55 protein-coding genes (1 of these 55 running past the window's edge) are annotated in these 57074 nt (G+C 70.6%); 39 read left to right on the top strand and 16 right to left on the bottom strand.

Going from position 1 to position 57074, the window contains the following annotated elements; all coding sequences use genetic code 11:
- Positions 1-403 carry the 3' end of a TolB family protein gene (locus AC1DVZ_RS06555; RefSeq protein ID WP_477617374.1) on the top strand. The gene continues 674 nt to the left of window position 1, outside the view, so only the last 403 of its 1077 coding nucleotides appear in the window; the start codon falls outside the window, past its left edge; its stop codon occupies positions 401-403.
- Here the strand turns inward: AC1DVZ_RS06555 and AC1DVZ_RS06550 are convergent.
- Both AC1DVZ_RS06550 and AC1DVZ_RS06545 read right to left on the bottom strand, forming a co-directional pair.
- Complete coding sequence (locus AC1DVZ_RS06550) at positions 400-912, bottom strand: DUF1990 family protein (RefSeq protein ID WP_477617373.1); 513 nt, start codon at positions 910-912, stop codon at positions 400-402. The two genes, AC1DVZ_RS06555 and AC1DVZ_RS06550, sit on opposite strands and share 4 nt — an antisense overlap.
- Complete coding sequence (locus AC1DVZ_RS06545; RefSeq protein ID WP_477617372.1) at positions 909-2051, bottom strand: LOG family protein; 1143 nt, start codon at positions 2049-2051, stop codon at positions 909-911. Before AC1DVZ_RS06545 ends, AC1DVZ_RS06550 begins: the two co-directional genes overlap by 4 nt.
- A gap of 43 nt (positions 2052-2094) precedes the next feature.
- On the opposite strand from AC1DVZ_RS06545, the gene AC1DVZ_RS06540 reads away from it, so the two are divergent.
- A complete protein-coding gene (locus AC1DVZ_RS06540) occupies positions 2095-3093 on the top strand; it encodes an aminoglycoside phosphotransferase family protein (protein WP_477617371.1) in 999 nt (332 codons plus the stop codon).
- A 10-nt stretch (positions 3094-3103) separates the two neighbouring features.
- Here the strand turns inward: AC1DVZ_RS06540 and AC1DVZ_RS06535 are convergent, their stop codons facing one another.
- From AC1DVZ_RS06535 to AC1DVZ_RS06520, 4 genes are read right to left on the bottom strand one after another with little or no spacing between them, the layout of a single operon-like run.
- Positions 3104-3493 carry a pyridoxamine 5'-phosphate oxidase family protein gene (locus AC1DVZ_RS06535; protein ID WP_477617370.1) on the bottom strand — a complete coding sequence of 130 codons (390 nt, stop codon included), beginning with the start codon at positions 3491-3493 and terminating at the stop codon, positions 3104-3106.
- A gap of 14 nt (positions 3494-3507) precedes the next feature.
- A complete protein-coding gene (locus AC1DVZ_RS06530; protein WP_477617369.1) occupies positions 3508-4887 on the bottom strand; it encodes an NAD(P)/FAD-dependent oxidoreductase in 1380 nt (459 codons plus the stop codon).
- A gap of 16 nt (positions 4888-4903) precedes the next feature.
- Positions 4904-6340 carry an aspartate aminotransferase family protein gene (locus AC1DVZ_RS06525; protein WP_477617368.1) on the bottom strand — a complete coding sequence of 479 codons (1437 nt, stop codon included), beginning with the start codon at positions 6338-6340 and terminating at the stop codon, positions 4904-4906.
- Positions 6337-6822: an Lrp/AsnC family transcriptional regulator gene (locus AC1DVZ_RS06520; protein WP_477615436.1), complete on the bottom strand. Its 486-nt coding sequence runs from the start codon at positions 6820-6822 to the stop codon at positions 6337-6339. The genes AC1DVZ_RS06525 and AC1DVZ_RS06520 overlap by 4 nt, the downstream gene beginning before the upstream one ends.
- 171 nt (positions 6823-6993) lie before the next feature.
- Here AC1DVZ_RS06520 and AC1DVZ_RS06515 point away from each other — a divergent pair, with 171 nt between their 5' ends.
- The 14 genes from AC1DVZ_RS06515 (at position 6994) to ispG (ending at position 22418) form a co-directional block, all read left to right on the top strand.
- Positions 6994-8451, top strand: a complete 1458-nt coding sequence (locus AC1DVZ_RS06515; RefSeq protein ID WP_477617367.1) for a gamma-aminobutyraldehyde dehydrogenase — start codon at positions 6994-6996, stop codon at positions 8449-8451.
- A 73-nt stretch (positions 8452-8524) separates the two neighbouring features.
- Complete coding sequence (locus AC1DVZ_RS06510) at positions 8525-9751, top strand: polyamine ABC transporter substrate-binding protein (protein ID WP_477617366.1); 1227 nt, start codon at positions 8525-8527, stop codon at positions 9749-9751.
- A complete protein-coding gene (locus AC1DVZ_RS06505; protein WP_477617365.1) occupies positions 9751-10860 on the top strand; it encodes an ABC transporter ATP-binding protein in 1110 nt (369 codons plus the stop codon). Before AC1DVZ_RS06510 ends, AC1DVZ_RS06505 begins: the two co-directional genes overlap by 1 nt.
- A complete protein-coding gene (locus AC1DVZ_RS06500; RefSeq protein ID WP_477617364.1) occupies positions 10860-11774 on the top strand; it encodes an ABC transporter permease in 915 nt (304 codons plus the stop codon). The genes AC1DVZ_RS06505 and AC1DVZ_RS06500 overlap by 1 nt, the downstream gene beginning before the upstream one ends.
- A gap of 1 nt (position 11775) precedes the next feature.
- Complete coding sequence (locus tag AC1DVZ_RS06495; protein ID WP_477617363.1) at positions 11776-12576, top strand: ABC transporter permease; 801 nt, start codon at positions 11776-11778, stop codon at positions 12574-12576.
- A gap of 6 nt (positions 12577-12582) precedes the next feature.
- Complete coding sequence (locus tag AC1DVZ_RS06490) at positions 12583-13860, top strand: saccharopine dehydrogenase family protein (protein ID WP_477617362.1); 1278 nt, start codon at positions 12583-12585, stop codon at positions 13858-13860.
- 34 nt (positions 13861-13894) lie between these two features.
- Positions 13895-15004 carry an agmatinase gene (gene speB / locus AC1DVZ_RS06485; RefSeq protein WP_477617361.1) on the top strand — a complete coding sequence of 370 codons (1110 nt, stop codon included), beginning with the start codon at positions 13895-13897 and terminating at the stop codon, positions 15002-15004.
- A complete protein-coding gene (locus AC1DVZ_RS06480; RefSeq protein ID WP_477617360.1) occupies positions 15004-16464 on the top strand; it encodes an NAD-dependent succinate-semialdehyde dehydrogenase in 1461 nt (486 codons plus the stop codon). The genes speB and AC1DVZ_RS06480 overlap by 1 nt, the downstream gene beginning before the upstream one ends.
- 83 nt (positions 16465-16547) lie before the next feature.
- Complete coding sequence (locus AC1DVZ_RS06475) at positions 16548-17612, top strand: DnaB-like helicase C-terminal domain-containing protein (protein ID WP_477617359.1); 1065 nt, start codon at positions 16548-16550, stop codon at positions 17610-17612.
- Between the two features lie 161 nt (positions 17613-17773).
- Positions 17774-18118, top strand: coding sequence for a barstar family protein (locus tag AC1DVZ_RS06470; RefSeq protein ID WP_477617358.1), 345 nt, complete (start codon positions 17774-17776; stop codon positions 18116-18118).
- On the top strand, positions 18115-18492 hold the full coding sequence (locus AC1DVZ_RS06465; protein ID WP_477617357.1) for a Pr6Pr family membrane protein: 378 nt from the start codon (positions 18115-18117) through the stop codon (positions 18490-18492). The genes AC1DVZ_RS06470 and AC1DVZ_RS06465 overlap by 4 nt, the downstream gene beginning before the upstream one ends.
- Positions 18493-18519: 27 nt before the next feature.
- Entirely contained in the window at positions 18520-19788 is a 1269-nt protein-coding gene (gene dxr / locus AC1DVZ_RS06460) for a 1-deoxy-D-xylulose-5-phosphate reductoisomerase (protein ID WP_477617356.1), read from the top strand.
- Positions 19788-21149, top strand: a complete 1362-nt coding sequence (locus AC1DVZ_RS06455; protein ID WP_477617355.1) for a M50 family metallopeptidase — start codon at positions 19788-19790, stop codon at positions 21147-21149. Before dxr ends, AC1DVZ_RS06455 begins: the two co-directional genes overlap by 1 nt.
- A gap of 108 nt (positions 21150-21257) precedes the next feature.
- Complete coding sequence (ispG, locus tag AC1DVZ_RS06450; RefSeq protein ID WP_477617354.1) at positions 21258-22418, top strand: flavodoxin-dependent (E)-4-hydroxy-3-methylbut-2-enyl-diphosphate synthase; 1161 nt, start codon at positions 21258-21260, stop codon at positions 22416-22418.
- A 56-nt stretch (positions 22419-22474) separates the two neighbouring features.
- Here ispG and AC1DVZ_RS06445 read toward each other — a convergent pair whose 3' ends face one another.
- The gene (locus AC1DVZ_RS06445; protein WP_477617353.1) at positions 22475-23950 is read right to left on the bottom strand and encodes an esterase-like activity of phytase family protein; all 1476 of its coding nucleotides are present in this window, start codon (positions 23948-23950) and stop codon (positions 22475-22477) included.
- Positions 23951-24095: 145 nt separating this feature from the next.
- On the opposite strand from AC1DVZ_RS06445, the gene AC1DVZ_RS06440 reads away from it, so the two are divergent.
- The 11 genes from AC1DVZ_RS06440 (at position 24096) to AC1DVZ_RS06390 (ending at position 34798) form a co-directional block, all read left to right on the top strand.
- Positions 24096-24941: a GNAT family N-acetyltransferase gene (locus tag AC1DVZ_RS06440; RefSeq protein ID WP_477617352.1), complete on the top strand. Its 846-nt coding sequence runs from the start codon at positions 24096-24098 to the stop codon at positions 24939-24941.
- 8 nt (positions 24942-24949) lie between these two features.
- Positions 24950-25180 (top strand): hypothetical protein, encoded by a 231-nt coding sequence (locus AC1DVZ_RS06435; protein ID WP_477617351.1) that lies wholly within the window; start codon positions 24950-24952, stop codon positions 25178-25180.
- Positions 25181-25311: 131 nt separating this feature from the next.
- Entirely contained in the window at positions 25312-27120 is a 1809-nt protein-coding gene (locus AC1DVZ_RS06430) for an HNH endonuclease signature motif containing protein (RefSeq protein WP_477617350.1), read from the top strand.
- Positions 27121-27162: 42 nt separating this feature from the next.
- Entirely contained in the window at positions 27163-27561 is a 399-nt protein-coding gene (locus AC1DVZ_RS06425; protein WP_477617349.1) for a DoxX family protein, read from the top strand.
- A 394-nt stretch (positions 27562-27955) separates the two neighbouring features.
- Positions 27956-29770, top strand: coding sequence for a proline--tRNA ligase (locus AC1DVZ_RS06420; protein ID WP_477617348.1), 1815 nt, complete (start codon positions 27956-27958; stop codon positions 29768-29770).
- On the top strand, positions 29770-30531 hold the full coding sequence (locus tag AC1DVZ_RS06415) for an HAD family hydrolase (RefSeq protein ID WP_477617347.1): 762 nt from the start codon (positions 29770-29772) through the stop codon (positions 30529-30531). The genes AC1DVZ_RS06420 and AC1DVZ_RS06415 overlap by 1 nt, the downstream gene beginning before the upstream one ends.
- Complete coding sequence (locus tag AC1DVZ_RS06410; RefSeq protein WP_477617346.1) at positions 30532-31314, top strand: TSUP family transporter; 783 nt, start codon at positions 30532-30534, stop codon at positions 31312-31314.
- Between the two features lie 6 nt (positions 31315-31320).
- Positions 31321-32034 carry a nucleoside/nucleotide kinase family protein gene (locus AC1DVZ_RS06405; protein WP_477617345.1) on the top strand — a complete coding sequence of 238 codons (714 nt, stop codon included), beginning with the start codon at positions 31321-31323 and terminating at the stop codon, positions 32032-32034.
- A 66-nt stretch (positions 32035-32100) separates the two neighbouring features.
- Positions 32101-33561: a ferredoxin reductase family protein gene (locus tag AC1DVZ_RS06400; protein WP_477617344.1), complete on the top strand. Its 1461-nt coding sequence runs from the start codon at positions 32101-32103 to the stop codon at positions 33559-33561.
- Between the two features lie 8 nt (positions 33562-33569).
- Positions 33570-34058, top strand: coding sequence for an FMN-binding protein (locus AC1DVZ_RS06395; RefSeq protein ID WP_477617343.1), 489 nt, complete (start codon positions 33570-33572; stop codon positions 34056-34058).
- A gap of 5 nt (positions 34059-34063) precedes the next feature.
- Positions 34064-34798 carry an FAD:protein FMN transferase gene (locus AC1DVZ_RS06390; RefSeq protein WP_477617342.1) on the top strand — a complete coding sequence of 245 codons (735 nt, stop codon included), beginning with the start codon at positions 34064-34066 and terminating at the stop codon, positions 34796-34798.
- Between the two features lie 36 nt (positions 34799-34834).
- Here AC1DVZ_RS06390 and AC1DVZ_RS06385 read toward each other — a convergent pair whose 3' ends face one another.
- The 3 genes from AC1DVZ_RS06385 to AC1DVZ_RS06375 are packed head-to-tail and all read right to left on the bottom strand — an operon-like array spanning position 34835 to position 38485.
- Positions 34835-36811, bottom strand: coding sequence for a thioredoxin domain-containing protein (locus tag AC1DVZ_RS06385; protein WP_477617341.1), 1977 nt, complete (start codon positions 36809-36811; stop codon positions 34835-34837).
- A 55-nt stretch (positions 36812-36866) separates the two neighbouring features.
- Complete coding sequence (locus AC1DVZ_RS06380) at positions 36867-37634, bottom strand: L,D-transpeptidase (RefSeq protein ID WP_477617340.1); 768 nt, start codon at positions 37632-37634, stop codon at positions 36867-36869.
- A 5-nt stretch (positions 37635-37639) separates the two neighbouring features.
- Positions 37640-38485 (bottom strand): ice-binding family protein, encoded by an 846-nt coding sequence (locus AC1DVZ_RS06375; RefSeq protein ID WP_477617339.1) that lies wholly within the window; start codon positions 38483-38485, stop codon positions 37640-37642.
- 313 nt (positions 38486-38798) lie between these two features.
- Here AC1DVZ_RS06375 and AC1DVZ_RS06370 point away from each other — a divergent pair, with 313 nt between their 5' ends.
- On the top strand, positions 38799-39566 hold the full coding sequence (locus tag AC1DVZ_RS06370; RefSeq protein WP_477617338.1) for a hypothetical protein: 768 nt from the start codon (positions 38799-38801) through the stop codon (positions 39564-39566).
- On the opposite strand, the gene AC1DVZ_RS06365 is transcribed toward AC1DVZ_RS06370, so the two are convergent.
- A complete protein-coding gene (locus tag AC1DVZ_RS06365) occupies positions 39563-42166 on the bottom strand; it encodes a hybrid sensor histidine kinase/response regulator (protein ID WP_477617337.1) in 2604 nt (867 codons plus the stop codon). The genes AC1DVZ_RS06370 and AC1DVZ_RS06365 overlap by 4 nt on opposite strands.
- Positions 42163-42579 carry a response regulator gene (locus tag AC1DVZ_RS06360; protein ID WP_477617336.1) on the bottom strand — a complete coding sequence of 139 codons (417 nt, stop codon included), beginning with the start codon at positions 42577-42579 and terminating at the stop codon, positions 42163-42165. Before AC1DVZ_RS06360 ends, AC1DVZ_RS06365 begins: the two co-directional genes overlap by 4 nt.
- Before the next feature lie 244 nt (positions 42580-42823).
- Here AC1DVZ_RS06360 and AC1DVZ_RS06355 point away from each other — a divergent pair, with 244 nt between their 5' ends.
- Together AC1DVZ_RS06355 and AC1DVZ_RS06350 are read left to right on the top strand one after the other, a co-directional pair.
- Positions 42824-43177, top strand: coding sequence for a response regulator (locus tag AC1DVZ_RS06355; RefSeq protein WP_477617335.1), 354 nt, complete (start codon positions 42824-42826; stop codon positions 43175-43177).
- Positions 43177-43533, top strand: coding sequence for an Hpt domain-containing protein (locus tag AC1DVZ_RS06350; protein WP_477617334.1), 357 nt, complete (start codon positions 43177-43179; stop codon positions 43531-43533). The genes AC1DVZ_RS06355 and AC1DVZ_RS06350 overlap by 1 nt, the downstream gene beginning before the upstream one ends.
- 3 nt (positions 43534-43536) lie before the next feature.
- On the opposite strand, the gene AC1DVZ_RS06345 is transcribed toward AC1DVZ_RS06350, so the two are convergent.
- Complete coding sequence (locus AC1DVZ_RS06345) at positions 43537-43722, bottom strand: hypothetical protein (RefSeq protein WP_477617333.1); 186 nt, start codon at positions 43720-43722, stop codon at positions 43537-43539.
- 136 nt (positions 43723-43858) lie between these two features.
- Between AC1DVZ_RS06345 and AC1DVZ_RS06340 the strand changes: the two genes are divergently transcribed.
- The 3 genes from AC1DVZ_RS06340 to AC1DVZ_RS06330 are packed head-to-tail and all read left to right on the top strand — an operon-like array spanning position 43859 to position 48433.
- On the top strand, positions 43859-44821 hold the full coding sequence (locus AC1DVZ_RS06340) for an alpha/beta fold hydrolase (RefSeq protein WP_477617332.1): 963 nt from the start codon (positions 43859-43861) through the stop codon (positions 44819-44821).
- On the top strand, positions 44818-46983 hold the full coding sequence (locus tag AC1DVZ_RS06335; protein ID WP_477617331.1) for a molybdopterin-dependent oxidoreductase: 2166 nt from the start codon (positions 44818-44820) through the stop codon (positions 46981-46983). Before AC1DVZ_RS06340 ends, AC1DVZ_RS06335 begins: the two co-directional genes overlap by 4 nt.
- 19 nt (positions 46984-47002) lie before the next feature.
- Positions 47003-48433, top strand: coding sequence for a WS/DGAT/MGAT family O-acyltransferase (locus tag AC1DVZ_RS06330; RefSeq protein WP_477617394.1), 1431 nt, complete (start codon positions 47003-47005; stop codon positions 48431-48433).
- A gap of 109 nt (positions 48434-48542) precedes the next feature.
- Here the strand turns inward: AC1DVZ_RS06330 and AC1DVZ_RS06325 are convergent, their stop codons facing one another.
- Positions 48543-50006 carry a cation:dicarboxylate symporter family transporter gene (locus tag AC1DVZ_RS06325; protein ID WP_477617330.1) on the bottom strand — a complete coding sequence of 488 codons (1464 nt, stop codon included), beginning with the start codon at positions 50004-50006 and terminating at the stop codon, positions 48543-48545.
- Between the two features lie 115 nt (positions 50007-50121).
- Here AC1DVZ_RS06325 and AC1DVZ_RS06320 point away from each other — a divergent pair, with 115 nt between their 5' ends.
- A complete protein-coding gene (locus AC1DVZ_RS06320; RefSeq protein ID WP_477617329.1) occupies positions 50122-51732 on the top strand; it encodes a sensor histidine kinase in 1611 nt (536 codons plus the stop codon).
- The gene (locus AC1DVZ_RS06315) at positions 51725-52447 is read left to right on the top strand and encodes a response regulator (RefSeq protein WP_477617328.1); all 723 of its coding nucleotides are present in this window, start codon (positions 51725-51727) and stop codon (positions 52445-52447) included. The genes AC1DVZ_RS06320 and AC1DVZ_RS06315 overlap by 8 nt, the downstream gene beginning before the upstream one ends.
- 7 nt (positions 52448-52454) lie before the next feature.
- Here the strand turns inward: AC1DVZ_RS06315 and AC1DVZ_RS06310 are convergent, their stop codons facing one another.
- Both AC1DVZ_RS06310 and AC1DVZ_RS06305 read right to left on the bottom strand, forming a co-directional pair.
- Complete coding sequence (locus tag AC1DVZ_RS06310) at positions 52455-53399, bottom strand: aminoglycoside phosphotransferase family protein (protein WP_477617327.1); 945 nt, start codon at positions 53397-53399, stop codon at positions 52455-52457.
- Complete coding sequence (locus tag AC1DVZ_RS06305) at positions 53396-54433, bottom strand: DUF4439 domain-containing protein (RefSeq protein ID WP_477617326.1); 1038 nt, start codon at positions 54431-54433, stop codon at positions 53396-53398. Before AC1DVZ_RS06305 ends, AC1DVZ_RS06310 begins: the two co-directional genes overlap by 4 nt.
- Positions 54434-54533: 100 nt before the next feature.
- Between AC1DVZ_RS06305 and rimP the strand changes: the two genes are divergently transcribed.
- The 4 genes from rimP to AC1DVZ_RS06285 all read left to right on the top strand — a co-directional run.
- Positions 54534-55070 carry a ribosome maturation factor RimP gene (gene rimP / locus AC1DVZ_RS06300; protein WP_477617325.1) on the top strand — a complete coding sequence of 179 codons (537 nt, stop codon included), beginning with the start codon at positions 54534-54536 and terminating at the stop codon, positions 55068-55070.
- A 1-nt stretch (position 55071) separates the two neighbouring features.
- On the top strand, positions 55072-56160 hold the full coding sequence (nusA, locus tag AC1DVZ_RS06295; RefSeq protein ID WP_477617324.1) for a transcription termination factor NusA: 1089 nt from the start codon (positions 55072-55074) through the stop codon (positions 56158-56160).
- An 11-nt stretch (positions 56161-56171) separates the two neighbouring features.
- Positions 56172-56600 carry a YlxR family protein gene (locus AC1DVZ_RS06290; RefSeq protein WP_477617323.1) on the top strand — a complete coding sequence of 143 codons (429 nt, stop codon included), beginning with the start codon at positions 56172-56174 and terminating at the stop codon, positions 56598-56600.
- 66 nt (positions 56601-56666) lie between these two features.
- Positions 56667-57074 (top strand): translation initiation factor IF-2 N-terminal domain-containing protein (locus tag AC1DVZ_RS06285; protein WP_477617322.1); only part of this gene is annotated, 408 nt, incomplete at its 3' end.

The following is a 57074-nucleotide window of genomic DNA, read 5'->3' as shown; positions in this document are numbered from 1 at the left end:
CGTGACGCTCACGCGGGTCGACCTCACGAAGGTGCCGCCTCGCGTGACCGCACTGACCGCTCCGAAGCTCTTCGCCGAGACCCCCGACTGGAGCTCGCAGGACCTCATCGTCTACGCGGCGCTCCCGGAAGTCGGCGCCCAGGGCCACGACCTCTTCCTCATCCGACCCGACGGCACCGGTCGGCGCCGCCTCACCACGCTGGTCGAGGCGGGCAGCGGAGCGATGCACCCGGACTTCACCAACGACGGATCGGCAGTGGTGTTCCTCGGCGCAGACCCCGACACCGGCAAGGCGCGCTTCATGACGGTGGACACCGCCACAGGAGCGGTGTCGTCGGCCCTCGCGTCGGGTTCGGTCGCCGGTCACCATCCACGGTCGCGTCCGGTCCCCGCTGCGCCCTAGTCGCGAACGGCCCGCTGCAGAGCCCGGAGGTAGCCGAGCGCCGCGACGCGTTGCAGCCGCCTGCTCAGCGGACCGCCCAGCCGCGTCAGCCAGCCGGCGGGTCGCGAGTAGGCGCGGACCACGGCATACACCTCGGCGCCGCGGCGCTCCACGAGGAAGCCCTCCTCGCCGCTCTCGATGTGGCCCTCGAGGGTGCCGTAGCCGAACCCCGTCCGTTCCGCGCCCTCCACGGCCCAGACGATCCGGCACGGCACACCCACGACGAGGAGACGACTGAGGATCTCGACTCCCACCGCGGCCCGCGGAGCCGTCGCTCGTGGCCGCAGCCCCAGTCCTCGTTGCGCCCCATAGGTCATCACGGACTCACAGGCCCGTCGGTATGCCGCGTCGCCGGCTCCCAGCCGCCGCTCCACCTCGAGGTGGTGGTAGCCGGCGGGCAACGGACCGTCCAGCGTCAGGCCACTCGGCTCGTAGGTGAGCTGCCGCGCGGCCAGGTCAGCGAGTCTCACGGAGCCGTCCCGGTGCGTGCCGCGGTCACCGCGAGAACGATCTGGGCGGCCTCCTCGGCTGTCTCGACGAGGTGGATCACCGCACCCATGCCTCGCTCCTGGCCGAGGGCGCGCACCGCGGCCCACACCGGCACCGTCTCGGACCAGTACTCCTGCCCGACGAGGACGAGGGGCGCGAGCGGTGTCTGCCCCGGCGCGTAGAAGAGCGGGGTGACGGCCTGGAAGATCTCCTGCACGGTCCCGGCGGCTCCCTCCAGCACCACCAACCCCGCGGTGGCGCGGGCGAGCAGACCGTCCTCCCTGATCGCGTTGGAGAAGTACTTGCCGATGCCGTCGCAGAAGACGTTCGGCGGTTCGTGGCCGTAGAACCACGTGGGGATGCCGAGGCTGCCTGCGTCATCGGCACGCGGCAGCTCCGCCCGCACCGCAAGGGCAGAGCTGACCCAGGCAGCGACCGACGGCCGGAACGACGGCACCGAGGCGAGCGCGTCGAGGGCCGCCCCGAGTGAGGACTCGTCGCGGGCGAGGGCTCCGAGGTTGGCGGCCTCCATCGCACCGGGGCCGCCGCCGGTGGCCACGACCAGTCCTCCTGCCGCGAGGGACCGCCCGAGGACTGCCGCCTCGGTGTATGCCGTGGTGCCGCGCGCCAGGGCATGGCCGCCCATGACGCCGACGACGGGGCGTGCTGCGACGAACTCGTCCAGGGCATCCGTGATGGAGTCGTCGTGGATCGCCCTCAGCAGGGTGACGAAGGCGTCGCGGTGCACGGCACCGTCCTTCATCCACTGGTAGGCAAGGAAATCCGGTGTCGACTCGTACCCGCCTTCGGCGAGCCCCGCGTAGAGCTCGTCGGCGGTGTAGAGCGAGGCGCGATAGGGGTCGATCGGTGCGTGCGGGTCGGTGGGAAAGACCAGCGCGTGGTGCGCGCCGAGGTGGGCGCCCAGGGCGGGCGAGAGGCGCCCCCCGAGGACCACGAGCCCCTCGACGTCGGTGCGCGCGAGCAGGCGGTCCTCGTATGCCGTGAGGTCGAGGTCCTGGAAGCGGAGCCCCGTCAGCGGGCGGCCCGAGGAGAGCACTGCGTCGAGGTCGGCGAGGTTTTCGACCTCGGGGTCGGGGGTGCTCCTGCGGGCGCCGTCCATGGCCTGACTCTAGACGCGGGGCCGGGCTGTCTAGAGTCAGGCCATGGACGTCGGGTTCTCGCAGTGGGTGGCCACCGACGCCTGGCGCGCAGAGGCGACGAAGTGGATCGCCGACGAGCTCGCGGCGGTCGGTCTGGGGGTGACGGGCACGATCGAGCAGCCGCGGATCCGACCGTGGTCGACCCAGCTCGTCGTGCCGAGCGACCAGGGCAGGGTGTGGTTCAAGGCCAACTGCCCCTCGGCCGCGTTCGAGCCCGCCGTCCACCGCGCCCTCGCGGAGCTCGAGCCGGCCGAGGTCGAGGCGCCGCTGGCGATCGACGCCGGGCGCGGCTGGATGATGACGGCCGACCGCGGGCTGACCCTGGGTGACAGCCACGACGCCACGCTGACGGACTGGAAGGCCGTCGTGGCACTGGCCGCACGGGTGCAGCGACGCGTGGCCGGCCATGGGCGGACGCTGGTCGGGCAGGGTCTGCCGGACTGCTCACCTGCCACCGTTCCCGCCCGCTTCGACTGGCTCGTGGGGGAGCTCGCGGCGCTGCCCACCGACCATCCGTCGCATCTCCCCGCTGACGAAGCGCAGTCGCTGCGTGCTCGGTCAGCAGTGGTGGATGCCGCCGTGGAGGCCCTGCTCGCAGCGCCGATGCCCTCGAGCCTGCAGCACGGTGACCTGCACCCCCGCAACGTGTTCGCCGTTGACGACGGCCTGCGGTTCTTCGACTTCGGCGATGCGCAGTGGGCGCACGTGCTGGAGGTCCTGGCGGTGCCCTACGGCTTCGCGACCCGGGTGACGCACCATCCGTGGGCCGAGATCCTCGACGCCTACGCAGCAGTCTGGTCCGACGTCATCGATGCCGACGCGCTCGAGTCCCTGATGACCCCGGCGATGGTCACCCATGCGGTCAACCGGTCCTTCACGTGGTTGGGCGCCGTCGTCGGGGCGCAGCCCCACGAGCTGGCCGAGTGGGGCGACGCGCCCCTGTACTACCTCAGGCTGGCGCTGGAACCGTTCCCGCCGGCCGACCCCGAGTCCGGCCCCTAGCGACCGGCAGCTAGACGTTGCCCAGCACACGGTCGACGGCGACCTCGACCACCACGCGTTCGGGGTTCTCGCGCGGCACCCGGTAGCGGGCGGCGTACCGGGCGACCGCGTCGGCCACGGCTGCCGTGTCGGTGAGCACCCGGGCCGTGCCCTCGAAGGAGAGCCAGTGGCGGCCGTCCACCTGGCAGACGACCGCTCGCCCTCCGAGAGCCGCGTTGCGCGCCTTGCGACTGGTCCCGCTGGTGATCACCCGGACGACGAGTGCCTCGCTGTCCCAGGTGAATCCGACCGGCACGACGTGCGGAGATCCGTCGGGGCGCAACGTCGTGAGCGTGGCCAGGTGTCGGGCCGTGACGAACTCGAGGGCGGCGGGAGACAGGTCTGCTGGGGCGGTCGACACGAGTGGAGTCTTCCCTAGTGACCCGTGAGGGCGTCGAGCAGACGTCCGAGCCGGGCCGGGTGGCCGGTGCGGGCCTCCTCGCGGTCGGCCGCGTCAGCCAGCCTGAGGCCGGCGTTGATGCCCGCCCACCGCAGGGGTTCGGGCTCCCAGCGACGGCTGCGGTGCCCGACCCACGGCAGCTCCGTCAGTGGCGTGTGCCGACCGGTCACCAGGTCGGCCAGGGTGCGACCCGCGAGGTTCGCGGCCGCGACACCGTCGCCGACGTAGCCACCCGCCCAGCCCAGGCCGGTGGACCGGTCGTGGCCGACCGACGGGTGCCAGTCGCGGGCGATCCCCAGCGGGCCGCCCCAGGCGTGGGTGAAGCGGGCACCCTCGACCTGGGGGAGCAGGTCGGTGAGGGTCGTCCGCAGATCGGCGAAGACCGCCTGCTCGTGGTCGAACTCGGGCTTGATCCGCGACCCGTAGTGGTAGGGGGCTCCTCGTCCGCCGAATGCCAGCCGGTCGTCGGCCGTGCGCTGGCCGTAGATGATCACGTGGCGGTGGTCGCTGAACACCTCGCGCTCGGCGAGCCCGATCGACTCCCACAGGGCTGGCGCGAGCGGCTCCGTCGCGACCACGAGGGAGTAGACCGGGGCGACCGTGCGGCGCTCGCCCGGGAGCAGGGGCGTCCACGCCTCGGTGGCCCGGATGACGTGGCGGGCCACGACGTGACCACCGTCGGACAGCGTGGCTCGTCCCGGCTCGATGGCGCTGACACGCACCCCCTCGACCACCTCGGCGCCCTGCGACCGGACGGTCGCAGCGAGGCCGACGACGAGCCTCCGCGGGTGGACCCGCGCGCAGTGCGGGGTGAACGTCGCGCCCCGGACCCGGCTGGCAGCCAGCCGCTCGGTCGCCTCCGGGGCGTCGAGCCACCGGGTGCCCGTGCCCCACTGCTCCGCGTGGGCCACCTCGGCCCGCGCCCTGACGACCTGGGCGTCAGACCGAGCCAGGGCGAGGGAGCCGCCCTTGCGGAATCCGCACTCGATCCCCGCCGATTCCGTTGCCCTGCCGACCTCGTCGACGGTGTGTCGCAGCTCCTCCAGCATGGCCAGGGCGGCGCCGCGACCCCGGCGCCGGGCCAGGGCCTCGGGACCGACCGGCCACAGCGCGGACACCCAGCCGCCGTTGCGTCCGCTCGCACCGAAGCCGACCTGCTCGGCCTCGAGGACCAGGACGTCGAGCGAGGGGTCCGCCAGGAGCAGGTAGTGGGCGGTCCACAGCCCCGTGAACCCTCCGCCGACGATGACCACGTCGGCGCGGGCCGGCAGGGAAGGTGAGGAGGGCCCGTGTGCCGGCGACGCGGCATACGGGCCCTGCTCGTGCCCGTCACTGGACCACAGGGGTTCGGTCACGGGGCGTCGGCGCGCGTCAGAGGTGCTTCTCGGCGCCCGTGAGCACCGAGCGGAGCCGCGACTCGATGTCGTCGAACTCGGTCTGCCCGATGATCAGCGGGGGCGCGAGCTGGATGACCGGGTCGCCGCGGTCGTCGGCACGGCAGTAGAGGCCGGCATCGAACAGCGCCTTGGACAGGTAGCCGCGCAGCAGCCGCTCGGACTCCGCGTCGTCGAACGTCTCGCGGGTCTCCTTGTCCTTGACCAGCTCGATGCCGTAGAAGTAGCCGGCGCCGCGGACGTCGCCGACGATCGGCAGGTCGAGCAGCTTCTCGAGCGTGGCCCTGAACTTGGGGGCGTTGTCCTTCACGTGCTGGTTCAGTCCCTCGCGCTCGAAGATGTCGAGGTTGGCCATCGCCACCGCCGCGCTGACCGGGTGGCCGCCGAAGGTGTAGCCGTGCGGGAAGTAGGTCGTCCCCTTCTTGAACGGCTCGAAGAGCCGGTCGCTGGCGATCATCGCGCCGATGGGGGAGTAGCCCGAGGTCATGCCCTTGGCGCAGGTGATGATGTCGGGGACGTAGTTGAAGTCGTCGCAGGCGAACATCGAGCCGATGCGGCCGAACGAGCAGATCACCTCGTCGGAGACGAGCAGGACGTCGTACTCGTCGCAGATCTCGCGGACCCGCTCGAAGTAGCCGGGCGGCGGCGGGAAGCAGCCACCAGAGTTCTGCACCGGCTCGAGGAACACGGCGGCCACGGTGTCGGGGCCCTCGAACTCGATGGCCTCGGCGATCCGGTCGGCGGCCCACCGGCCGAACGCCTTCTCGTCGTCGCGCAGGTGCTCCGGGGCACGGTAGGAGTTGGTGTTCGGGACCTTGAAGGCGCCGGGCACGAGGGGCTCGAACATCTCCTTGGCCGCGGGGATGCCGGTGATGGACAGGGCGCCCTGGGGGGTGCCGTGGTAGGCGACCGCGCGGCTGATGACCTTGTGCTTGCCGGGCTTGCCCATCAGCTTGAAGTACTGCTTGGCCAGCTTCCAGGCCGTCTCGACGGCCTCGCCGCCGCCCGTCGTGAAGAACACGCGGTTGAGGTCACCCGGAGCCCCGGCGGCCAGGCGCTCGGCCAGCTCGATGGCACGGGGGTGGGCGTAGGACCACAGGGGGAAGAAGGCCAGCTCCTTGGCCTGCTTGGCAGCTGCCTCGGCGAGCTCCTCGCGGCCGTGGCCGACCTGGACGACGAAGAGCCCGGAGAGCCCGTCGATGTACTCGTTGCCGCGGTCGTCCCAGATCTTGTGACCCTGGCCGCGGGTGATGATGGGGACGCTGTGGCCCAGCCCGCCGTCGCTGCGGTCCTCGAAGACCGAGTGGCGGGTGAAGTGCATCCACAGGTGGTCGCGGGCGGCCTCGCTGTGCAGCGTGCCCAGCGGTGTGTGGGTGTCGCTGGACGGTTCGTAGATGGACAGGTCAGTGGTCATCGAGTACCCCAGTTGTAGTGCTGTTTGTTGAGTTTCAGGTAGACGAACGTCTCGGTGGTCTGCACCCCCGGGAGGGTGCGGATGCGCCGGGTCAGCAGGTCGAGCAGCTCGGCGTCGTCCTCGCAGACGACCTCGGCCAGCAGGTCGAAGGAGCCTGCCGTCGTGACGACGTAGGAAACCTCCGACATGGCGGTCAGGGCGTCGCCGACCGGGAGCAGGTCGCCGTCGACGCGGATGCCGATCATGGCCTGGCGGCGGAAGCCCACCTGCAGGGGATCGGTGACCGCGACGATCTGCATGACCTCCTGGTCCAGGAGCCGCTGCACGCGCTGGCGCACCGCCGCCTCGGACAGGCCCACGCGCTTGGCGATCGTCGCGTAGGACTGCCGACCGTCCACCTGCAGCTGCTCGATGATCGCCTTCGACACGTCGTCGAGGCGCACATCGGTGCTGGTGCTGGCGGGCCGGGTCACGGTGGCCATGGTGTCCTTCGAAACCGCTTCGCGCAAGTCCCAACACGACGGAATCGGTGGCCTCCGCACCAAAATGACAACGCTTTCCGCATTCCAGGGGTCGGAACCTATTGAAATCCGCTGTGGGGCGGCTACAGTGCCACACACCGGAATCAGTACCCGATCCGCATTGGAGCATCAGTGACTGCCACGTCCGCGGGCCCCCGCGTCCTGCGCAACTTCATCAACGGCGAGTTCGTGGAGGCGCGCAGCGATGCGACCTCCGACATCGTCAGCCCGGTCACCGCCCAGGTGGTCGCCACAGCCCCCGTCTCGACCGCGGACGACGTCGACGCCGCCTACGCCTCCGCGGCCAAGGCCTTCGAGGAGTGGGGTCAGACCACCCCCAGCGAGCGGCAGCAGGCGCTGCTCAAGTTCGCCGACGCGATCGAGAAGCGCGCCGACGAGTTCGTGAAGCTCGAGTCGGAGAACACCGGCAAGCCGCACGCCCTGACGGCGAGCGAGGAGCTCCCGCCGATGGTCGACCAGCTGCGCTTCTTCGCCGGCGCCGCGCGGGTGCTCGAGGGCCGCGCCGCGGGGGAGTACCTGAAGGGGCACACGAGCTGGGTCCGCCGCGAGCCGATCGGGGTCGTCGGCCAGGTGACCCCCTGGAACTACCCGATGATGATGGCCGTCTGGAAGATCGGTCCGGCCCTGGCTGCCGGCAACACCATCGTCCTCAAGCCCTCCGACACCACTCCCGAGACGACGCTGCTGATGGCAGAGATCGCCTCAGAGTTCCTGCCGCCGGGCACCTTCAACGTCGTCACGGGTGACCGCGACACCGGCCGCGCGGTCGTCGAGCACAAGACCCCCGCCCTCGTCGCCATCACCGGCTCCGTGAGGGCCGGGATGCAGGTCGCCGAGAGTGCCAGCCGCAACCTCAAGCGGGTCCACCTCGAGCTCGGAGGCAAGGCCCCCGTCATCGTGTTCGACGACGCCGACATCGAGGCAGCGGTCGAGGGCATCGCCATCGCCGGCTACTTCAACGCCGGGCAGGACTGCACGGCCGCCACCCGCGTGCTGGCCGCGCCGCGCATCCACGACGACTTCGTCGCGGCCCTGGGGGAGTATGCCAAGAACTCTGCGACGGTGGGTCTGCCCGACAACGACGACGCGCTGCTCGGCCCGGTCAACAACCGTGGCCAGCTCGAGCGCATCGAGGGGTTCCTGTCGCGGCTGCCCGACCACGCGTCGGTCGCCGCCGGGGGACACCGGATGGCCGGCCTGGGCGACGGCTTCTTCCTCGAGCCGACCGTGCTGTCCGGGCTGCAGCAGGACGACGAGGCCATCCAGGACGAGATCTTCGGCCCGGTCATCACCGTCCAGCGCTTCACCGACGAGGCGGAGGCGCTGCGGTGGGCCAACGGGGTCGACTACGGACTGGCCTCCAGCGTCTGGACCAAGGACTTCGGTCGGGCGATGCGGGTGTCCAAGTCCCTCGACTTCGGCTGCGTATGGATCAACACGCACATCCCGATCGTCGCCGAGATGCCCCATGGCGGGTTCAAGAAGTCCGGCTACGGCAAGGACCTGTCCATGTACGGCTTCGAGGACTACACCCGCATCAAGCACGTCATGGCCAACATCGACAGCTGACCGACGCCACCCGCGCGCACCCCGACGCGCGTCCCACGCCCCGACGGCACACCCCACCCCGCAGGAGAGACCGATGAACGAACAGACCCCCGTCACCCCCATGCAGGCAGCCTTCCTGCGCGGTGTGCTGAGTCGGCGCACCCTGATGGTCGGTTCCGCCGGTCTCGGGGTGTCGGCCCTCGCAGCGTGCGGATCCAAGGGCAAGACGGCCACGAACTCGGGCAGCAGCACCACCGCACCGACGGCCAAGGCGGCCCAGGACATGTCCGACACCGAGAAGGTCATCAACTGGTCGAACTGGCAGCAGTACATCGACGTCTCGGAGGACGAGAAGAGCCGCCCGACACTGGACGCCTTCACCAAGGCCACCGGGATCAAGGTCAACTACACCGAGGACTACAACGACAACGACGAGTTCTACGCCAAGGTGCGGCCGCTGCTGGCCGGCGRCCAGGACACTGGTCGCGACGTCTGGTGCTCCACCGACTGGATGGTGGCCCGGCTGATCCGTCAGGGGTACGTGCAGCCGCTCGACAAGGCCAACATCCCGAACGCCAAGAACCTCGAGGCCGCCTTCCAGGACGTGTCCTTCGACCCCGGCCGCAAGTACTCCCTGCCGTGGCAGGCCGGCTTCGCCTGCATCGGGTACAACACGAAGGCGACGGGGGGCAAGAAGATCGAGACGATCACCCAGCTGCTCACGGACCCGTCGCTCAAGGGCAAGGTCACCCTGCTGTCGGAGATGCGCGACACCGTCGGACTGGTCCTGCTCGACCAGGGCAAGGACCCCTCCAACTTCACCGATGCCGACTTCAAGGCCGCGATCGACATGATCCAGAAGGCCAAGGACGCGGGTCAGATCCAGAAGTTCACGGGCAACGAGTACACCGACGGGCTCAGCGCCGGCGACATCGCCGCCTGCGTTGCCTGGTCGGGTGACGTGGCATCGCTCGGGCTCGACGCCCCCGAGCTCGGCCTGACGCTCCCCGCGGCGGGATACACCCTGTGGTCGGACAACTTCGTGATCCCCGCGATGGCCAAGCACAAGAAGAACGCCGAGAAGCTGATCGACTACTACTACGACCCCAAGGTGATGGGCGAGGTCGAGGCCTGGGTCAACTACATCTCGCCGGTGACCGGAACCAAGGACGCCGTCGTGGCCATCGACAAGAGCCTGGGCGCCAACCAGCTCATCTTCCCCTCGGCCGAGACGTTGTCCAAGGCGAAGAAGTTCCGCGACCTCACTGCCAAGGAAGAGTCCGAGTACACCCGCATGTTCACCAACCTGGCGACGGGCTGATGGCGACGGAGACGTCCGGGGACCTGCGGCTGACCGGTCTGACCAAGCACTTCGACTCCTTCACCGCGGTCCACCCCATGGACCTGGTGATCCCCCAGGGCTCCTTCTTCGCGCTGCTGGGCCCATCGGGCTGCGGCAAGACCACGACCTTGCGCATGGTGGCCGGGCTCGAGCAGCCGAGCGGTGGACGGATCCACATCGGCGACACGGACATCACGGACAGCAAGGCGCACCAGCGCAACGTCAACACGGTGTTCCAGTCCTACGCGCTCTTTCCGCACATGAGTGTCATCGACAACGTCGAGTTCGGCCTCAAGCGGCGAGGCGACAAGGCCGCCAAGGCCAAGGCCAAGGAGGTCCTGGAGCTCGTGCAGCTCGGGGAGGTCGCGAGGAAGAAGCCGGCGCAGCTGTCGGGCGGCATGCAACAGCGCGTGGCGCTCGCCCGTGCGGTCGTGAACCGCCCGGACGTGCTGCTGCTCGACGAACCCCTCGGCGCCCTCGACCTCAAGCTCCGCCGCCAGATGCAGATCGAGCTCAAGCGCATCCAGCAGGAGGTCGGCCTCACGTTCATCCACGTCACCCACGACCAGGAGGAGGCCATGACCATGGCCGACACCATCGCGGTGATGAACGCCGGCCGCATCGAGCAGCTCGGCGACCCGGCGACGCTCTACGAACGCCCCGCGTCGACCTTCGTGGCCAACTTCCTGGGCCAGTCGAACCTGCTCAAGGCGACGGTGACGGGTGGTGCGACCGGCGCGGAGGTGCCGGTCACGGCCTACGACACGTCACTCACGGTGTCGGCTGACCACCTGCCCGAGGGCACCAAGGAGATCTGGCTCGGGGTGCGCCCCGAGAAGCTCCGTCTGGGGGAGCACGGTGGACCCAACCGCCTCAGCGGCACGGTCACCGACGTGTCCTTCTCGGGGGTGGCGACGCAATACCTCGTGCGTATGCCGTGGGGCCAGGAGCTCACGGTCGTGCAGCAGAACGACGGGTCGGGTCGGGCGCGACGGGGTGACGACGTCACCGTGTCGTGGGCGGCCGAGCACGGGTTCGCGCTCGACGCGGCGCAGGCGGCTGACGCCGGCGTCGAGGAGGAGGGGTAGTGGCCGAGGTCGCGGCGATCGGCGGGGGCGCACCCGTCAACAAGCCGGTCCGCCGGGGTCGCTGGGTTCCCTACGCCCTGCTCGCCCCCGGTCTGCTGTGGCTGCTCGTCTTCTTCGTCGCGCCGATGGTGACGCTGGGGTCCCAGTCGCTGCAGGAGGGCAACGTCGACGAGGGCTACACGTTCACGGGCAACGTGGGCATCTATGCCGACGCCTTCCAGCGCTACTGGCCGCACCTCTTGCGGTCGATCGGCTACGCCGGCAGCGCGACGATCCTTGCCCTGCTGCTCGGGTACCCGCTGGCGTACTTCATGGCCCAGAAGGCCGGTCGCTGGAAGAACATCCTGCTCGTCCTGGTGATCGCGCCGTTCTTCACCAGCTTCCTCATCCGCACGCTGGCGTGGCGCAACATCCTGTCCGACGACGGCCCGGTGGTGGCGTTGGCCCAGTCGACAGGCCTCACGAGCCTGTTGCAGGCCGTGGGCCTCACCGACAACGACACCCTCCTGGCGTCCAAGTTCGCGGTGATCTGTGGACTCACCTACAACTTCCTGCCCTTCATGATCCTGCCCCTGTACGCCTCACTGGAGCGCCTCGACAGTCGCCTCGTCGAGGCGGCCGGCGACCTCTACGCCTCCCCGAGGGAGGCGTTCCGGCGGGTCACGTGGCCGTTGTCGCTGCCCGGGGTGGTGGCCGGCACCCTGCTCACGTTCATCCCCGCCGCGGGCGACTTCATCAACTCGCGACTGCTCGGCAACACCCAGACCGTGATGATCGGCCAGGTCATCGACAGCCAGTTCCTGCGGGTGCTCGACTACCCCCTGGCAGCGGCGCTGTCGTTCATCCTGCTCATCCTGATCGTCGCCCTGGTCGCGGCCTACGTGCGCAAGGCCGGCACCGAGGAGCTGGTCTGACATGGCCGTCCTCGCCTGGATCCGCCGGCACCTCGTCGCCTTCGCGGCCTTCGCCGTGCTGCTCTACCTGCTCATCCCGAACGTCGTCGTGGCGGTGTTCTCCTTCAACGACCCGGTGGGCAAGTTCAACTACAACTGGGCACGCTTCTCGACGGACGCGTGGACGAACCCGTGCGGGTCTCCCGGGATCTGCAGCTCGCTGGGGCTCAGCCTGCGGATCGGGGTGACCGCCTCCGTGGTCGCCACGGTCCTCGGCACGATGGTCGCCCTCGCCCTCGGCCGCTACCGGTTCCGCGGACGGGCTGCGACCAACCTGCTCATCTTCGTCCCGATGGCCACACCCGAGGTCGTCATGGGCTCCAGCCTGCTGACCCTCTTCCTCATGCTGGGGATCCCCTCGGGTGCGACGGCGATCCTCATCGCGCACATCATGTTCTGCGTCTCGTTCGTGGTGGTCGCGGTCAAGGCGAGGGTGGCCACGCTCGACCCGCGGCTCGAAGAGGCGGCGGCCGACCTGGGTGCCACACCCGCCCAGACGTTCCTGCGGGTGACCCTGCCCCTGGCGGCCCCTGGCATCGCGGCGGGTGCGCTGCTGGCCTTCTCGCTCAGCTTCGACGACTACATCATCACCAACTTCAACGCCTCACCGAGCTCGATCACCTTCCCCATGTTCGTCTGGGGCGCTGCCCAACGCGGTGTCCCGGTCCAGGTCAACGTCATCGGCACCGTCATGTTCCTGGCGGCCCTCGCGTTCGTGATCGGCGGACAGCTCCTCTCCAGCCGCCGTCAGAAAGCAGCCTGATCCACCATGCGCATCCTGATGATCGGCGCCGGCGGCGTCGGTGACGCTGCCGCACGCATCGCGGTCGAACGGGACTTCTTCGAGTCCTTCGTCGTGGCCGACTACGACCTCTGTCGCGCCCAGGCCACCGTCGAGGCGGCGACGGCCCGGCGCGACGGCGAGGGGCGCTTCGTCGCGGCCCAGGTCGACGCGTCCGACGAGGGCGCCGTGGCCGCGCTGGCTCGCGAGCACGGTGCGACGCACGTCTTCAACGCCGTCGACCCCCGGTTCGTCATGCCGATCTTCCGTGGTGCCCTCGCGGCCGGTGCGGGCTACCTCGACATGGCGATGAGCCTGTCCCGCCGCCACCCCGAGGAGCCCTACGCGAAGGTCCACGTGAAGCTCGGTGACGAGCAGTTCGCCATGGCGGGGGAGTGGGAGGGCGCCGGCCAGCTGGCTCTGCTGGGGATCGGTGTCGAGCCCGGGCTGTCGGACGTCCTCGCCCGCTATGCGTCCGACCACCTCTTCGCGACGATCGAGGAGCTCGGCACCCGTGACGGTGCCAACCTCGCGGTCCTCGACGAGGACGGCAACGAGACCTTCGCGCCGAGCTTCTCGATGTGGACCATCATCGAGGAGTGCCTCAACCCGCCGGTGGTCTGGGAGCGCTCGCGGGCCGATGCAGGTGGGGGAGACGTCGAGGCGGGCTTCTTCACCCTGCCGGCGTTCAGCGAGCCTGAGGTCTTCGAGTTCCCCGAGGGCATCGGGCCCGTGGAGTGCGTCCACGTCGAGCACGAGGAGGTGCTCCTCATGCCCCGCTGGCTCGACGCGCAGAGGGTGACCTTCAAGTACGGCCTCGGTGACGAGCTCATCACCATCCTTCGGACCCTGCACACCCTCGGCCTCGACGGCACCGACCCGGTCACCGTCAAGGGGGTGGAGGTGTCGCCCCGCGACGTCGTCGCCGCGGTGCTGCCCGACCCCGCGACCATCGGCCCGCGGATGAAGGGCAAGACCTGTGCCGGTGTCTGGGTCACGGGCACCGGCAAGGACGGTCAGCCGCGCAGCACCTACCTCTACCACGTGGTGGACAACGAGGAGACGATGCGCGAGTACGGCGCCCAGTGCGTCGTCTGGCAGACCGCGGTGAACCCCGTGGTGGCCTTGGAGCTGTTGGCGAACGGCAGGTGGAGCGGATCCGGCGTCCTCGGCCCGGAGGCCTTCGACGCGGTCCCGTTCCTCGAGCTCCTGGCTGCGCCCAAGCCCGACGGGTACGGCTCGCCCTGGGGCCTGGAAGACCGCTGATTCCATGACCTCGAAACGGCACTAGGGTCGAATCATGACTCGATACGGGCAGCAGTACGGCCCCGACTTCACCTTCCTCGGCGTGGACCGCTGCGACCTCGATGACGAGAGCACGTATGCCGACGCCGACGTCGTGATCCTCGGTGCGCCCTTCGACGGGGGCACCTCACACCGGCCCGGGACGCGCTTCGGACCCCAGGCGATCCGGATGACCGACTACCTGCCGCACGACGGGTCGCGACCCTCGCTTGCGCTGCGAACCGATGGCCTCGTCGACCTCCGGGTCGTCGACGCGGGTGATGTCGAGATGTACTCCGGCGACATCGAGCGCTCCCTGCCCAAGCTCGAGGCCGCGGTCGAGCGCGTCACGCGCGCGGGCGCCATACCCGTCGTCCTCGGTGGCGACCACTCGATCGCCTTCCCGGACGCCAAGGGCGTCGCGAACGTCCTGGGCCACGGCCGCATCTCGATGATCCACTTCGACGCGCACGCCGACACCGGTGACATCGAGTTCGGTTCCCTGTGGGGGCACGGTCAGCCGATGCGCCGGCTCATCGAGTCGGGTGCGCTGCGAGGCGACCGGTTCCTCCAGGTCGGGCTGAGGGGGTACTGGCCGCCGCCGGAGACGCTCGACTGGATGGCCGGTCAGAAGATGCGCTCGTTCGAGATGACGGAGATCGTGCACCGGGGCCTCGACGAGGTGCTGACCGAGGCGTTCACCATCGCCATGGACGACTGCGATGGCGTCTTCCTGTCGGTGGACATCGACGTCTGCGACCCGGGCCACGCCCCCGGCACCGGCACCCCGGAGCCCGGTGGGCTCTCGGCCAGACAGCTGCTCGACGCCGTCCGTCGGATCTGTCTGGAGCTCCCGGTCGTCGGTGTCGACATCGTCGAGGTGAGCCCTCCGTACGACCATGCGGACATCACCGCCGCGCTCGCGAACCGCGTTGTCCTCGAAGCGCTTTCGGCCATCGCCCGCAAGAGGCAGGACGAGCGGGACGGGACCCGCTGGGACCCGTCGCAGCCGCTGCTCGCCGGGCGCAACGGAGCCATTCCCGAGGGGCACATCCCGCAGCACCACCACACCCACGCAACACACGACCAGGCAGCGCACGACCACGCACCGGAGGACCACGGCTGATGGCCACCACTCAGAAGTCACTCATCGACTCGGTTCCCAAGGGACTGTTCATCGGCGGCGCATGGCGCGACGCCACGGGTGAGGGAACCCTCGCCGTCGAGGACCCGGCGAGCGGTGCCACGCTCGCCCTCGTCGCCGACGCGACGGTGGCCGATGGCAAGGCCGCGCTCGATGCGGCCGTTGCGGCCCAGGCCGACTGGGCCCGGACCCCGCCCCGCGACCGGGGCGAGATCCTGCGCGCCGCGTTCGAACGGATCACCGAGCGGGCCGAGGACTTCGCCACGCTGATGACCCTCGAGATGGGCAAGACGCTGGCCGAGTCGCGCGGTGAGGTGACCTACGGCGCCGAGTTCTTCCGCTGGTTCTCCGAGGAGGCCGTCCGCATCCACGGTCGCTGGTCGACGGCGCCCAACGGCGCGACCCGGCTGCTCACGATGAAGAAGCCGGTCGGTCCGACCCTGATGATCACGCCGTGGAACTTCCCGCTGGCGATGGGCACTCGCAAGATCGGTCCGGCCATCGCGGCCGGCTGCACCATGGTCGTGAAGCCGGCCAGCCAGACTCCGCTGACGATGCTCGCCCTGGCAGAGCTGTTGCGCGAATGTGGGCTTCCCGCAGGTGTCCTCAACGTCGTCACGACCTCCCACACCGGTGACGTGATGGAACCCCTCATCCGCGACTCCAGGCTGCGCAAGCTGACCTTCACGGGCTCGACCGGGATCGGTCGCCGGCTGGTCGAGCAGTCGGCCGAGCAGCTGCTGAGGGTCTCCATGGAGCTCGGTGGCAACGCCCCGTTCATCGTGTTCGAGGATGCCGACCTCGACCACGCGGTGGACGGCGCGATGCTCGCCAAGATGCGCAACATCGGTGAGGCGTGCACCGCGGCCAACCGCTTCTTCGTGCACGAGAGCGTCGCAGACGAGTTCGCGAAGAAGTTCGCCTCACGGATGGCCGGTCTGACCCTCGGCAAGGGCACCAGGAAGGGGGTCGACGTCGGCCCGCTCATCGACGCGAAGGCGCGTGACGCCGTGAGCGAGCTCGTCGAGGACGCCAGGGCCAAGGGCGGCACGGTCCTGACCGGCGGGGGACAGGTGAAGGGCCGGGGGTACTTCTTCGAGCCGACCGTGATCAGCGGGGTGCCCATGACCGCGCGGGTCATGAGCGAGGAGATCTTCGGACCGGTGGCCCCGATCGCCACCTTCCGCACCGAGGCCGAAGCCATCGCGAAGGCCAACAGCACGGAGTTCGGCCTCGCGTCGTACGTTTTCACGAACGACCTCGGCCGGGTGATCCGGGTCAGCGAGGCGCTGGAGTACGGGATGATCGGGATCAACCAGGGGATCATCTCCAACCCGGCCGCTCCCTTCGGTGGCGTCAAGGCGTCCGGCTTCGGCCGGGAGGGTGGCTTCGAGGGCATCGACGAGTACCTCGAGACCACCTATGTCGGAATTGCCCCCTAAACACCGAACTGGGGTCATCCGTTCGGTGCCAAAGTTGACCGAACCGCTTCCACCGGACGCACATCGACTGTTCAATCTGTCGCATGACCAGCGCTGAAGCGGGAGCGAGTGTCTTGTCCATCACCGGGGAGCCGGCAGTGCAGTCGCGCAACACGGGCCGACTGCGATCCCTTGCCGATGTCCTCGTCGAGACGGACGAGAAGCTCCGGCTGGGCCAAACCGCTGGAGCGCGGGTCTGGCCGACCGGCTTCGACGCCCTGGACGTGGCCCTGACCGGCGGCTTCCGCTCGGGTGAGCTGGTCCTGCTCGGTGGGCCGCAGGGCCTGGGCAAGACCGCGATGGCACTGCAGATGCTGCGCAACGCCGTCGCCGCCAACCGCAGCGCCGTGCTGTTCTCGTACGAGCACGACGCCCACAGCATCCTCGAGCGGCTCATCGCGATCGAGGCGGGAGCCATCGCCGGCACCGACGCCGTCGGGCTGAACAAGATCAGGGCCGGCTTCGAAGCCAGGCACAGCCGCACGAAGTCGATGCGCGAGCGCTTCGGTGAGACCGTGGGCGGCATGGAGGCCGTCGAGGCTCTCGAGAGCTATGGCCAACGCCTGCACGTGCACACCTCGAGCGGGATGCACACCACGCTCGACGAGATCCGCGCCGCGGTTGCCGAGATCATCGAGACCGATGGACGACCGCCGCTGGTCCTGGTCGACTACCTCCAGAAGGTGCCGGTGGCCGGCGCCATGGGAGAGGAAGAGCGAGTCTCCATCGTCGTGGAGCGACTCAAGGACATGGCTCTCGAGCTGGGCGTCCCGGTCCTGGCGATCGTGGCGGCCGACAAGTCCAGCCTGGTGGCCGGCCGACGGATGCGGGTCAACGACCTGCGTGGCTCGTCGGCGCTCGCCTACGAGGCCGACGTCGTGCTGATCCTCAATGACAAGTACGACATCGTCGCCAAGCACCACCTCGTCTACCACCTCGGCAACGCCGAACGCTTCCGCCACTGGGTCGTCATGTCGATCGAGAAGAACCGCAACGGCGCAGACCACCTCGAGCTCGAGTTCCAGAAGCGGTTCGACCAGGGCCGGTTCGAGCCGGCTGGACGGGTCGTCGAGGAGCAGCTCATCGAGGAGCGCGTCTTCCAGGAGTAGGCGTGCCCTCACTGGGACACGGTGACCCGTCAGGGATCGGGCACCGCGCGCCGAGTCGCCGGGTGCGAGGACGCCGAGGGCTGCCTTATGGTCGGGAGCATGCCGGCCGTCCAGAGCAGACCCGAGGGTGGTGTCCGCTGATCCGCATCCTGGGACCTGACGTGCCCGTCACCGAGGTCGTGCGAGACGCCCAGCGCGACGGTGACGACGTCTGCGTCGTGCCCGCAGGCGCCACCAAGGCGGAAAGCCTCGACCTGTTCGCGGAGGTGCTGGACTTCCCGGACTGGTTCGGCCGCAACCTCGATGCCCTCGCCGACTGCCTCCACGACTTCGCCGAGCAGCCGTTGGACGGTGCGCGGGCGCGCCACCTGGTGTGGGCCGGCGCCGCGACCCTGCGTCGGCACCACCACGAGACCTACGAGGACATCGCGGGCGTCCTCGACGAGGTGAGCCAGGACCACGCCGGTTTCGTCGTGACGATCCTCGACCGCTCGGGATCGCTGTGACCGGTGTCGTCCACTGGTTCCTCCTGCGCCCCCTGCTGCACCTCAGCGGCAGCAGCTTCGTCGTGGACAAGCTGCTCCACGTCGTGGTCCCCGTGCTCGCGGTGTTCGCCTGGATCGTGGCGGGGCCGCGGGGACAGGCCGCGCGCCCCCAGGTGCTCGGGTCCCTGCTGTGGCCGCTGCTCTGGGGCGCGTTCACGCTGGTTCGTGGGTCGGTCACCGCCTGGTGGCCCTACCCGTTCCTGGACGTCGACACGCTCGGCTGGGGTCGGGTACTCCTGAGCCTCGCCGGTGTCGCCGTCCTGTTCGCGGCCTGCGGCGCCTGCTTCGTCGTTCTCGACAGGTGGCTGGGCCGACGACCGACGCCCACGTCCTGAGCGGGGTGGGACAGGTGTCGCGCCGTCATGCGCGACAATGAACCAGTGACTTCCCCGCGCAGCGTCGCCGTCCTCGGCTCGACCGGCTCCATCGGCACCCAGGCCCTGGACGTCATCGCGCGCAACCCCGAGCTCTTCCGTGTGGTCGCCCTCTCAGCAGGGTCCAACCTCGACCTCGTCGCCGAGCAGGCCGTCACCTTCGAGGTGGACCTCGTCGCGGTCGCCCGCGGCACACACGAGCAGGTCGCCGAGGCGATCGGTGCGTATGCCGCGCGGGCCGGCCGCCCGGCATACCGGCCCCAGGTCGTGGTCGGGCACGACGCGGCGGTGGTGGCGGCTGGGTGTGGCGCCGACGTCGTCCTCAACGGGATCACGGGGGCCATCGGGCTGCGCCCGACGCTGGCCGCGCTGGCGGAGGGCTCGACGCTGGCGCTGGCCAACAAGGAGTCGCTCATCGTGGGCGGCCCCCTGGTCAAGGCCGCCGCGAAGCCGGGCCAGCTCGTGCCCGTCGACTCCGAGCACTCCGCGATTGCCCAGTGCCTGCGTGGGGGTCGCGCCGACGAGGTGCGCCGGCTGGTGGTCACGGCGAGCGGTGGACCGTTCCGTGGGCGCAGCCGCGAGTCGTTGCGTGACGTGACCCCCGCAGAGGCGCTCGCACACCCGAACTTCTCGATGGGGCGGGTGATCACGACCAACTCGGCAACCCTGGTCAACAAGGGGCTCGAGGTCATCGAGGCGCACCTGCTCTTCGACATCCCGTTCGACCGGATCGACGTCGTCGTCCACCCGCAGCAGCTGATCCACTCGATGGTGGAGTTCGTGGACGGGTCCACGATCGCGCAGGCCGGCCCCCCGCGGATGCTCGTGCCGATAGCCCTCGGGCTGTCCTGGCCCGACCGCCTGGCCGACGTCGACGTCCCCGTGGACTGGACGCGGGCGCAGTCGTGGGACTTCGAACCGCTCGACGACGAGGCCTTCCCGGCCGTGCGGCTGGCCCGACAGGTCGGCGAGGCCGGTGGCACCAGTCCAGCGGTCTACAACGCAGCCAACGAGGTCGCCGTCGATGCCTTCCACGACGGTCACATCGGCTTCGTCGAGATCGTCGACACGGTGGCCAGGGTCGTGGAGATCCACGGGTCCGGCAGCGCGCGGGGGATCGAATCAGGGACACTGTCCGTTGAGGACGTGATGCGCGCCGACGGGTGGGCGCGCGACGAGGCACGGAAGGTGCTGGGTTTGCAGACTGGATCGATGACCGAGACACCACTCGCGGACACCGAGGGGGCGCTTCGCTGATGACGGTCCTGCTGTACGTGCTCGGCGTGCTCTTCGTGGTCCTGGGGGTGGGCCTGTCGATCGGGCTGCACGAGGTCGGTCACCTCGTCCCGGCCAAGAAGTTCGGCGTCAAGGTCACCCAGTACATGGTCGGCTTCGGCCCGACCGTCTGGTCCACGAGGCGGGGCGAGACCGAGTACGGCATCAAGGCCATCCCGCTCGGGGGCTACATCCGGATGATCGGCATGTTCCCGCCGCGGCCGGGCGACAAGCCCGGCACGTTGCGCGTGTCGAGCACCGGCCGGTTCACCCAGCTCGCCGACGAGGCACGCCAGCTCAGCCTCGAGGAGATCCGGCCCGGCGACGAGGACCGCGTCTTCTACAAGCTGTCGGTGCCCAGGAAGGTCGTCGTCATGATGGGCGGCCCGGTGATGAACCTGGTCATCGCCGTCGTGCTGCTCACCGGCCTGGTGACCATCTACGGCATGCAGGTGGAGAAGGACGGGGCGGTCGTGGCCTCGGTCAGCGAGTGCGTCGTGCCCGCAAGCCAGGCGGCTGCCAAGACGACCTGTGCCGCCTCCGACCCCAAGACCCCGGCCTACATCGCCGGCATCCGGCCGGGCGACCGCATCCTGTCCATCGCCGGCCAACCCATCAAGCGCACCACCGACGTCGGCAAGCAGATCCGGCCCAGGGTCGGCGAGCAGACCGAGATCGTGGTGCTGCGCGACGGCGCCGAGCAGACCCTCCAGGTCAGCCCGATCCGCAACACCGTGCAACAGGTCGGCCCGGACGGCGCCCCGCTGGTGGATGCCGACGGTCAGCCCGTGGTCCTCGAAGCCGGGTTCCTGGGGGTCTCGTCGGCCCCCGTCCTGGCCCTCGAGCGTCAGAGCGTCACGGTCGTCCCCGGCATCCTCGGCGAGCAGGTCTCGCACATCGCCGGAGTGCTCCTGCACATCCCGCAGCGGATGACCGACGTCGCGCAGGCGGCCTTCGGCTCCGAGGAACGCGACCCGAACGGGCCTGTGTCCGTGGTCGGCGTGGGCCGGATGGCCGGCGAGATCTCGTCAGGTTCGGTCGAGGGACTCGACGAGAGCCTTGCCGGCAAGATCGCGATCCTCGTCAACCTGATGGCCGGGCTCAACCTCGCCCTGTTCGTCTTCAACCTGATCCCGCTGCTGCCCCTGGACGGCGGCCACGTCGCGGGAGCACTGTGGGAGGGGCTCAAGCGCAACGCGGCACGCCTGCTGAACCGCCCCGACCCCGGCCACGTGGACGTCGCCAAGGCCTTGCCGGTCGCCTATGCGGTGTCCTCGGTGCTGATCGTGATGTCCGCGCTGCTCATCTACGCCGACTTCGTCAAGCCCGTCAAGCTCGGCTGACCCGGCCCCGGGTCGGCCATGCTGTGACGTAGAGCCGGCTTCGAGCCGGTGTCGAGCCTGCGCCAAGCCGGCGTCGGCCTCCACCCCTCTCTGGGAGATACTGCACCCATGACTGTTGGACTCGGTATGCCGGCCCTGCCCCCGCCCGTGCTCGCGCCCCGCCGCAAGACGCGCAAGATCAAGGTCGGCAAGGTCGAGGTGGGCGGTGACGCCCCCATCTCGGTGCAGTCGATGTGCACCACCCAGACGACCGACATCAACTCCACGCTGCAGCAGATCGCCGAGCTGACCGCGTCCGGGTGCGACATCGTCAGGGTCGCGTGCCCGACCCAGGACGACGCCGACGCGCTGCCCACGATCGCGCGCAAGTCCCAGATCCCGGTCATCGCGGACATCCACTTCCAGCCCAAGTACGTCTTCGCCGCGATCGACGCCGGCTGCGCCGCGGTGCGCGTCAACCCCGGCAACATCCGCAAGTTCGACGACCAGGTCAAGCAGATCGCGGCAGCGGCCAAGGACGCCGGCGTCTCGATCCGGATCGGCGTCAACGCGGGGTCGCTCGACCCGCGCCTGCTCGAGAAGTACGGCAAGGCCACCGCCGAGGCCCTGGTCGAGTCGGCCGTGTGGGAGGCGTCCCTCTTCGAGGAGCACGACTTCCACGACTTCAAGATCTCGGTCAAGCACAACGACCCGGTCGTCATGGTCAAGGCCTACGAGATGCTCTCCGAGCGGGGTGACTGGCCCCTGCACCTCGGGGTGACCGAGGCCGGGCCGGCCTTCCAGGGCACCATCAAGTCCGCCACCGCCTTCGGTGCGCTGTTGTCCAAGGGCATCGGCGACACCATCCGCGTCTCGCTGTCGGCGCCTCCCGTCGAGGAGGTCAAGGTCGGCAACCAGATCCTGCAGTCGCTCAACCTCAAGCCGCGCAAGCTCGAGATCGTGTCCTGCCCCTCGTGCGGGCGGGCGCAGGTCGACGTCTACAAGCTGGCCGACGAGGTGACCGCAGGACTCGAGGGCATGACGGTCCCGTTGCGGGTCGCCGTCATGGGCTGTGTCGTCAACGGTCCCGGCGAGGCCCGCGAAGCCGACCTCGGCGTCGCCTCGGGCAACGGCAAGGGCCAGATCTTCGTCAAGGGCGAGGTCGTCAAGACCGTGCCCGAGAGCCAGATCGTCGAGACGCTCATCGAGGAGGCCATGCGCATCGCCGAAGAGATGGGCGAGCCGGTCGACGAGGAGAGCGCCGGGGCTCCGTCGGTCACCGTCGGCTGAGCCGCCTCTCGGGTCCGCCCCCACCCACGGACCCGAGAGTGACCTGTGCCCTCAGCTCACCCCTGCGGGAGCAATCGCGGGTCGACGCCCAGCGGCTGGTCGAACGTGACCTCGATGTACTCGTTCGGGTCGGGGACGGTGGCCGAGCGGCCACCGGTGTTGGGGAAGTTGTTGTCGTTCATGACGGCGATGGTCTGGTCGTCCACGACGGCGAGGTCCTCGATCGTCTCGAAGGCGAACGGGAAGAACGCGCCCAGCTTGCCGACGTTGGCCGGGTCGGGAACGGCCAGGAGGTTCACGAGGAGCTGCTTGTCGGCATACCCGTCGTGGTCCTTGTCCTTGAGGTCCACGGTGAAGACCGCCTTGAAGCGCGCCGTCGGTCCCGCTCCGGCATCGCGTTCGACGACGAGGAGCTCGTGGTCGTTGATCGCGATCGCGTCGCCGATCGAGTCCCCGGGGCTCTCGAGGCGGTAGCGCCAGTAGGTGCCGGTGAACTGCGCCCCGAGGTCCTGGTTGACCTTGACCTCGGCGATGCGCAGGTCTGAGGCCAGCCCGGCAGCCTTGTCCTCGGCGAGCGAGCCCTCGAGCATCGGGTAGAGCCGCTGGCCGTTGGGCGACATCGGCAGGCCCTCGAACCCGCGGGAGGATGCGAGGTTGGGCGCCTCCCCGGCAGCGAGGGTCGGGTTCTGGGGGGCCTTCACCCCCGGCGCAGGGACGGGTGCCTCCAGCAGGCGACCATGGTCGTCGGCATGGAGCAGGAAGGGTCCGAACTCGTCGCCGAACCAGAAGGTGCCGTCCGGCGCGACCTGCATGGACTCGGGGTCGAAGTCCCAGCCGGTCAGGACCCGGTCCGGCGTGGGGCAGGTGTAGCCGACAGGCAGGGTCGGCGCCGCCGCGCAGCCCCCGTCGCGCCAGATCGTCCAGTCGACGTGGTGGTCGGGGTCGCTGAGCAGGAACTGCAGACCGAGGTAGGTCGTCGTTCCGGTGGTGGTGTCGGGCCGGATGCGGTTCACGACCAGCTCGAAGTCCTGGCTGTTGCCCTTCTGCCCGTAGCCGTTGTCGGTCATGACGAGGTAGCTGCCGTCGGCGTTGCGGTGCATCGCCGAGAAGCCCTGCACGGGTTGGGCAGGGTACGGACGAGGCACTGCCGTCGTCCCCGTCTGGAAGTACCCCGACGGCGCCGAGCCCGGTCGATAGGTCTCCGCCGGGAGGACCGAGCGCCCGACGAGCCGGGCCTGGGCGGCGGTCGTCGCCGGGTCGGGGTCGATGCCCGAGGGGCCCGCGACGCCGGGAGTGGCGCTGCTGGGGGACGAGGCCAGCGCGGTGGCGCAGAGCGCGCCAGCCGCTGCGCATCCCGCGGCGCGGGTCCAGGCAGAGTTGCGGCGGACGGGACGGGGGCCCGAGGGGGTCCGGTCGTTCGTGGACATGATGCTCTCCTTGGTGATCGTGGTGCGGTCCTTGGTGATCGTCGTGATCGTGGTGGTCGCCGTCGCGCGAGCGGTGACTCGTGGATCCGGAGCAAGCTGCGGCAAACTCGAGGATCCCGGTGCAGACGCCCGGACGTCGTCCGCCAGCGAGTCCGAGTGCGTCGCTCTCCCGGCCACAGCTGTGGACCGCAGGACGACGGGAGGGCGGCGTTCTGCGGCGCGGCGCCGCAGCGGGCCCTAGGCTGGATCCGTGCTGCGCACTCGAAACCCGGTCCACGCGCTGTCGCCCTCGGACCGCGACGCCGCGTTGGAGGTGTGTGCGCGGAACCTGCCGGCGAACGTGTTCGTGGCCGCCCGCCTCCTCGAGGGAGTGCTGAGCAGCCAGCCCGGAACCGTTCTCGGCCACAAGGTCGGTGGCAGCCTCGAGGCGCTGTGCTGGTCCAGTGCCAACCTCGTCCCGGTCGAGGCCGACGAGCAGACGCTGAGCTACTTCGCCGACCGGGTCCGCCGCTGGCGCCGCCACTGCGCCTCGATCCTGGGGCCTGCCGACCAGGTCGCCGAGCTCTGGCGTCACCTGGCCCCCGCGTGGGGACCGGCTCGTGCCGTGCGCGCGAACCAGCCCCTGATGAGCAGCATGGACCGGCCCTCCGCCCTCGGTGTCGAGCTCGACCCGAGGGTGCGTCCGGCCCGCGAGCACGAGGTCGACCTCGTGATGCCCGCGGCAGCGCACATGTTCGAGGGTGAGATCGGCTACCCGCCCTACACCGGCTCCGGCGCGGCATACCGGTCGGCGTTGTTGGCCCTCATCGATCGTGGCCACACGTTCATCGCGGTCGAGGACGGGGCGGTGATCTTCAAGGCCGACGTCGGCAGCGTCGCGCTGGGCTGCGCCCAGCTCCAGGGGGTCTGGCTAGCACCGCACCTGCGGGGGCAGGGGCTCTCCGTACCCCTCATGGCGTCCGTGGTCGAACAGGTGATGGAGACCCGCGCGCGCTGGGTCACGTTGTACGTCAACGACTTCAACGAGAGTGCCAGGGCCACGTATGCGCGGGTCGGCTTCGAGGATGTCGGCACCTTCTCGACCGTGCTGCTCTGATGGACCCCATGCTGGAGTCGGAACCGCGCCCGGACACTCCCGCCGCCGGGAACGCGCTGCTGTGGATGACGGGGTCGCTGACCCTCTTCGGTGCCTTCCTCGTCCTCGTCCCGGGGCGGGAGACAGCGGGGCGCACCTGGCTGTGGGTCGGCCTCGTCCTGCTGGTCGTGGGTGGTGCGACCTTCGCGCTCGCCCTGAGGGCTCGACTGGCCTACCTGCGCGAGCACGGCAGCGACTGAAGGCCCGCCTGCATACCAGACGGCACTGACACTGCATCGGCGTCCCCAGTGAGCGAATTCTATTGTCTGGCAACGGAATTCGTGGTCGCGAAGGCTTGTAGACGGCTGCGGTCTTCGGCTAGGGTGGACATATGTTCGAACTCGCCGCCCTCCACCTCCGACTCCAGGCGGAGCTGGGTCGGGTGCGTGCAATCGGGTCCGATGCGTCGGCCGAGGAGTGGGTGGAGCTGGCGGGTTCGTGCCAACAGCTGCTCAACGTCATCGCGGCAGTGCAGACGGTTGCCCTCGCGCACGTGGCCGCGACCGAGGACGTGGTTCGTGAAGACGGCACCATCGAGGAGGAGTTCCGGGGGCTCGGTCACCAGCGGCTGGACGCCCCGGCGCTCGTGCAGGACCGGTTGGGGCTCACCGCGTCCGGAGCGACTGACCGGGTCGCGACCGCGGTGGACCTCGTGACCCGTCACCCTGCCCTGGTCGAGGCCATGGCGGCGGGCCGGCTCGACGCCTACCGCGCCGGGATCGTTGCGGAAGAACTCGTCGACGCGACGCCGGAGGTGTGCGCCGAGGTGGCCGACAAGATCGGCTCGCGGCTCGGCACCGAAGCGGGAGGTGCGCTGCGCCGCCGGACGCGCCGCGCCCTGGCGTCGGTGGACCCTGACCTCGTCCGGCGCAAGGCCGAACGTGCGCGGGCTGAGCGGTCGCTGCGGCGCAGTGCCTTCGCTCCCGGCGTGGACGAGTGGAGTGCCAAGGTGCCGGTCGAGGAGTCCAGGAGCGCGTGGTCCGTGGTCGACGGGTTGGCCCGGGGCTATGTCACCGACGGCAGGTGCGCGGGCATCGAGCAGGCCCGCGCGGACGCCCTGATGGACCTCATCCACGCCCGGGCCACCGGCGAGGTGACCGTTCACCTGACGGTCCCGGCCAGCGCGGTGGCAAGCGAGGCAGCGGCCGTCCAGGCGACTCACGCCGAGCGCGCAGCGAGTGACGCGGGGGTTGTCCCGGGTCCTTCAGCGGATGCTGCGGAGCTGGTGCCCGTGACGGGCTTCGGTATGCCGGGCGTGACCCACGTGCGCGCCTCCTGGGTCGCGTCGGTGGCGAGGCCGCGGATGCCGCGCGGTCGCGGGAATGGACCGCCGGCGTCAGTCGACGTGGTGGCGTGCGACGACACGTCGGGGGCGCTCACGTCCCTGCCGATGGGTGCGCAGCGTAAAGCCGGCAGACGTCGAGACCTCCCAACCGCCGACCCGGGTCGCTATCGCCCGCCGCAGTGGATGATCGAGTTCGTCAAGGCCAGGGACGGGCAGTGCCGCTTCCCGGGGTGCGCCATCAGTGCGAGGTTCTGCGACGTCGACCACGTGGTGCCCTGGCCGGTGGGCGCGACCGACCCGACCAACCTGGTGTGTCTGTGCCGACGCCACCACCGCATCAAGCAACGGCCGCGGTGGCGAGCGCGACTCGACGCCGACGGCACCTTGGTCTGGACCGATCCCACTGGCCACGAGAGCACGACCCTGCCCCTCGACCACCTCCAGGGTGAGGAGGTGGCGGCGCCACCACCCGTCGTTGCCACGTCGCGGACGGAGTTGGGGTCGGAGTCGGAGTTGCCAGCGGAGCTGGGGCCGTCGGCTTCGGAGTTGGCGGGGGAGTTGCCGTCGGTGTTGGAGGAGGCCTTCGAGCACCTGACCGAAGGCGTCCTCGTCGAACTCGCCTGCCATCCCCGCACCCTCACCGCCCACAACCGCCGCGCCCTGCGGACGGGGCAGCGGATCGACATCAGCCGCATCGAGCGGGTCTCGCCGAGGGGGTGCTCGAGGGTGGAGATCGTCCGGGTGCGCGACCGGCTCGACGTGGACGAGCTCCTGTTCCGCCGCCACCGCCACCGACATCGCTCGAGTTCGCGCCGAATCCGGGGCCTGTCCTCGGATGACCCGCCGCCGTTCTAGGCGACGACGGGGGATGGGAGCCGTGCCTGACAGGATGGCGGCATGCCCCGCACCGTCGCGCCCCTCACCAAGGACATCGTCGGCCTCGCCGGCCTGTTCATCACCTCGGGGACGACCCACCTCGTCAAGCCCGAGGTGTTCGAGCCGCTGGTGCCGAACTCGTTGCCGCGCAGGCGCGAGCTGATCTACCTCTCGGGCGTCGCCGAGCTCGTCTGCGCGGCGGGCCTGCTCCACCCCCGGACCCGCCGGTATGCCGGGTGGGCCAGTGCCGGGCTGCTCCTCGCCATCCTGCCGGGCAACGTCCAGATGAGTGCCAACTACGGCAAGCGGGCGCAGCGGAAGGGGACGCCGGCAGCCCAGGCCGCCTTCGCGGGGACCGTGGCCCGGCTGCCACTCCAGCTCCCACTGATCCGCACCGCGCTCAAGGCCGCGGGCCGCTGACCCGAGGGGGCTTTCGACGCTCCTAGGACGTGGTCTGCTCTGCCGGTTGCCGCGCGTTGTTGTCGGCGCGGTCCCGCGCTGCCTTCGCCTTGGCAGTCCTGAGAGCCTCTTGCTCTCGAGGGTCCATCGATCGCCTTCGTCTGAACGGCCACACGCGAACCACACCCCACCCGCTTCGGAACCCCCGACCCGAACCCACAGACTGGCGCAAAACGGACAGTGTCACAAGCCGCCCGGGGCCAAACCTGCAGGTCACCCCCCGTCGCGTCGATGCAGGACCGCTCTTGTCGGCGGCGCCCGTCCCCACCGCGGAGGCGAGGAGGGAAACCGTGGTGAGCCCGCGGCATACCCACCGATATCCTCTGGGGGTTGTCCGCCAACCGAGGAGTGCCACGTGGCCCTGCGCATGTCGACCCTGTTCCTGCGAACCCTTCGCGAGGATCCGGCCGATGCCGAGGTGCCGAGCCACCGGTTGCTCGTCCGGGCCGGTTACATCCGACGCGTCAGCCCCGGCATCTACACGTGGCTGCCCCTGGGCCTCCGGGTGCTGCGCAAGGTCGAGACCATCGTCCGCGAGGAGATGGACGAGATCGGCGCCCAGGAGCTGCTCTTCCCGGCGCTGCTGCCCAAGGAGCCGTTCGAGGCGAGCGGTCGCTGGACCGAGTACGGCCCCAACATCTTCCGCCTGCAGGACCGCAAGGGCGCCGACTACCTGCTCGGGCCGACCCACGAGGAGATGTTCACCCTCGCGGTCAAGGACCTGTACTCGTCCTACAAGGACCTGCCGCTGGCGATCTACCAGATCCAGACCAAGTACCGCGACGAGGCGCGTCCGCGGGCCGGGGTGCTGCGGGGCCGCGAGTTCGTCATGAAGGACTCCTACTCCTTCGACATCGACGTCGCCGGGCTCGACAAGGCCTACCAGCTGCACCGTGACGCCTACATCCGCATCTTCGACCGGCTCGGCTTCCACTACGTCATCGTCCAGGCGATGGCCGGCGCCATGGGCGGGAGCAAGAGCGAGGAGTTCCTCGCCACCGCCGAGAACGGCGAGGACACCTACGTCCGCTGCCCCCACTGCGGCTATGCCGCGAACGTCGAGGCCGTGCGCGTCCCGGCCCCCGACCCCGTGTCGTATGCCGGGGTGCCGGCCGCGCACGCCGAGGCCACTCCCGACACCCCCACCATCGACACGCTGGTGGCCCACCTCAACGCGCACTTCCCCCGCGAGGACCGGCCCTGGGCCGCGGGCGACACCCTCAAGAACGTCATCGTCACCCTTGTCCACCCCGACGGCACCCGTGAGCCCCTGGCCATCGGCGTGCCCGGTGACCGCGAGATCGACGAGAAGCGGCTCGGTGCCCAGGTCCACCCGGCCGAGGTGGAAGCCTTCGAGGAGAAGGACTTCGCAGCCAACCCGGCGCTCGTCAAGGGCTACATCGGGCCCGGCGCGCTCGGGTCTGAGTCGGCCTCGAAGATCCGCTACCTGCTGGACCCGCGGGTCTCCGAGGGCACCCGCTGGGTCACCGGCGCCGACGAGCCCGGCAAGCACGTCGTCGACCTGGTGGCCGGTCGCGACTTCACCRCCGACGGCACGATCGAGGCGRCCGACGTGCGCCCGGGCGACCTCTGCCCGAGCTGTGGCCACGGGCTGGAGTCCGCCCGCGGCATCGAGATGGGGCACATCTTCCAGCTCGGCACCAAGTTCGCCGAGGCGCTCGACCTCAAGGTGCTGGACCAGAACGGCAAGCTGCAGACCGTGGTCATGGGTTCCTACGGCGTGGGCGTCTCGCGCGCCGTGGCCTGTGTCGCCGAGGGCAACCACGACGAGCTCGGCCTGCGCTGGCCCCGCGAGATCAGCCCGGTCGACGTGCACGTCGTCGCCACCGGCAAGGACGTCACCCGCGACCCCGAGGTCTTCGCCAAGTCGGAGGAGATCACGCGTGCCCTCGAGGCCCAGGGTCTTTCGGTGCTCTACGACGACCGCCAGAAGGTCAGCCCCGGCGTGAAGTTCAAGGACTCCGAGCTCATCGGTGTCCCGACGATCGTCGTGGTCGGCAAGTCCCTCGAGAACGGCATCGTCGAGATCAAGGACCGCGCCACCGGCGAGCGCCGGGAGGTGCCGGTGCAGGACGTCGTGGCCGAGGTCGTCCGCGAGGTCCGCGGCACCGAGGCCAGCGGCACCGAGGCCAGCGGCACCGAAGCCTGATGGGCGGCTCGGCTCCGCTCGAAGCGCTGATCTTCGACTGGGGAGGGACGCTCACGCCCTGGCACGACGTCGACCTGCCCCAGCAGTGGCGCGTCTTCGCCCGGGAGGTGCACGGCCTGCCGGTCGAGGACCCGCGGATGCCCGCCGAGGAGCTCGCCGAGGCGGACTCGCTGGCCATGCGGATCCACGAGGCCGAGGAGAAGGCCTGGTCGCGGGGTCGCCAGAGCCACGAGAGCGCCTCGATCGAGGCGATCCTCGCGGAGGCGGGGGTCGACGCGGACCACGACCGGCACCTCCTGGCGCTCGCGGCATACCGGAGGTTCTGGGAGCCGCACACCCACACCGACCCCCAGGTGCGTCCACTCTGGGAGGGGCTGCACGACCGCGGCCTCAAGGTGGGGGTGCTGTCCAACACCATCTGGAGCCGCGCCTACCACCGTGAGGTGTTCCAGCGGGACGGTGTCCTCGACCTGGTCGACGGCGACGTCTACTCCTCGGAGATCCACGTCGTGAAGCCGCACCCTGAGGCGTTCCTCGCGGCGTGCAAGGCCGTCGACGTCGCGCCGGAGGCTGCGGTCTACGTCGGAGATCGCCTCTTCGAGGACGTCCACGGGCCGCAGCAGGTGGGGATGCGCGCCATCTGGATCCCGCACAGCGACATCCCGGTGAGCCAGCAGGTCGCGGTCGACGTGACCCCCGACGCCCAGGCCCACGAGCTGCTCGACATCCTGGCGATCGTCGACGGCTGGCTGGGGCGGTAGGTGCCGGACGCCGACCTGACGACGGTCCTGCTCATGGCCCTGGCGGGGTTCGGTGCGGGATGGATCGACGCGGTCGTGGGCGGTGGCGGGCTCGTGCAGCTGCCCGCGCTGCTGCTCGGCTTCCCCGGGGCGTCCCCTGCCCAGCTGCTGGCCACCAACAAGATCGCCTCGATCTTCGGCACGACGACGAGCTCGATCACCTACTGGCGCAGGGTGCGTCCCGACCTGCGCACCGCGCTGCCGATGGCGGCCGTCGCCTACCTCGGTGCGGTCGGGGGTGCGTTGCTGGGGCTGCACATCCCGAAGACCGCCTTCAACCCGATCATCCTCGGGATGCTGGTCGTCGTCGGCGCCTACACCGTCGCCAAGCCCTCCCTCGGGGCCGAGACCGCGCTGCGCTTCGCCGGTCACCGGCACACCGTCATCGCCATGATCACGGGCTTCGTCATCGGGGTCTACGACGGGGCCCTCGGCCCGGGCACCGGCTCGTTCCTCGTCTTCGCGCTGGTCGGGCTGATGGGCTACGCCTTCCTCGAGGCCAGCGCCAAGGCCAAGATCGCGAACTTCGCCACCAACCTCGGGGCGCTGACCGTGTTCGTCCCCGGTGGCCACGTCATGTGGAAGATCGGGGCGGTGATGGCCGTGGCCAACATCGCCGGTGGCTACGTCGGAGCGCGCACCGCGGTCGCTCGGGGCAGTAGGTTCGTGCGCGTGGTCTTCGTGGTGGTGCTCGTCGCGTTCATCGTCAGGATCGGTGGCTCGGTGCTCGGCTGGTGGAGCTGACTGCGGATGGATGCCACCCGCGAGCCGGAGGTCCCCGATGTCCCGGAGGGCACGGGCGTCCCGGCACTGCCCGCGCTGACTGAACTGCTGGACCGGTGCGCGCGCCTCGTGTCGGGTGCTTCGGGAGGACGCCGACGGGTATTGGGGATCGCCGGGCCCCCGGGTGGTGGCAAGACGACGCTGGTCGTGGCGCTGCTGCGTGCCGCGGCGGCCGACTCGCGACTGGCAGGCCGCGTGGCGCACGTGCCGATGGACGGCTTCCACCTGCCGGGTGCCGAGCTCGGCCGGCTGGGCCGGCTGGGCCGCAAGGGAGCGCCCGACACCTTCGACGTCGAGGCGTATGCCGCGCTGCTCGCCGCCGTCCGCGGGTCACCGCGCGTGGTGGTCCGGGCTCCAGCCTTCGACCACGTGGTGGGGGAGCCCGAGGACGAGGCCATCGAGGTCGGCCCTGAGGCGGACCTGGTCGTCACCGAGGGCAACTACCTGCTGCTCGACGACCCGGCGTGGCGCCCTGTGAGGGAGCTGCTCGACGAGGCGTGGTTCTGCGCGCTGGCGGACGACCAACGCCGCCAGCGACTCATCGACCGCCACGTGGAGACCGGCCGGCCCCTCGGGGACGCGACGGCCTGGGTCGACCGGTCCGACGAGGCCAATGCCCGGCTCGTCGCCGGTGGCCGCGACACCGCGGACCTCGTGCTGGTCGACGGCCGGGTGGTCTGAGGACTCACGAACCGGTCATGGCTGGGGCACAGCAAACACCCAGACTGGCGATCCACAGTGCTGGATGTGACCACCACCGACCTGCCGCCCGCCGCGGTGACCTCCTCTCCGGGGCGCGCCCACGCGGCATACCGCGCTGACGCCGGTCGAGTCGACGCCCGCCGCCCCGCGGTGCGCGTCGTGCCGCGCTGGTGGCGCGACGCGTCCGTCAGCGCGTTCTGGCTGGTGCAGCTGTGGGTGACCGCGTTGTGGGTCCAGCACGGTGGCATCCAGGACCTCGGGTCGCTCTCGGGCGCGCTCACCAGCCTGGGGCGGCTCACGGGTCTGGTCGCCTCCGCCCTCCTGCTCGTCCAGGTGTTCCTGATGGCCCGGGTGCCGTGGTTCGAACAGGCCTGGGGCCAGGACGAGCTCGCGCGCACCCACCGGCTCGTCGGGTTCACGTCGTTCAACCTGCTGTGGGCCCACATCGTGCTCATCACGCTCGGGTACGCCGCGGCGTCGCCCCTGGGGCTGTGGGGCACCATCGTCGACTTCGTCGTCAACTACCCCGGGATGCTGCTGGCGCTGGCCGGCACGGTCGCCCTGTGCCTGGTCGTCGTCACCTCGGTGCGCAAGGCGCGCCGCCGGCTGCGCTACGAGTCCTGGCACCTCATCCACCTCTACGGCTACCTCGGCGCCGGGCTCGCCCTGCCGCACCAGCTGTGGACCGGGCAGGAGTTCCTCGCCTCGACGGCGTCGACGGTCTTCTGGTGGGGCCTGTATGCCGTGTGCGCCGCGACCGTGCTCGTCTTCCGGGTGGGGCTGCCCCTGGTTCGCTCCCTGCGGGCGCCGCTGCGCGTCGTCGCGGTGCACGAGGAGGCACCCGGCGTGACCTCGGTCGTCGTCGGTGGTCCCGGCGTGGCACGGATGCGACCCGCCGCCGGCCAGTTCTTCCAGTGGCGCTTCGTCGACGGGCCCGGCTGGACCAGGGCCAACCCCTACTCGCTGTCGGCGGCCCCGGACGGGCGACACCTGAGGGTCACGGCGGCCCTCGTCGGGGACGGCACACAACGCCTGGCGGGCCTGCGGCCGGGTGCGAGGGTGCTCGTCGAGGGTCCGTACGGCCGGCTCCACCCCGGCGTCCGCACCCGCCGCAAGGTGCTGCTCATGGGAGCCGGGATCGGCATCACCCCCATCCGGGCCCTCCTCGAGGGGCTCGACCAGGACCCCGGCGAGGTCGTGGTGATCCATCGGGCCAGTACGCGTGAGCAGTTCGTCCTCGGTGAGGAGCTGTTCCGGATCGCCACCGACCGCGGTGCCCGGTACGTCACCGTCGAGGGACACCGGGTGCCCGGGCGTGACACCTGGCTGCCGGCCGCGGCCGCCCACCTGACCGACGCTGCCGCCCTGGCCCAGCTCGTGCCCGACGTCGCCCAACGGGACGTCTTCCTCTGTGGAGCGCCCGCCTGGATGGACGCCGCCCGGAGGGCGGCGCTCGACTGCGGGGTCCCGGCCACCAACATCCACCTCGAGCGGTTCGAGTACTAGGAGCACCCATGCGACGAATCACCCTGTGGGCGCTGTCCACTCTGACCACCCTGGTGCTGCTGTTCAGCTACCACACCTCGACCGCGGGCTCGGGCACGACGCTCGCCGCCGGGACCTCGGTCCAGGCGCCGGCCGCTGCGTCGGACACGACGTCCGACGGCTCGTCGAGCAGCAGCTCCGGCACCACGGATTCCGGGTCCTCCAGCTCGGGCGGCACGTCCGCCAAGACCTACACCGGCGACACCGTGCAGACCCGGTGGGGGCCGGTGCAGGTCCAGATCACGGTGCAGGACGGGAAGATCACCGCGTCCGAGGCGATCGTGTACCCGAACGGAAACCACGAGGACGTCGAGATCAACTCCGCGGCCCTGCCGGTCCTCAGCCAGGAGGCCGTGCAGGCGCAGAGTGCCGACATCGACATGGTGTCCGGCGCGACGGTGACCTCCGAGGGCTACCTGTCGTCGCTGCAGTCCGCCATCGACCAGGCCAACCTGTGACTGCGGTGACCACGGCCCCCCGCCGAGCCTTCGTCGAGCAGGTCATGGGCATGCCCGTCTCGATCCACCTCCGCGGCGATGCCCGGGGCGGCCTGGATGGTCCCGGGGCCGCGACCGCCGTCGAGCAGGCCTTTGCCGTCCTGCGCCGAGTCGACTCGGTGTTCAGCACCTGGCGCGAGGACAGCGAGCTGGTGCGGTTGAGGCGCGGCGACCTCTCCCCGGCGCAGGCGCATCCCTGGCTGGCCGAGGTCGAACAGCTGTGTGCCGAGGCGCAGCGGCGCACGACGGGGCTGTTCAGCGCCTCCTGGACAGCCGCCGGCTACGACCCGACCGGTCTCGTCAAGGGCTGGGCCGTCGAGCGGGCGGCGATGCACCTGCGGCACGTGCCGGGGATCTCGTGGTGCGTCAACGCGGGCGGAGACCTGCTGGCCGGCGCCGGTCACGCGGCCTCGCCGACCACCTGGCGCATCGGCATCGAGGATCCGAGGAAGCCGGGCGGCATCGCGGCGACGGTCCCGTTGCTCAGCGGGGGACTGGCCACCTCCGGCGCGGCCGCCAGAGGCGCACACGTCGTCGACCCGCGGAGCGGCGCGGCCATCGCCCGCGCGGGTTCGGCGACCGTCTGGGGACCCAGCCTCCTGTGGGCCGACGTCTGGGCGACGGCCCTCTTCGTGGACCCGTTGGTGGGGGAGCGGGCGCTGGAAGGTGCCGACCCGGCATACCGGTCACTGCTGCTCTGAAGGCTCAGCGGGGATGTGGCCCGGCCGGCCGAAGGGTCAGCGAGCCAGCGCCGCGGTGAGGGCCGCGACGTCCGTCACCGGGGCGTCGCACACGAAACCACGGCACACGTATGCCGCGGCGCCGCCGCCGACGAGGGGCCGCTGGGCCAGGAGCGGGTGACCCGGGGCGTCGGGCTCGCCGTGCACCACGACCAGCCCGGGTGAGGCCGAGCGGCGCGCGGCCTCGACCAGCGCGTCGGCGTCGGCGTCCGTGCCGACGACGGCTACCTGGAGGGGACCCGTCACGGAGGCCTCGGCCACCGACAGCGTCCACCCGGCGAAGCGAGGGTCGCGCACCGCCAGCTGTCCTGCTGCGGCGAGCGCTGCCTCCGCCCGGTCTCGCATCGCTGTGTCCCCGGTCAGGGCCGAGCAGGTGAGCAGGGCGCCGGCCAGGGCCGACTGGCCTGAGGGTTCGGCGTTGTCGGCGGCGCTGCGCGGACGGGTGAACAGCGCCTCGGCGTCATCGCTCGTGTCGTGGAACCCGCCGTCGTCGGCGGCGAACCGCTCGACCGCGGTGGTCAGCAGATCTCGTGCGACCGCAAGCCATTTCGCCTCGCCGGTGGCCTGGTTCAGCGCGAGGAGGCCCTCGGCCAGGTTGCCGTGGTCGTCGGCGACAGCGGCGGCTGTTCCGACCGTGCCGGCCCTCGAGGTCCGTCGCAGGCGACCGTCGACGACGTGCGTCGAGACGACGAACTCCGCGCACGCGGCTGCGGCCTCCACGAGGTCGGGCCGCGCCAGGACCACGCCCGCGTCGGCGAGCCCGGCGATGGCCAGACCGTTCCACGAGGTGACCACCTTGTCGTCGCGGCCGGGCTGCGGGCGCGACTGCCGCGCCTCGAACAGCCGCTGCCGCGCGCCGGCCCACCACGCCGCATCGTCGGGGTCGGCCGGCAGCTGGAGAGTGGACGAGCCGTGCTCGAAGGTGCCGGCGGTGGTGACCATGAGCAGGGTGGCCGCCCGGGCGCCGTCGTCGTCACCGAGGACCTCCGCCAGCTGGGCTGGTGTCCACGCGTAGGTCAGGCCCTCGACTCCGTCGGTGTCCGCGTCGAGCGCGGAGGCGAAACCACCCTCGTCGGTGCGCAGGTCGCGCAGCAGGAACTCGGCAGTCTCGAGGGCGACCCGCCGGGCAAGCGGGTCGCCGGTGGTCCGGTGCAGGTGCGTGTAGACCCGGAGCAGCTGGGCGTTGTCGTAGAGCATCTTCTCGAAGTGGGGGACCACCCAGCGGGCGTCGACGGAGTAGCGGGCGAACCCACCGGCGAGCTGGTCGTAGATGCCACCGCGTGCCATCGCATCGCAGGTGCTCGCCGCCATGGCCAGGGCATCGGCTGAGCCGGTCCGGGCATGGTGGCGCAACAGGAACTCGAGCACCATCGATGGCGGGAACTTCGGCGCGCCGCCGAATCCCGCTGCGCCGTGGTCGAACTGGCCGCGCAGCTGGACCGCCGCCGCCTCGAGCGCCTCCCCGTCCACGGCCTGCCCGGTGACGGGGACCGACAGCTCGCGCAGCCGCGAGGCGATGTGGGCGCCGCTCTCGAGGACGCGGTCGCGCTGGGTGGTCCAGGCGTCGGTGACCCCCGCGAGCAGCTGGAGGAACTGGCCCTTGGGGAAGTAGGTGCCGGCGAAGAACGGGTCGCCGTCGGGCGTGAGGACGCACGTCATGGGCCAGCCACCGTGTCCGGTCAGGGCGGTCGTGGCCGCCATGTAGACCGCGTCGATGTCGGGTCGTTCCTCGCGATCCACCTTCACCGCGACGAAGTCCGCGTTGAGCACCCGCGCCACGTCCTCGTCCTCGAACGACTCGTGAGCCATCACGTGGCACCAGTGGCACGCGGCATACCCCACCGAGAGGACGACGGGGACGTCGCGCTCACGCGCCTCGGCGAACGCCTGCTGACCCCATTCCTGCCAGTCGACGGGATTGTCCTGGTGCTGCAACAGGTACGGGGAGGTCGAGTCGGCCAGACGGTTCGGCATACGTCCCACTCTCCCTCAGAGGACGCTGGGAGGACGAATGGGGTACGGCTTGCGCTCAGGAGATGGTGATGGGGGTGCCCAGGGGCAGGAGCTTGGCGAGGGCGGTGATGTCCTTGTTGCTGAGCCGGATGCAGCCGTGGCTGCTGGAGCGGCCGATGCTGGAGGCGTCGCTGGTGCCGTGGAGTCCGATCTGGCCGGGACCGCCGCCAAAACTGGTCAGGACGTCGGAGAAGGCGGACAGGCCGTAGGCGTACGGGCCATAGCCGGCGTTGGTCGGGGCCAGCAGCTCAGCGAGGAAGAAGGTGCCCAGCGGGGTGGGGGTGCCCCCGGTGCCGGTTGCCGCGCGGAAGGTGGCGACCACTCGCCCGGACTTGTAGAGCCGCAGCCGGTGGGCGGTGGTCGAGACCTCGATGCGGTACAGGACCCGCGCGGTCGACACGTCGGCGCTCCGCACCCAGCCGGTGGTGCCGTTCGGCCTGACGGGCAAGGACACCTGCAGCCAGGCTCCCTCGCGCTTCAGGACCAGCAGTGTCCGCGGCGCTCCGTTGGCTTGGGGGTTCGCCAGGGTGTGGGCCACCAGGCCGTCAGGCTTCGTGTACACGGGAAGCGAATCGCCCACGGCAGTGGCAGAAACGGCTGAGGTGGGTGACGGTGAGTCGCCGGTCCCGGGCGCCGTGGTGGCTGCCGCGGGTGCCCGGGTGGAGGTGACCGACACAGTGGCGGTGGCGGGCTCTGGGTCGGTCGGTGCCGAGGGGGCGCAGCCTGCCAGCACGGTCGCCCCGAGGGCGATCACGAGGAGCTGGGGCAGGCGTCGCCGGGGCATGACCGCTACCCGGTGAAACGGGCTCCCGCGCGCACTGGGACCGCAGCCCCCGCAACTCCCGGTGTGCCGGCGCCCGACGGGGTGGATTCAGCGGGCGTCCCACAGCCCGGCCGCGTGATGGTGTTGCGGTCCAGGGTCACCGCGCCGGTGCGGGCCAGGAGTCGACCGGCAATGGTGGCGCCGGTCGTTGCCGTGATCGAGGCCTGGGCCATCACGGTGCCGACGAAGACGGAGTTCGACCCCAGCGTGGTGGAGCTGCCCACCTGGAAGTAGACGTTGCACGGGCTGGCGCCGTTGATCAGCCTGATGCGGCTCGCCGAAGCGGTGATCAGAGTGCTGGCCGACTTGAAGACGAAGACGGCGTTCGGGTTGCCCTGGGCGTTCAGGGTGAGCGTGCCGGTCAGTGCGAGCGTTGTCCCTGTGTACACGCCGGAAACCAGTGTCCTGCCCCCCAGCTCCGGGGGAACGGTCGCCGTGGTGCTCCGTCCGGCGGCATCGTTGTAGGCGGTGGTGAGATCGTTCTTGGCCCGCAGCGCGACCGCGTCGGCGCGGTGGATCGTCCCGTTGAAGACCAGACCGGGAGGAAAGCCCACCACGGCGGAGCCCGGACTGACGCCAGCGCTTCCACTGATGCGGGACGCCCCGGTGTTGGTGATGGTCGATCCGGCCAGCACCGCGAAGCTGCCCGCCGTCCCCATCCCGACGGGAGCGGTGGCTGCTTCCGCGGGCCGCGTCCCCACGAAGCCGACAAGGAGTGCCACAGCCAGCCCGCAGGCGACGGTCAGAAGCCGGCGGCTGCGGTGCGTGGGATTGGAGGCGGAGGAGGCGATGGAGATGCGACGTGCGGCCACGGTGGGCGCCCTAACAGAAAGGAAATGCTGCGGACGGCCGTACCAGTTGGGGGCGCTGTCCGCGCGAAACTTCCCCGCTGTTGCTGCTGTTGAGGGTCGCCCCCTTTGTACGGTTTGTCAAAAGGGATCTGTCGACGTGCCCCGAGTGGGGCGCCGGCCGCCGGACACCGGTTTGGAGACCGGGGCTGGGGGACCCTCGCACACAAAAGGCCCTTTTTGCCCGAGTTGAGGGCTACTGTCGGAAGTTACCGCAAGGTATCGCGGGTTCTGAACAGCTGACGTGACGGGATCACCGGCACGAGGGGGACCGTTCATGAACGGACACGTGTACGCCAGGGACGCAAGGCTGCGCAGCCGCCGCACCATGAGCGTGGCCGATGTGGCAGCACACCTCGACCACCGTCTCTACGGGCAGCCAGATGTCCCGGGGGCGACCGGGCAAGGGTGCGCCGACGCGGCTCTGGCCGGCTGCGCGGCCGTCATCTGCCGCCCGGAGAGCGTTGCCTCCGCCTCCCAAGCGCTTTCCGGCACCGCGGTGGCTGTCGCCACCGCGGTGTGTTGGGACAGCCCGGACACCGAGGTACTCGACACCCCCAGCATGATCAGCCAGGCCCTGGTCCTGACTGACCAAGGTGCCAACGAGATGGCGTTGGTGGCCACGAAGGAACGAATGGGCGTCGGCAGCGGCGGCGAGTTCGAGCGCCAGACCGCCGCCCTGGTTGCCTCCATGGACCAGCGGGACGTCCGTGTCCGTATCGTCCTGGACACCGAAGACCTGACATCGCCGGAGATCGCCAAGGCCTGCCGCCGGGCAACGGACGCGGGCGTGTGGATGGTCCAAGGCGGGTCGTGGCGTGGGCAGCGGACGGGGTTCGGCCAGGTCGAGACGATGCGGGACGCCCTGGGGGCCGATGTGCTGCTGAAATGGACCCAGCCGGTCCGGTCCCTGGAGATCCTGCTGCTGTGTCTTGCTGAGGGTGTCGAGCGCTTCAACGGCGACGTCGGACCGCTCATGGTCGCGGCTCGACGCAGTGCGATGCTCGGCACTTTGCACGTGCCGCTGGCCGGCACCGACTACTAGTGCGTGGGTGAGGTGATGGTCCGCAGCAGACCGATGACCTGCCGTTCGAAGTCGGCTGGAGACTCTCCTGCCTTGGTCACGAACCGGGTCTCGCCCAGGCGCAGCCGGCCCCGGTCGTTCTCGTCGAGCTCCCTGCCGGTGTAGACGACCATCGGCAGCGAGCGCAGTCGCTCGTCGCGGCGCAACGCCTCGACGACGGCATACCCGTCGATGTCAGGCAGCCCGAGGTCGAGGACGAGAAGGTCAGGCGCCACCTCACGGCTCATGGCCAGGGCCTGCATCCCGGTGTGGGCCACGCGGGCGTGGACCCCGTGGTCCGTGAAGAAGCCCTTGAGGACGTCGCCCAAGTCCTCGTCGTCCTCGATGACGAGGACGCTGGTGGTGGCGTCGGTGCCCAGTGCCTTGCGCAGGGAGCTCATCAGGGCACGCTGGTCGACGGGTTTCGTCAGCCAGGACGACGCGGTGGGGACGGCGATGTCGTCCGGGGCCAGGGCGCTGAGGATGACGATGGGGATGTGGGTGGTGGTCGGGTTCGCGCCGAGGGCGGCGATGGTCTCCCACCCCGACATTCCCGGCATACGAAGGTCCATGAGGATCAGGCTGGGCGCCTGGTCGGCAGCGAGGTCCAGCGCCTGCTGGCCGGTGTGCGCGATCAGGGTGGAGTAGTCGTGGGCTTCGAGCATGGCGGCCAGGACCTCGACGATGTCCGGGTCGTCGTCGCAGATGAGGATCGCGCCGACCGGCCTCGGTCCGGCTTGCTCGTCCTCGGCCTGCACGGGTGCGGCCCGCAGGATGAACGTCAGCGTGCTGCCCGACCCGGGTGTGCTGGTCGCCCAGATCCGGCCGCCGTGCTGTTCGACGATGCCGCGGCAGATGGGCAGGCCGAGACCGGTGCCGGTCTTGGCGCGGGTGTCCGAGGCGTCCACCTGGGCGAACCGGTCGAAGATGGTCTCGAGCTTGTCGGCGGGGATGCCCGGGCCCTGGTCGGTCACGGTGAACAGCACCATGCCGTCACCACCGGCCTCGGGCGACGCTGGCCCGGCGGACACCGTCACCACCCCACCCTCGGGGGAGAACTTCACCGCGTTGCTGAGCAGGTTCGCCAGCGTCTGGGCGATCCTGTCGCGGTCGCCGAGGACGACAGCGTCGGTGTGGTTCGCGCTGAGCGTCACGCCGGCCTGCTGCGCCATCGCACGCATCTCCTCGAGGGCCGCACCGACCAGCTCGTCCACGGACAGCCGCTCCACGTCGAGCTCGAGCTTTCCGGCGGACAGCTTCTCCACGTCGAGGATGTCGTTGACCAGGCGGACCAGGCGCTGGCAGCTGTTCAGGGCCACGTCGGCCATCCGCTGCGCCTTGGGCGGCAGGGTCCCGACGGCGCCACCGGCCATGAGTCCGAGCGCGCCGCGGATCGACGTCAGGGGCGTGCGCAGCTCGTGGCTGATGACCCCGACGAACTCGTCCTTCATCCGCTGGACGACGCGCTGCTCGGTGATGTCCTGCATCGTCCCGACGAGGCGAACGATGGTGCCGGAGTCGTCGCGCACCGCCCGTCCCATGGCGCGGACGTCCCGGACGGTGCCGTCGGGGCGCACGATGCGGTACTCGGAGTGGACGTCGCCGGGCGAGGTGGCCGCCTTCTCCTGGGCTCGGACGACGTCGGCCGCATCATCGGGGTGGACGCGGGCGGTGAACAGGTCGGCGTGGTGGCCCTCGGTGTCCGGGTGGATACCCAGGATGCGGTAGAACTCGGCGCTCCACTGGGTCTTCGCGGTCGCGAGGTCCCACTGCCAGCTACCGATGTGGGCCAGCTGTTGGGCGTCCTGGAGCTCGTCGTTGCTGAAGGCGAGCCGTTGGGCGTTCTCCTCCACGCGGCCCAGTAGGGCCTCGTTCCCCCTGCCGAGACGGTACAGCGCGAAGGCGAGGAGCAGCATCGCGCCCAAGGTGGCTGCTGCGACCATGGCGGTCCAGCGGATCGCCTCTTCCTGACGGCGGTCGGCCGCCTGGTTCGCCATCGCTGCGTGACGAGCGAGTTCGGCCGTCAACGTCGACTGGGGCTCGCCCATCTCGTCGAAGGCCTCGTCGAAGGCCGCGTGCTCCTCACGAGCCTGGCTGGGCGACGTGGCAGCCAGGGTGGTCAGCCTGAGCGCCTCGGCGGCGTAGGCCTTCAGCCGGGAGTCCAGGGCGCGCACATCCGGGTCGAGCGAGGTGGGCAGCGTCGACGCGTTCAGCCTGCCCAGGTCGGACTCGAGCCGGGCGACGTGGGTCTGGGTGCGGGCCGCGAGCTCGGCGCCGTTCTCGTTGTTGCCCCCGAAGGCCTCGAGCGACTCCAGCACATCACCGTGGATGGTGGCGTACATCAGGCTGGCATCCTGCTGGTACTGCTGGGCCATGCGCAGATCGGTGGCCCTGGCGTGGGCGCGCTCCACGTCGGCGAAGCCGGTCAGCGCCGTGGTGACCACCAACAGCGGGAGCAGGACCGCGACCACTGCAGCCACGAGCAGCGCGCGGCCCAACGGCAGACCGGCGAGGGGGTCGCCCGACCTGAGCCGGCTCACCCATCCGGGACCTCGTTGCGCGTCGGCGGGGGAGGTCGTCACGACCAGCCCAGCATCGACGACAGCGTGGCAGGCAGGAGCATCGGGTCGAAGGGCTTGCTCAGGACGCCGATGATCGGCAGCGTGGACAGGTCAGTCTGCCCCTTTCCCTGGGCCTTCGCCGTCAGCAGGACGATGGGTATGCCGGTCGTCACCGGGTTCTCGTGCAGGGCCACGGCGGTCGCGGGGCCGTCCATGCCGGGCATCATCACGTCCATGACGATGGCATCAGGCCGCTCCGAGACGGCGCGGTCCAGCCCTTCCTGACCACTGCTGGCGGTCGTCACCTGCCAGCCTCCCACCGCTTCCAGGCACATCTGTGCCACCTCGAGGATCAGCTCGTCGTCATCGACGACGAGGACCCGTCGGGCCCCCACCCCTTTCGATCCCGCTGCAACACCCCCGGTGTCGCTCATCGAGTGCGCTGGTCGCTCGCTGGTGCTTTTGTCCTCATGTGCACAGTGTGCCCCCTAATTGGCCCTGCGCCACCGGTTCGCGGCCAAGCGCGCCTTGTGGGCGCAGGCCGCTCGAGTGTGCGCAGGGGGTGAAGGTGCTGCACACTGGGCAAATGGCCGCAAAACTCCGATTCCACCATTCCTGCAGGTGAACGCGGCCGCGAACGCCAGTTCTCAGGGCAGCGTTGCCCGCCGAGTGCTCGTGGTGGATGACGATGAGCTCATCCTCGAAGTGGCCCAGATGAGCCTGGAACTGGTCGGCGGCTGGAGCGTCATCACGGCAGCCGACGGCCAGCAGGCGCTGGACCGTGCTCGCGCCGAACAGCCCGACGCGATCGTCATGGACGTGATGATGCCGCGCATGGACGGTCCCACCGCGGTGGTGGCCCTTCGGGCTGATCCCGCCACGGCCGGCATACCCATCGTGCTTCTCACCGCGAGTGTCCTGGCCGCCGAACGCGCCGCCCTGGCGGCCCTGCCCGTGGACGGGGTGCTGCGCAAGCCGTTCGACCCGATGCTGCTCGCGGCCGAGCTGTCCGCGATCCTCGGCTGGTCCTGATGTCCCCCGACCAGCCCATCGGTCCAGAGGCAGCGCTGCCGACGATGGCATCCTTTCGTGACCGCGCGAGGGTCACGAACCTCGCGCGGGTGGAGGCCATCGCGGAGGCCCTTCACCGCCTCGGTGACGGCGCCCTGGCTGAGGACGACCGGCTGACCGCGAGTCGGGCTGCCCACTCCTTGGTGGGTTCGGCAGGCACCTTCGGCTTCGGTGAGGCGAGCCGGCTCGGCCGCACGCTGGAGGCTCTGTTGTGCGAGGTCGACGGCACCGAGGACACCAAGGTCAGGGCCCAGCGGGGGCTGGGGCTCGTCGCTCAGCTGCGCGCAGCCCTGACTGCCGGGACCGATCCGGGCTGACGTTCAGGCGGTCGGACGGGCGCGCCACGTGCTGGCGGTGATCCGGTAGAGCCAGTGGCGCCGTCCCGGGCTGCCCTCGGGAACCAGCGGGTGGTCGAAGTCCCCGATCTCCACGGCAGGCATGAATGGCGCGTCGAAGCGGGGGATCGACAGACCCGTGAACCCCGCGAACTCCCCGGTCTCGGCCACCTCGACGGCCCACAGGTCCTTGCCGGGGCTGGGGCCGACGCCTAGGGTCGGTCGTGCGTCAGAACCCCATTTCTTTCACCTCGCGAGGCGCCGCTGCAAGCTCCGGACGTGAGGCGGTGCGGAGGGTGAGCAACAGGTGACAGCACAGACGGCATCGCGGCCGGCGAGCCTCCAGCTCGCCGAGCCGTGGGGCGGCACCGGGTGGGTCAGTGACCTCGGCGGCCCGGTGCACTGGGTGGACTACGGCGGCCCGGACCAGTCCGACGATTCCACGGCCGGAGTGCCGGTCGTCCTGGTCCACGGACTCGGCGGCTCGCACCTCAACTGGGTCGGGGTCGCGCCCGAGCTGGCGCGACGCCACCACGTGTATGCCGTGGACCAGGCGGGCTTCGGGCTCACGCCGGGGACCCACCGGTCCACCTCGGTGCAGGCGAACGCAGACCTGCTGGCGCGGTTCGTCCGGGAGGTCGTGGGGGGTCCCGTGGTCCTCGTGGGCAACTCCATGGGCGGGATGGTGTCGCTGCTGATGGCGGCCGCGCATCCTGAGCTGGTCGAAGGACTCGTCCTCATCGACCCGTCCATCCCGGTGCCACGGCAACGCCCGGACCTCGCCGTCAGCGCCGCGTTCCTGGTGTACGCCACCCCGTTCCTCGGTGAGCGCTACCTGGAGCTGATGACCAGGAGGACCAGTGACCGCCAGCGTGTCCAGAACGTCGTGAACCTCTGCTTCGCCGACCCGACCCGCGCCGATCCTGCAGTCGTCGACGCGGGAGTGGTCCTCGGGGCGCACCGCCGCACGGTGCCGGGCCAGGAGGCGGCGTTCCTCGGTGCGGCGCGGTCCCTGATGGGGGTGCTGGCCAACCCGCGCCGCTACCGGTCGGTGATGCGGAGCATCGACAAGCCCGTCCTGCTCCTGCACGGAGAGCTGGACCGGCTGGTCCCCGTCGCGGCTGCGCGGGCCGTGGCCGCCGACAATCCCTCCTGGGAGACGATGTTCCTGCCGGGCGTCGGCCACACCCCACAGCTCGAGGTGCCCGATGCCGTCTGGGAGCGAATGGTGACCTGGCTGGGAGACCAGGGCTTCACCCCGGGCCCATGACCACGGCATACCTGACCTGTCCGCTGTGCGAGGCGACGTGCGGCCTGGCCGTCACCCTCGACGGCGAGACGGTCACCTCGGTGCGCGGCGACGACGAGGACGCGTTCTCACGCGGCTTCATCTGTCCCAAGGGCGCCTCGCTCAAGGCGCTGCACGAGGACCCCGACCGGCTGCGCGGTCCTCTCGTCAAGCGTGACGGGCAGTGGCATGACGTGACCTGGGACGAGGCGTTCGAGGAGATCGACCGACGGCTGGTGCCCATCATCGCGGAGCACGGCCAGGACGCGGTCGCGTTCTACCTGGGCAACCCCTCGTCGCACAACCTCGGCGTGACGCTCTACGGCCGTGCGTTCTACCGCGCCGTCGGCACGCACAACATCTACACCGCCGGCAGCGTGGACCAGCTGCCGAAGCACTACTCGTCCGGCTACCTGTTCGGCGACCCCATGAGCATCCCGGTGCCGGACCTCGACCGCACCCACCACCTGCTCCTGCTCGGAGCCAACCCCTTGGTGTCGAACGGTTCGTTGATGACCGTGCCGGACGCCCGGGGACGCCTCAAGGCGATCCGGGACCGCGGTGGCAAGGTCGTCGTCGTCGACCCGCGAAGGACCCGAACGGCCGAGGCAGCTGACGAGCACCACGCCATCAGGCCGGGCGCCGACGCCCTGCTCCTCTTCGGGCTGGTCAACGTGATCCTCCGCGAGGGCCTGGCCGACCTGCGGCACCTCGCCGACCACGTGACCGGGCTCGACGCCCTGACGGGACTCGCTCTCCCGTTCACCCCCGAGGCTGTCGCGGAGCACACCGGCATCGATGCCGCCGAGATCGAGCGGATGGCTCGAGAGCTCGCCGCCGCCGAGAGTGCGGCCGTCTACGGCCGGATCGGGACGACGACGCAGGCGTTCGGCACCCTGGCCAGCTGGCTCGTCGACGTGCTCAACGTCATCACGGGCAACCTCGACCGACCGGGTGGGGCGATGTTCCCCCTTGCCCCAGCCGGACAGGCGAACAGCGTTGCAGCCAAAGGCAGTCCGCCGACCAAGGTCTGGCGACACGGACGCTGGAGCAGCCGCGTCCGGAGCCTCCCTGAGGTGATGGGGGAACTGCCGGTTGCGACGCTGGCAGAGGAGATCCTCACACCCGGACCGGGGCAGGTGCGGGCCCTGGTGGTCGTCGGAGGCAACCCCTGTCTGAGCACGCCCAACGCCGACCGGCTGCGCGAGGCGGTGCAGACCCTCGACTTCATGGTGTCCCTCGACGTCTACCTCAACGAGACGAGTGAGCACGCTGACGTCATCCTGCCGGGGCCGTCCCCGCTCGCCCGCGAGCACTTCGACCTGACCTTCACCCAGCTGTCGGTGCGCAACATGGCGAACTGGAGTCCGGCGGCCATGGCGACCGACCTGCCCCAGGAGTGGCAGACGCTCCTACGGCTGGCAGGCATCGCGGCCGGGCAGGGACCCCGGGCCGACATCGAGGCCCTCGACGACCTCATGGCAGCGCAGACGGCTGCCCGCCACCAGCTCGACCCGGCCGTCAGCGCTCCCCGGCGCGGGCCCGCCCGGCTGCTCGACCTGATGCTGCGCGCCGGTCCCTACGACCTCACCCTGGCTGACCTCGAAGCCGCACCGCACGGACTCGACCTCGGCCCCCTCACGTCGCGGATCCCCGAGGTCCTGCGCACCGCCAGCGGCACCATCGAGCTGACCCCGACCGCCATCACCGGCGACGTGCCGCGGCTGGTCGCCCTCCTGGACACCGTCCCGACGGAGGGCCTGGTCCTCATCGGGCGGCGTCAGCTCAGCTCGAACAACTCGTGGATGCACAACCTGACTCCACTGGTGCGCGGTGCCAACACCTGCACGGCACACGTGCACCCCGACGACGCGGCGCGGATCGGGCTGCGCGACGGCGGTGACGCGGTGGTGCGCTCACGGGCCGGCTCGATCACGCTGCCGGTGCAGGTCACCGATGTGGTGCGTCCGGGCGTCGTCAGCATCCCGCACGGCTGGGGGCACACCAGCCCGGGAGCCCGGACGGCCGTGGCGAGCGTGCACGCGGGTGTCAACAGCAATGTCCTCGCCGACGACCTGTTCGTCGACGCCCTCACGGGAACTGCCGCCCTCAACGGCATACCCATCACCGTCACCCCAGCCTGAGGAGCCGTCCGTGGACCGGATGAGCGCGATGGACGCGATGTTCTACTACATGGAGGGCGAGAACACCCCGATGCACGTGGGCGGGGTGTCCGTCATGGAGGGTCCAGCGCCGGCCTATGGTGACCTCGTCCGACTCCTCGCCGCCAAGATGGACCAGGTCCCGCGCTACCGGCAGGTGATCAAGACGGTGCCCTTCCAGGTCGGCCGCCCGATCTGGGTCGACGACCCGCACTTCCAGCTGCTCTACCACGTGAGGCACACGTCGCTACCGAAGCCCGGAGGCCCGGAGCAGCTGCGCAACCTGGCCGGTCGCGTGTTCGCGCAGCGCCTCGACATGACCAAGCCGGTGTGGGAGGCGTGGCTGGTCGAGGGTCTTGCCGACGACCGGTGGGCCCTGATCTCCAAGGCGCACCACTGCATGATCGACGGTGAGGGCAGCACCGACCTCATGCAGGTGATCTTCGACCTCGAACCCGAGCCGGAGCGCCGGGAGCCCCCCGACTGGTCGCCCAACCCGTCCCCGTCGACGCTCGCGCTCACGGCTGGGTCCTTGCGCGACTTCGTGCAGGAGCCCGTGCAAGCCATCGGCGTGCCCAGCCTCTCGGACCTCGGCAAGGTGCCCCGGGCGCTCGCCGGCGTCGGCGTCGCGGCCAAAGAGCTTGTCCCGCAACAGATTGCACAGATGATCCCCGGGCGCGGACAGGTGACTCCCAAGAGCATGAACGGCCCCCTCGGCCCCAACCGGCGCTGGGTCTGGACGGAGGCCACCATGGCGGAGGTCAAGACCATCCGCACCGGCCTGGGCGGGACCGGCAACGACGTCATCCTCGCGGCGGTGACCCGCGGCCATCGCGACCTCGTGATGGGCAGGGGCGAGCTCGTCCCCGACATGGTGGTGCGGTCGCTCGTGCCGGTCTCGACGCGTCAGGCGTCAGGTCGTGGTCAGGTGAACAACCAGGTCACGAGCGTCGTCGTCGACCTCCCCGTCGCCGAGGACGACCCGGTCAGGCGGCTGGCCTCGATCCGCGAGCAGATGGACCGCAACAAGCGGGGGATGGGGGCGGTGGACGCGGCCGCCATCGTCGGGCTGGCCGACTACGCCGCACCCACGCTGCTCGCGCTCGGCGCCCGGTCTATGTCGCGGATGCCCAACAGGCTCACCCAGACCGGGACGACCAACGTCCCCGGTCCGCGGATCCCGCTGTACCTCCTCGGTCACCGGCTCGTCGAGTCGCACCCCTACGTGCCGGTCTTCGCCGGGGTGCGGGTGGCCACCGGGATCTTCTCCTACCTGGACACCTTCAGCTTCGGGATCACCGCGGACTTCGACAGCTTCCCGGACGTCGAGGTCATCGCCGACGGCATTCGCGCCGGCTTCAACGAGCTCGTCGCCGCCGCCGTGTCCGGCACCGGGACGGGGACCGCGACCGCGACCGACCAGCAGCCCTGACCGTCAACGACTTCTGGCCACCAGTGCCCGGTCCCGAGCTCCCAGGAGCCCGGCACCGGAACACCAGTGGCCAGAAGTGCCGCCGATCAGTGGCCAGAAGTGCCGCCGATCAGTGGCCGCGAGTGACCGCGCCAGGGGCGACCGGGTCCGGGCTGCCGAGCATTTCGGGCCCGCGCTCGGGCCCGCGCTCGGGCTCTCGCTCGGGTGCACGGTCGGGGTCGCTGCCGACCGAACGGTCCGTCGCGGGTTCGTGGTCGTCGTCGATGAGCGTCGCCTCGTCGAACGGCAGGTCGCCGGCGAGGACCGCGTCGAGGCGTGGCCGGTCGAGCTCGCCCACCCAGTGACCGATCAGCACCGTCGCGATCGAGTTGCCGGCGAAGTTCGTCAGCGCGCGCGCCTCGCTCATCATCCGGTCGATGCCGACGATGAAACCGACGCCGTCGACCAGGTCGGGGCGGTGCGACTGCAAGCCGCCGGCCAGCGTGGCCAGACCCGCACCCGTCACGCCAGCGGCACCCTTGGAGGCGATGATCATGAACACCAGCAACGAGATCTGCTGACCGATGGAGAACGGCTTGTCCATGGCGTCGGCGATGAACAACGACGCCATCGTCAGGTAGATCGCGGTGCCGTCGAGGTTGAACGAGTAGCCCGTCGGCACCGTGATCCCGACGACCGGCCGGGACACCCCCGCGTGCTCCATCTTGGCGATGAGCCGCGGCAGGGCCGACTCCGACGACGACGTCGACAGGATGAGGAGGAACTCGCGGGCGAGGTAACGCAGCAGGGCGAAGACGTTGACCCCGGTCGCCAGCTTGAGCAGCGTCCCCAGGACGACGAACACGAACAGCGCGCAGGTGATGTAGAACGCGACCATCACCTGGGCCAGGCTCTTGAGCGCGTCGACGCCGGTGGCGCCCACGACGGCGGCCATCGCTCCGAACGCACCGATCGGCGCGACATACATGATCATCGCCATCAGGCGGAAGACGAGGCGTTCGACGTGCTTGATGCCGACCAAGATCGGCTCTCCGGCGCGACCCATCTTCTGCAGCGCGAAGCCCACGAGCAGCGCCACCAGCAGGGCCTGGAGCACCGAGCCCGAGGTGAGCGACGAGACGACGGTGTCGGGGATGAGCCCGAGGATGAAGTCGGTGGTCGTCGTGTGGGCCTCGCCCACCGCCTTCTGGCCGCTGGCGGCCAGCTCGTCGGTGAGGTGCAGGCCGGCGCCGGGCTTGACGATGTTGCCGACGAGCAGGCCGATCCCGAGCGCGAACGTCGACATCGTGACGAAGTAGGCCAGGGCCAGCCCACCCACCTTGCCGACCTGCGTGGCCTTGCGGACCGAGCCGATGCCCAGCACGATCGTGCAGAAGATGACCGGGGTGATCATCATCTTGATGAGGCTCACGAAACCGGTGCCGAGCCACTTGAGCTTGACCCCGAACTCGGGATTGACGAACCCGACGATGATGCCGAGGACCATCGCCACGATGACGGCGATGTAGAGGTAGTGCGTGCGGTCCCGCTTCGGTGCGGGGCGTTCGACGACGCTGTCGGCGCTGGTGCTCACGGTGGTCTCCAGGGGATCGGGTCCCGGGCGGTGCCCGGGAGCGGTGAACAAGGTCGAGGGTGGCCCCACCAGTGACTAGGGTCACGTTTGTGTTCTTTGAGTTCCCGGTATGCCGGTGAGCGCACCTCGGTGGCTCACCGCACCCGCGCGGTGGAGCGTGGCGGCGCAGACCTTCGCGCTGCAGGTGCTCGTCGCCCTGCTCGTGGTCGGGGTGGGGACCCTGGCGGCCTATGCGCAGGCACAGCGGGCCGGCACGCAGGAGGCGACCGCGCGGGCGACCGCCGTCGCCGAGACGGTGGCCAGCACACCGTCCGTCGTCGCGGGGGTCCGCACCGGTGCGCCCGGACCGGAGCTGCAGGCCTTCGCCGAGGACGTCCGCCGGGAGACGCGCACCGACTTCGTCGTCGTGATGAGCCCGGACGGGATCCGCTACACCCACCCCGACCCCAGGCAGATCGGTGGCCAGTTCCTCGGTCACATCGCCGCGGCCCGCGCTGGTGGCACCGTGGTCGAGGACTACACCGGCACGCTCGGCCCCTCTCGCCGCGTCGTGGTGCCCGTCCGGGACGACGCCGATTCGGTCGTCGGGCTGGTGGCGGTCGGCATCCGCAAGGCTGCGGTGAGCGAGCGGCTGCGCGGGCAGCTCCCGGCGCTGCTGCTCGCCGGGCTGGCCGCAGCCCTGCTGTCCGGCTTGGGCACCGCGCTCGTCAGCCGTCGCATCCGCCGCCAGACCCACGGACTCGGCGAGCGGCAGCTGCGGGAGATGGTCGAGTACTACGACGCCGTGCTGCACGCGGTGACCGAGGGGCTCCTGCTGACCGACCTCGACGGACGGCTCCGGCTCGCCAACGACGAGGCGGTCCGGTTGCTCGGGTTGCCCGAGGACGCGCGTGGCCGCCCCGTCGAAGAGCTGGGCCTGTCCGCCCCACTCCTCGCCGCCCTGACGGACGGCGAGCCGCGGGAGGACGAGCTGCACGTCACCTCGGCCCGCGTGCTCGTCCTCAACAAGGCGCGCGCCCAGTGGAACGGCCGCGCGCTGGGGTTCGTCGCGACGGTGCGCGACCGCACCGACCTCGAGCACCTCACCGGCGAGCTCGACTCGGCCCGCGGGCTCACCGAGGCGCTGCGCTCGCAGGCCCACGAGTCGGCCAACCGGCTGCACGCCATCGTGTCGCTCATCGAGCTCGGCCACCCCGACCGCGCGCTGGCCTTCGCCACCGACGAGCTGCAGGTCTCGCAGCGCCTCACCGACAGCGTGGTGGGGTCGGTGGGCGAACCGGCCCTGACCGCGCTGCTCCTCGGCAAGGCCGCCCAGGCCGGTGAGCGCGGGATCGACTTCCGGATCGCCGACGACGCGGTCTGGCCGCAGGACCTCGCGCCCGTGCGCGACGTCGTGACCATCGTGGGCAACCTCATCGACAACGCCTTCGACGCCGTCACCTCGGACTCGGGCGAACGTCGCGTCGAGGTGTCCTCGCGGATCGAGGGCGGCCAGGTCGTGCTGAGCGTGGCGGACTCCGGTCCGGGGCTGCCCCCCGACGCCGTCGACGAGGCGTTCCGACGCGGGTTCTCCACCAAGGAGCAGGGCGGGGCGGGTCGTCGCGGCATCGGGCTGGCCCTCGTGGCGCAGTCGGTGGCGCGCCTCGACGGGCTGCTGGAGGTGTCCGGGCCGCCGGGTGCCCGGTTCACCGTGCGGCTGCCGCTGGAGGCGAAGACCCGTGCCTGACGACGACCCGTCCGTCGACGCAGCCCTGCCCGCTGCCCTCAGAGTCCTCGTCGTCGAGGACGAGCCGGTCGCCCTCGAGGCCCACGCGGCCTACGTGGGGCGGGTGCCCGGCTTCGTCGTGGCGGCCACGGCCGCCACCAGCCACGAGGCGCTGCGCGCCCTGCAGTCCACGCCGGTCGACGTCGTGCTGCTCGACATGAACCTGCCCGACCGGCACGGCCTCGACGTCATCCGGGCAATGCGCGCCGGGGGACACCAGGCCGACGTGATCGCCGTGACGTCGGCCCGTGACCTCGACGTGGTCCGGTCGGCGGTGTCCCTGGGCGTCGTGCAGTACCTCCTCAAGCCCTTCGTCTTCGCGACCCTGCGCGACCGCCTCGAGGCCTACCGCGCCTATCGGACCCAGCTCGGCGACACCCAGCACCTGTCCACCCAGGCGGAGGTCGACGAGGTCTTCGCCGGCGTGCGCACCAGCACCCCCACCGCGCTGCCCAAGGGAATGAGCGAGGAGCTGCTGGCGCGCGTGACCCGGGCGCTGCGGGGCGCCGGCTCGGGCCTGTCCGCGACCGAGCTCGGTGAGGCCATCGGCGTGAGTCGCGTGACCGCTCGCCGCTACGCCGAGCACCTCTGCGACAACCGCCTCGCCGTGCGCACCCAGAGGTATGCCGGTGCCGGGCGTCCCGAGGTCGAGTACCGCTGGGTGTCAGCAAGGTGACCCCTGCTCAGGCGTCGAGGGCCTTGAGCAGCGCGACGTTGAAGGACACCGCCTCACGGTCGCCGTCTGCGGCCGCCCAACCGGCCTCGATCGCGGTGTGGACGTAGGTCCACGCGAGGGCCTCGTCCTCGTCGATACCGGCTGCGTCGCAACAGATCTCGAGTCGGCGCCGCACCAGGTAGCGGAAGGTCGACCCGGTGCCGAGCTCGTGGGTGCGGTTGCGCAGGAGGGGCTGGATCTCGAAGCCGGGGTGTCCGGCCATGGCGTGCGGGTCGATGGCCAGCCAGTCCGGGCGACCCGAGCCGGGGAGGCTGGCGAGCACGTTCTCGTAGTGCAGGTCCGTGTGGACCAGCGTGGCGTCGCACGCAGGGTCGCTGGTGAGGTCTCGCACGAGGCCGGACGTGCGTTCCAGCATCCGGCGGGGGAGCGCACCGTCGGCCTTCTCCAGCGTCGCGAGCTGTTCCCGGGCGAACGCCGAGAGCGGCCGAAGCCCATGCGGGGCAGGGACGTTCAGCTCCCGCAGCAGCCCTCCGACGGTCTGGCAGGCGGCGTCGACGTCGACCGAGCGGAGGTCGCGGTCGGGGTCGAGGGCCTCCAGCAGCAGGGCCCCACGGCCGGGGTCCGCCGCGACAAGGCGGACCGCGCCGTGGCCGTCCCACTGCCGCAGCACCAGCGGCTCGTCGCGGGACTCGATGTGGGGCCAGACGAGCTTGAGCGCCAGCCGTTCGCCGTCGCGGCGCACCGGCACGACGACCGCGGTCCATCCGGTGGCGCCGACCCCCAGAGGTTCCAGCCCCCAGTGGTCGAGCACCTCGGCCAGCAGCCGTGGCAGCCGCGCGGACCAGTCGGCGCCGGACGGCCCGCCGACGGCCCCGTCCTGCTCCGAGAAGCGGTGGACGAAGGCACGGAAGTGCTCGGGAACCAGCGGCGCGACGTCCTCGGGACGGGTCACGCGAGGCCGGGGAAGGCGGACAGCCGGACACCCCACTGCGACGCCAGGACCTCGGTGTCGGCCAGCCACTGGACCAGCGCGCCGAGGGGCCCGATGTCGCCGCCGGTCGACCCCAGGTCCCTGGCGACGGACGCGCGCAGGTCGGTGAGCACCTGCACGGCCAGCCTGCGCGCCGTCGCGGCCGTCGTCACCKGAAAGGGCAGCGGGTAGCCCAGGGCGGGTGGCCCGGCGGACGCCCCGGCCAGCGACTCCTGGTCCTGCGCGCGCGACTCCAGGGCCGAGAGGGTGGCCAGCGCGAGGGTGTGCTGGGCACCACTGGGGGACTGCGCGGCCACGACCTCGAAGGCGTACACGGCAGCGCGGGTGCTCTCGAGGTAGGACGCAGCCAGGGAGGGGGCCGACCAGCTGGTCTCTGGCCACGTCGCGGGCGCACCCAACAGGGTCGCCGCGGCGGCTCGCTGGGCGAGCACACTCCCGATCAGGGGGATGGCGGGCGAGGGCACTCTCGCGAGCGACGCGATCGCCGCCGGCCCGAGGTCGCTGACCTCCTCGGCGCCCAGAGCCTTGGGACCCTGGACGGGAGGGGCCGTGCTCGTGCTCGCCGAGCTGGTGGGGCTTCCCGAGCCGGTGGCCGTCGTGGCCGTCGTGGCCGTTGCCGTCGCGGTTCCCGAGGCCGATGGGCTGCCCGTGGCCTTGTCCAGCACCGTGCGCGGGACCCCCAGCCTCAGCAGCTCCGTCTCCAGCACCGACACCTGGCTGCGGTGCAGGGTGGCCAGCCGTGCGGGTAGTCCGGTCGTCGGTCCGCGCAGGGACGTGGCCAGGCGGGCGAGGTCGTCGCTGTGCCGCCACAGGGCCAGCAGGAACGACTCGCTCGGTATGGGTGCGCGGGTGGGGATGAGCGGCACCCTGGGTGCGTCGTCCTCGAGCCTGATGCCGCAGGCAGCCAGCGAGGCTGCCGCGACTACGCCGAGCCCCAGGGTGAGCACGCGGCGCCGGGTGGGGCAAGGCGGCATACCGGCGTCGTCCTGGGGCATGGGCCGATCATGGCATGGCCGCCGGTGCTGGCATGCGGCTCGCTGACGGCGCGGATAGAGTGGCGGTGCACGGCCACCAAACTTCAGAGAGGACGAGTCAGTGAGCGTCAAGGAACAGATTCGTCCCGCCGTCGAGGGCCCGCTGCGCGACCTCGGCCTGTTGGTCGAAGACGTCGCCGTGACCCCCGCAGGCAAGCGTCGCCTGGTCCGCCTCTGGATCGACCGCATCCTCGACGCGACCGGGGACACGACGACCACCACGCCGCCCCTCACCCTCGACGAGGTGGCCGACGCCACCCGAGCCGTGAGCGATGCGCTCGACGAGACGGGCGCGATGGGCGAGCAGCCCTACACCCTCGAGGTCGGGTCACCGGGCATCGACCGGCCGCTGACCGAGCCTCGCCACTTCCGGCGCAACGTCTCCCGGCTGGTGACCATCACCCCGCTGGAGGGCCCGGCCGTCACCGGCCGCATCACTGCCGCTGGTGAGACAGGTGTGACCCTCGAGGTCCCTGCGGTCAAGCAGGTGCCCGCCCAGTCCGTGGACGTGGCGTATGCCGACGTGTCCAGGGCCGTGGTGCAGGTCGAGTTCTCGAGGGCAGCCAGCGACGACGACGACGATTCTGAGGAGAACTGACATGGACATCGACCTGGCTGCACTGAGGGCGCTGGAGCGCGAGCGCGACATCTCCCTCGACATCCTCATCCCCGCGATCGAGCAGGCCCTCCTGGTGGCCTACCACCGCACCGACGGCGCGTACCGCTCAGCAAGGGTGGAGCTCGACCGCAAGACCGGGCACGTCATYGTCTGGGCCAAGGAGGAGATCGAGCAGCCCGAGCCCGAGCGCGCGGAGTCGGACGGGGCCTCGGAGTCCGACGGCCCGCCGCCGCCGGTCGAGCGTCCCGTGCGTGAGTACGGCCCGGAGTTCGACGACACCCCGACCGGTTTCGGCCGGATCGCCGCCTCCACCGCGCGGCAGGTCATCGTGCAGCGGCTGCGCGACCTCGAGGACGACGCGATCATGGGTGACTTCAAGGGTCGCGAGGGCGACGTCGTCGCCGGCATCATCCAGCAGAGCCCCGACCCCCGGGTGGTGACGGTCGACTTCGGCACGGTCGAGGGCATCCTGCCCCTCGCCGAGCAGGTGCCGGGGGAGAAGTATGTCCACGGGGAGCGGCTGCGGTGCTTCGTGGTGTCCGTGCGGCGCGGGCCCAAGGGCCCCCAGATCGGCCTGTCGCGCACCCACCCCAACCTCGTCCGCAAGCTGTTCGCCCTCGAGGTGCCCGAGATCGCCGACGGTTCGGTGGAGATCGCCGCCCTGGCGCGGGAGGCCGGCCACCGCACCAAGATCGCGGTGCACTCCAAGGTCGCCGGGCTCAACGCCAAGGGCGCCTGCATCGGCCCGATGGGCGCCCGCGTCCGTGCCGTCATGACCGAGCTCCACGGGGAGAAGATCGACATCGTCGACTACTCCGACGACGCCCGCACCTTCGTGGCGGCAGCCCTGTCGCCCTCCCGGGTGCAGTCGGTGCAGATCGTCGACCAGACCCTGCGTTCGGCGCGCGTGATCGTCCCCGACTACCAGCTGTCGCTGGCCATCGGCAAGGAGGGCCAGAACGCCCGCCTGGCCGCCAAGCTCACCGGTTGGCGCATCGACATCCGCCCCGACACCGCCCCCGTCGCGGCGTCCTCCGCGGGTGCGGATGACGCGTCCGATCGGCAGTAGGGGCTAGACTGGTGGTGACCGACCGGACTGGACTCCGGCCAGCGGCATCGCGCACGACCCTCCACACCTCGCACGGGCAACCGACCCGGACGTGTGTGGGATGCCGCCGGACGGATAGCTGGTCGGCACTCCTGCGAGTGGTCGCGGAGACGGATGACACCGGAGCAGTCCGGCTGACTCCTGACCTGCGGCGTTGCCTGCCGGGGCGCGGCGCTTGGCTGCACCCCACGGGCGACTGTCTTGAGCAGGCCCTTCGCCGCCGGGCGTTCGGTCGCGCGCTGCGTGTCAGCGCCGCCCCCGATCCGGCAGCGGTCACGGCATACGTCGAGGGCCTGGACACGACCACGAGCACCCAGCCCTCACCCGAGGGAACCGTCCATATCCATCGAACCGAGATCGGGTTTGACGCTGATGAGCATTCGATGAGAACTCAGCAATGAGCTCCAACCAGCCTTAACGACGGTCCGCGCCTGTCACCTGACACACGGACCAGGAACAGGAGAAACGTGGCCAAGGTCCGTGTAAGCGCGCTCGCCAAAGAGCTCGGCACCGACAGCAAGACGCTGATCGCCCACCTCAACAGCATTGGCGAGTACGTCAAGACCGCCAGTTCGACGATTGAGGCCCCCGTCGTCCGCAAGGCGACCGAGACATTCCCCGAGGACCTCAAGAAGGCTCCCGCCAAGCAGGCTGCAGCGAAGCCGGCCGGTCCGGCCGCTCCCGCCGCACCTGCCGCCACCGCGCCAGCGGCGCCAGCAGCGCCCGCCGCTGCCCCAGCGGCTCCGGCTCCTGCCGCGTCGGCTCCGGCCGCTACGGCTGCCCCGGCCCCGGCACCCGCGTCTCCCGAGACGGTGGCGGCTCCAGCTGCCGCCGCACCGGCGAGCCCGGCTCCGGCAGCGCCCGCTGCTCCGGAG

This window comes from Pedococcus sp. P2_E5 (genome assembly GCF_056403895.1).
The sequence above is the reverse complement of the archived record's forward strand: the minus strand, read 5'-3'. Positions and strand labels throughout refer to the sequence as shown.

What these genes read in the sequence shown, in the direction of transcription:
- AC1DVZ_RS06545 (WP_477617372.1), bottom strand. Translation starts at nt 2,051, where the DNA reads ATGGACGGCGCCCGCAGGAGCACCCCCGACCCCGAGGTCGAAAACCTC.
- AC1DVZ_RS06540 (WP_477617371.1), top strand. Translation starts at nt 2,095, where the DNA reads ATGGACGTCGGGTTCTCGCAGTGGGTGGCCACCGACGCCTGGCGCGCA.
- AC1DVZ_RS06525 (WP_477617368.1), bottom strand. Translation starts at nt 6,340, where the DNA reads ATGACCACTGACCTGTCCATCTACGAACCGTCCAGCGACACCCACACA.
- AC1DVZ_RS06520 (WP_477615436.1), bottom strand. Translation starts at nt 6,822, where the DNA reads ATGGCCACCGTGACCCGGCCCGCCAGCACCAGCACCGATGTGCGCCTC.
- AC1DVZ_RS06505 (WP_477617365.1), top strand. Translation starts at nt 9,751, where the DNA reads ATGGCGACGGAGACGTCCGGGGACCTGCGGCTGACCGGTCTGACCAAG.
- AC1DVZ_RS06495 (WP_477617363.1), top strand. Translation starts at nt 11,776, where the DNA reads ATGGCCGTCCTCGCCTGGATCCGCCGGCACCTCGTCGCCTTCGCGGCC.
- AC1DVZ_RS06490 (WP_477617362.1), top strand. Translation starts at nt 12,583, where the DNA reads ATGCGCATCCTGATGATCGGCGCCGGCGGCGTCGGTGACGCTGCCGCA.
- speB (WP_477617361.1), top strand. Translation starts at nt 13,895, where the DNA reads ATGACTCGATACGGGCAGCAGTACGGCCCCGACTTCACCTTCCTCGGC.
- AC1DVZ_RS06480 (WP_477617360.1), top strand. Translation starts at nt 15,004, where the DNA reads ATGGCCACCACTCAGAAGTCACTCATCGACTCGGTTCCCAAGGGACTG.
- AC1DVZ_RS06475 (WP_477617359.1), top strand. Translation starts at nt 16,548, where the DNA reads ATGACCAGCGCTGAAGCGGGAGCGAGTGTCTTGTCCATCACCGGGGAG.
- dxr (WP_477617356.1), top strand. Translation starts at nt 18,520, where the DNA reads ATGCGCGACAATGAACCAGTGACTTCCCCGCGCAGCGTCGCCGTCCTC.
- AC1DVZ_RS06455 (WP_477617355.1), top strand. Translation starts at nt 19,788, where the DNA reads ATGACGGTCCTGCTGTACGTGCTCGGCGTGCTCTTCGTGGTCCTGGGG.
- ispG (WP_477617354.1), top strand. Translation starts at nt 21,258, where the DNA reads ATGACTGTTGGACTCGGTATGCCGGCCCTGCCCCCGCCCGTGCTCGCG.
- AC1DVZ_RS06435 (WP_477617351.1), top strand. Translation starts at nt 24,950, where the DNA reads ATGCTGGAGTCGGAACCGCGCCCGGACACTCCCGCCGCCGGGAACGCG.
- AC1DVZ_RS06430 (WP_477617350.1), top strand. Translation starts at nt 25,312, where the DNA reads ATGTTCGAACTCGCCGCCCTCCACCTCCGACTCCAGGCGGAGCTGGGT.
- AC1DVZ_RS06425 (WP_477617349.1), top strand. Translation starts at nt 27,163, where the DNA reads ATGCCCCGCACCGTCGCGCCCCTCACCAAGGACATCGTCGGCCTCGCC.
- AC1DVZ_RS06415 (WP_477617347.1), top strand. Translation starts at nt 29,770, where the DNA reads ATGGGCGGCTCGGCTCCGCTCGAAGCGCTGATCTTCGACTGGGGAGGG.
- AC1DVZ_RS06405 (WP_477617345.1), top strand. Translation starts at nt 31,321, where the DNA reads ATGGATGCCACCCGCGAGCCGGAGGTCCCCGATGTCCCGGAGGGCACG.
- AC1DVZ_RS06395 (WP_477617343.1), top strand. Translation starts at nt 33,570, where the DNA reads ATGCGACGAATCACCCTGTGGGCGCTGTCCACTCTGACCACCCTGGTG.
- AC1DVZ_RS06385 (WP_477617341.1), bottom strand. Translation starts at nt 36,811, where the DNA reads ATGCCGAACCGTCTGGCCGACTCGACCTCCCCGTACCTGTTGCAGCAC.
- AC1DVZ_RS06380 (WP_477617340.1), bottom strand. Translation starts at nt 37,634, where the DNA reads ATGCCCCGGCGACGCCTGCCCCAGCTCCTCGTGATCGCCCTCGGGGCG.
- AC1DVZ_RS06370 (WP_477617338.1), top strand. Translation starts at nt 38,799, where the DNA reads ATGAACGGACACGTGTACGCCAGGGACGCAAGGCTGCGCAGCCGCCGC.
- AC1DVZ_RS06360 (WP_477617336.1), bottom strand. Translation starts at nt 42,579, where the DNA reads ATGAGCGACACCGGGGGTGTTGCAGCGGGATCGAAAGGGGTGGGGGCC.
- AC1DVZ_RS06350 (WP_477617334.1), top strand. Translation starts at nt 43,177, where the DNA reads ATGTCCCCCGACCAGCCCATCGGTCCAGAGGCAGCGCTGCCGACGATG.
- AC1DVZ_RS06335 (WP_477617331.1), top strand. Translation starts at nt 44,818, where the DNA reads ATGACCACGGCATACCTGACCTGTCCGCTGTGCGAGGCGACGTGCGGC.
- AC1DVZ_RS06330 (WP_477617394.1), top strand. Translation starts at nt 47,003, where the DNA reads ATGAGCGCGATGGACGCGATGTTCTACTACATGGAGGGCGAGAACACC.